Here is a 48,317-nt window from a genome sequence, read left to right as displayed (position 1 = left end):
GACCGCTGACCGCTGACCGCTGACCGCTGACCGCTGACCGCTGACCGCTGACCGCTGACCGCTGACCGCTGACCGCTAATTCTTAAAACCTAAGCTGCTCTTTAAACTTAGCTGTGTTATTTTAAACGTATTGTTTAAAAGGATCTTGTTGTATGTTTAAAACCGTGTTTTTTACCTTCTTTTTTATACTAAGTGCACTTTTTACCGTTGCTACACATGCAAATGAGGCTAAACATGCAATCGCCGTTGGTGCAGAGCAATTTGCTTTGTATGCACCCCAATTAAAAAACAAACGTGTAGGGCTGGTGGTTAACCAAACTTCTGTCGTGGGGCAAACGCATTTAGTTGATAGCTTGCTGGCTAAAAACATCAACATCACTAAAATTTTTGCACCTGAGCATGGCTTTCGAGGCGATCACGATGCCGGTGCTCATGTACAAAACGCCGTTGATAGCAAAACCGGTATTGCGCTTATTTCTATTTACGGTAAACACAAAAAGCCAACCCCCGAGTCATTGCAAAATGTAGATGTAATTATTTTTGATATTCAAGACGTGGGCGTACGTTTTTATACCTACATAAGCTCTATGCATTACATGATGGAGGCAGCTGCAGAGCAAGGTGTTGAATTTATAGTACTCGATAGGCCAAACCCAAATATTAGCCACATTGACGGCCCATTATTAGAACCAGAATTTAAATCATTTGTGGGTATGCACCCAATCCCTGTACTGCATGGTATGACGGTAGGCGAGCTTGCTAACATGATCAAAGGTGAGGGGTGGATCAATCAGGCTCGTGATTTAAAGCTAAGCGTGATCCCTGTTGCCGGCTACAGCCGCACAACGCCATACAGTTTGCCGGTAAAGCCAAGCCCTAATTTACCCAACGATCAATCAATTGCGCTTTATCCATCACTTTGCTTTTTTGAAGCCACTCCTATTAGCATTGGTAGAGGAACTAACTTTGCCTTTCAGGTTATTGGTTATTCACCAGTAGCACTTGGGGACTTTAGCTTTACCCCTCGCTCAATAAAAGGCGCAGCGCTTAATCCTAAATTTAAAGACCAGCTAGTGAAAGGGATTGATTTACGCCATAGTAATATCACAGGCTTAAACTTAAATTATTTAATTAATGCTTACCAGCAGCTTACACAGGCTAAGCAGGTGTTTTTTGAACGTGCCGATTTTATGGATAAGCTCGCAGGAACTGATAAATTAAGGCTCGCCATAGAAGCAGGGCACTCAGCTGAGGAAATTAAACAAAGTTGGCAAGCCGGGCTTAAACAGTTTAAACAGCAAAGAGCGCCTTATTTGCTGTATTAATAAAAGGGATGCGTGCATTGGGCTTTAAAAATGATAAACAATAAAACGTACTATAAAGTAGTTATATTGCTGCTGAGCATTATTATTGCGGGCTGTAGTCGCTCTACAGCAATTAAATCAGAGCGCCCTTTAACGGTTAATCATATCAACGCGTTAGCTAATGCGCAGGTGATTGCTACCTTTCCTGAGCCAAATCCCAGCAGCAGAGAATATGTAAATAACCGCGGCACTTTTAAAGCCTACCGGGGCCGTGGACAACTATTGCTACAAAATGTCAGTGCGGTTAGCGCCGATATATACATCAATAATAAAAAGCTCTCACTTAATGAGCCTTTACGCGCTAACACCGAGTACGACTTTAATTTAGGGCACTATACGCATAACGGCGTGAACACCTTTAAGGTAGAGAATATTCAACCTGCTGGCGGCAGCTTAACCCTGCGCTTTGCATTTACTACCTTAGAAAATACCGCCACAAAAGAAATCGACTTTAGCCAAGTTGATACCTTAATTGAAAACGATATAAAAGCAGGCTTTCCAGGAGCAGTATTAGCGGTTGTTAAAGCGGGTAAGGTATTAAAATTAACCGCGTATGGCGATGCAAAACAATATCAGCAAAGTGATTTAATGCTACTGCGCCCAGAGCCTATGCAAACCAATACCTTATTTGACTTAGCCTCAAATACTAAAATATTTGCTACTAACTTTGCATTAATGAAATTGGTCAGCGAGGGGCAGTTAAACATAAATCATACGGTGCATTCATACCTAAAAGAGTATCAGGGAGGCGGCCGAGAGCACCGCCAAGTAAAAGACTTACTAACTCATAGTGCCGGTTATCCGCCAGTGTTTGATTTTCATCGAAAAGACACGGCTTACGGCGATGCGTTTTTCTCACAAACAAGCGAAACCACTAAACAGCTATTATTAACAAGTGTGCCATTAACCGCTGAACCTACAGCGCCGCATGTTTACTCTGATATTGATTACATGATTTTAGGGGTTTTAATTGAGCGAATTAGCGGCCAACCACTCGATGAATACCTAGAGCAGCATATTTACGCGCCTTTAAAACTCAATAACACCTTATTTAATCCGCTTAAAAAAGGTTTTAATCGTCAGCAGTTTGCTGCCACGGAGCTTAGCGGTAATACTCGAGATGGGCGTATTCATTTTGATAATATTCGCACCAATGTACTGCAAGGGCAGGTGCATGACGAACGTGCTTATTATTCGCTCGATGGTGTTGCAGGCCATGCGGGATTATTTAGTAACGCTCCCGATTTAGCTGTGCTGTGCCAAGTTCTACTTAACAAAGGTGGTTATGGCGATACGCAAATTTTTAACGCTAGTAGCTTAGCGCAATTTTTAACGCCACAAAGCAGTGATGAAACCTACGGGTTAGGCTTTCGTCTTGCTGGAAATAACCAAGCGCGGCGTTGGCACTTTGGCCCTTATGCCAGCGCTCAGGCCTATGGCCACACAGGGTGGACAGGCACAGTCACCGTGATTGATCCGGCTTACGATTTGGCCATTATTTTACTGACTAATGCGCGGCATACTCCTATTAAAGGCACTGAAAAGCGCTATCAATTTGTAGGGAAAAATTTTGAAACAGCGCAATACGGCTCTATTGTGTCGCTTGTTTATGAGGCATTATTAAATCAATAAGCGTTAGTAAGTGACTTAAGTGCTTATATCTATTAAGTTAAGTAAAGCGTCGTCATTATAAAAATAAATAAGGTTTGTTTATGCATTGGTATTCTATTTTACCGCCACTGATTGCCATTGCTATCGTGTTTTGGCGTAAAGAAGTGATTATGGCTCTTTTGGTGGCAGTGGCTTCATCAGAGTTCTTACTGGCCATTCAGGGCGAAGGAAATAGCGTATTTAATACATTTTTAAATACCATAGAGCGCATTATTTCGGTAGCAAGTTCCCCCGGTAATACCCGTATACTCATATTTAGTATTTTAATAGGCGCATTACTGGCCTATATTCGCGAGTCTGGCGGTGTTGCTGCTACCGTTAATTTGCTAATGAACAAAGGTGTTGCTAAAAGTAAGCGCCAAGTAGGCTTTTTAACTATGTTTACCGGCGTAGCGGTATTTATAGAGTCAAACTTAAGTGTGCTTACCTCGGGTATTTTATCTCGCGGTCTGTTCGACAAATTTAAAATGAGCCGCGCGCGTTTAGCTTACATAATCGATAGCACCAGCGCCCCTGTGTGTATTTTAATTTTATTAAATGGCTGGGGTGCATTTGTACTGGGCTTGTTAGGTAATTACGAATTAGGCGAGTCGGCGGTATCGGTATTGTGGGGCAGCGTAGGCTATAACTTTTACGCCATAATCACCCTGGTTATTGTTTTTTATACTATTGCGTTCGATAAAGTACATGGCCCAATGAAAGTAGCTGAACAAAAACTAGAGCTACAAACAACCGAACTAAAAGAAGAAGTAAAAGGTTCTAAAGCACGCTTTATGCTAGTGCCATTGCTTACGTTGATTGTGAGCATGGTCGGTTTTATGTTTTTCACCGGTAACGGCGTACTTGCCGAGGGCAGTGGGTCAAAATCGGTATTGTACGCCACCGTTTTAGCTATTGTTGTAGCCTATTGTTTAATGATTGGATCGCGCCAGTTTACCCACCACCAATTAGTCGATACCGGCTTTAAAGGCATGGGCGAATTACTCCCACTGGTAAGTATTGTATTGCTCTCGCTGACCTTGGGCGCAAGCTTAAAAGAGCTAGGTACAGGCGTGTTTGTCGCATCTTTGGTTGGCGATTACTTACCGATATATTTAATAGTGCCCGTGCTGTTTTTAACTGGCGCGGTTATGTCGTTTACTACAGGCACCTCGTGGGGCACATTTGCCATACTTATCCCCATTGGCGTACCGCTTATTCAAGCGCTTGGTTTGCCGCCATCGCTGGTGGTAGGCGCTATTTTAGGCGGCGGCATATTTGGCGATCATTGTTCCCCTATATCCGACACCAGCGCAGTATCAGCCATCGCCTCAGGCTGTGACTTACTCACCCACGTTAAAACCCAATTACCGTATGCGTTAGTGGGCGGCGGCCTAACGTTTGCGGCTTACTTAGTAACGAGCTTAATTGTTTTGTAAATACATTTCAGAATAAGACAGTTCCAAACACTCAAAAGCCTGCTTATTCGCAGGCTTTTTTGTTTACACGTAGGTTGGGTTGAGTGACATTAAACCTAACGGATCGCCAATCCACTTTGCAGCTTTAACGTTAAATATATGCATTATTTTTGTAGGCGCTTAGCTTGCTAGCGCGTCGGGCGTTAGCCCGAAATAAATTCAATATATAATTACTTAAAGTTGAGCCTAAATTTATGTTGTGTTGAGTAGTCTTTAAAATCAATTTCATGAAAATAAAATTTTTCACTTTCAGATCTTGCAGGAATAGTTTTGAATTTAGCTTTTTCTGTAGTAACAAATGAAAAAGGGAGTAAAATAAATAAGTTATTAAATTTACCGCTTAACATGTACCTCAACTTATCTTTAGAGCTCTCTTTAAATAACGTCACGCTCAACAGCTCCTTATTGTCACAACTCGGTAAACGGTACCCTATATTCGCCACAGCAGTATAATCAAAATCTCTAAACCCTTTATTAGATATAAGCCATTTAATTACGTCATCAAATATTGCTACGTCTTGATCTGGTAATAAAGATATTAAGCACTTAAGAAGTGCTTTGTAGACTTTAACATTTGAGAATTTTTGATTTGATATAATTACTTCTTTTGAAAATATGTCTGGCTCATCTTTTACCTCTATGAAATTACTTGTAGCAAATATTTTTCCGCCACCCTTAACATAAGAATTACTGTAACCCTTTTTACCTTTGATCTGTGTTATGAAAGAAGGAGGGATAAAGCGGCTTAAATGATTTTCAAAGTCAGAGAAAATAGAGTTACATTTATCACACTCATTTATTGTGAAGATACTTTTATTTCCTAAAAGCTCAGGCAGAGAGTGAGATAGGTTATTGTACGTTGCAGATCTTGACTTGCAAAACCTACACTCTGATGTATTTTTACCAATCTCTAAACGAGGATAAATACAATAATTTTTTTGGTTATGATCTAGTAAAATCTCTTTCATATTAAATTCATTTTATTTGAATATGATACTTTATATTAAGTGTTTTACTCGCTGGTTTGCGAGTGATAATTGTAGTTTTTAATTATAATTTGTAAGTTTAATTACATAGCTTTTTAAATTAAAAACTTAGTTTTAAGCGTAGATGTTACTACTACTTTTATGCCCCACACTGCCTAACCCCAACCCCCGCATGTTTAAGCCCTACAATCTGCCCTTTGCCGTTATGTGCCATAGCGAGCATGTCGCCGGTATTGATATTACTTTCAACTGCATGCTTTCCTTTTAAATCACTGAGCAGTGACTGCTTAATTTGTACCAATACCTCGTCATTGCAGCTGGCTATGTACCAGTCGTTGTCGACCTTTACGAGTGTGCCGTATTCTATATGGTGTTGTTGATGGCGGCGTAAGTCGTTTGCTAGTTGGGTGTCGAGCGCGCGCTTTTGTTGCGTTATGGTGCTTGCGTAGTTACCTGTTTGATCTATTTCATGCGTTGTTATAAACGAGTAGTCGTGTATGTCTATGGTGTTAAATACGGTTTTAGGGGAAGTATTTATCACGTTGTTACTGTCGAGCACTATAAAGGCTAGTAAGCAAAGTGCGCAGGTAAGGCTCGTGAGTTGCAGGGCAAAGCCAAGCTTTTTAGGTTTTTTTTGGGCTACGCTGTGTTTTAACGCCTGTTGCTGAGCGTGCGAAAGTCTGGTGCGCGCTTTACGCTCGTTATAATGTTGTGTGAGCTTTTCATTAAACTGCTCATCAGGCTTGTTCATTATAATCTCCTAATAATTGTTTTAGGTTTTGTTTGGCGTAGCGTAGCCTTGTTTTTATGGTTTGGGCGTTGCTTTGCGTTATAAGCTCTATGTCGGCAAGGCTAAAGCCTTCTTGTTGTAAGGTGATGGCTTCGCGCTGCACAAAACTAAGTTGCTTGAGCGCAGCATTAAACGCTTCATAACTTATGTGTGTGTCGCCTATATGCGAATCACTACTTGTTAATTCACTTTGATTGTTATTTTGCGCAGGTAGTTGGCTGTTTTCGTCAAGCTCTATAAAGTGTTGCTGTTTGCGGTATTCGTCTATTAGGGTGTTGCGTGCGAGTTTAAATAACCAGGCTTTGGGCGTGGTTTGTGCTTGGTAAAGGTGGCGCTTTTCAATAACCTTTAGCCATGTTTGTTGGCTTACGTCGTATGCTAAATGTGTATTAGACTGGGTAACTAGGTAGTGATATAAATCGTTACTGTATAAGGCAATAAGCTGCTCTAAGTGGCGGTTGTCGCCACTTAGAGCATACCGCGCCATGCAGTCTTTGCTTGGCGCTTCAAATAACCATGACTTAATACTCAATAGCATAGGCGCTTATTCCTTTACTGCGAACTGTCTAATTTAAAATCAAGCTGTACGGTTTGACCTGTTTGTAATTGTGCCACACCTTCAATTACTTTTGGACGATATTTCCAGCGTTTAATTGCGCGAAGTGCTTCGCGATCAAATATGCGTTTTGGCTCGGAATTTACTACCGTGGCATCAATCACTTCACCAGTGGGTGAAATATTAAAGCTAAGTTGCACCCAGCCTTCTATACCATCACGTGCTGCGCTAGTTGGGTACTTTGGATTTATGCGCACAATGGGTGAAGCATCTCCCGTAGGGCGGGTAAGTGTTTGCTTCATATCGTTACCAAATCCGTCAATTACTATGGGTGGTGCTGTGCTTATTGCTGTTATTGGCTCATTACTAGGTGTTACACGTGGAGGTGCTTTAGGCGGCACTTTAGGTGTGGGTGGTGGCGGTATTCTTTTAATATGCGTGGTTTGTTTATCTTCTGGTGCTTGAAAAATCTCAACAGTAATATCATCACCCAATTTTATAGGTGCTCTTTGTTCGCCACTAATTAAGTATTGCATAAAGGCGAATGCAATAAAGGTCATCACAGCACCGCCAAGAACAGCTGTTGATGTTTTGAACATGGGGTTTTTAGGGAATTCAAGTGTGTGCATAAGCCGCTCCAAATTAACTTATTATGTTGTTTCAGAGCTATAACGGCTGAAAAATAGAAAAGGGGTTAAATAGTTTTAAAATTTAATTTATTAAAAAGCCGAGTTAGTATTTAACTCGGCTTTTGTATATTTAATTACAAACTACTTTTTCTTTTCACTTAGCGCGGGCTGGCCGTAGTTTGGCGAGCGTGGGCCATACAATAAACCATTGTATGTATCAGATGAAAGCAAACGATTAGAAGTAATTGCTGCAACTTCAAAGCCTTTATCACTCACTGTTTCAGCAATTTGATTAATAGCTGCAACAACTAGCATTCCGACTAAACCACCACCAGTGTTGTTGTTTTGTTGCTCAGCAGACGATGCTCTCGCCTTATCCTGCCATAGGACTTCGCCAGTGCGTAAATCAACAAGTCTTGCTGATACGGTGACCGCTGTTTCACTTGAAATAACTACGTAGCTGGTACCGTATTCTTCAATGTTGATATATAAGGCTGAATCAGCACCAAAAATATCATGTAGCTTTTTAACGGGCACTTGGTGGATATCGTTTGCAACCGTTAAGCCGTTACCTTTAAAGGTTTGATCAACAACCGCGACAGGAAATACATAAAAACCAGATTCAGCGATAGGAGTCATCATTTGTGTCATTACACTATATGGCGCGATTACTTCTGGTGTGTTGTTTAAAGGAGGCAACACAAGAATTGAATGAGGATCTGCTTGTCTAAATGCACTGTAATCATGGCTCGGTGGCGGTGATACACAGCCTGCGAGTGCTGTTAATAATGTTGCGATAGAGATTAGCTTTAAATAACGCATATTAAGCACCCTTTGCCGATTTTAGAAGAAAGTCGATGTACTGAACTGATTCAGGAAATAATTGTTTTTCTGTTTCAAAATGAGCAATACCTTTCACAGCATTGCCTGTATCAAAATACAGCATACCTAAATGAGCATGTAATCCTGGTGCTATTGCTTTACTGTTATTAGCTGCATCAGCAATAACCTGCTCTAGAATAGTTATTTGCTCTTCAACCGAAACTTCATCTGCTTTTAAATAAGCATAAACGGCGCTGTTATAGTCACCGTAATAATAAAGAGGTTCTTTGGTGTTATTACACCCAGTAAGCGCGACGCATACTATAGCGGTAGCGATTAGCTTTTTCATGCTTTACTACCCCATTGACCCGATTCAAGACCAGTAACTAGTTTGTTTACCACTTCACGAATCGCTAAATCGAGTACTTTTCCGTTTAATGTTGCATCGTATGAAGCTGTGCTACCAAAGCCAACTACTTCACGCTCTGATAAGCTGTACTCGCCAGCACCTTGTACTGAGTAAATAACTTCTGATGTTGTTACATCAACAATGTTAAGTGTTACTTTGGCGTATGCAATTTGCGACTTGCCTTTTCCTAATAAACCGAATAATTGGCGATCACCTATGGCTTTACGGCCAAATTCAGTTACATCGCCAGTTACTACAAACTTTGCACCGCTAATTACTTGCTTTGCGCCTGTTAATTTAGCTTCTTCTGCAAGTGCTTGCATGTTGTCGCGATCCAGCACACTAAAACGGTTAGTTTGTTGTAAGTGGCTCATTAAGGTTGTTTTTGCTTGGCTACCTAAGCGATCTTGGCCTGATGAAAATATACCATTTTGAAAACTTGAGCGATTTACAAACTGACCCACAACTAATTTACTCTTGGTGCCAGAGTAAGTGGTGTTGTAAGTTGCGACTGTTGGTGTGTCTATAGCTTTTGATGAAGTAGTTGCACAGCCAGATAAAGTGGCAGCTGCAAGTGCAGCAATAAGGGCTGTTGCTAAATGTTTTTTATTTTTTAACATGAAATTTTCCAATGTTCGTATGGGATAAATAATTAAACGAACACTTGGGGATGTATTTACACTGATAAGCTTATGACATTATTCAAGAATCCGTTCCGTGCACATTTATAAACAAAAAGCGATAAACATGCAATTATTATTACTTTTCATTGTTAATAGATGTTAACAAGCGTTAATGAGTAAAAACTTCTATTAGCTTAAATACTATTAATATTTTCTCTAATTTTGTTGGTTAACTTTTGAGACGCTTCATTTAATTGAGGCTGAAAGTGCAGCGCCATTGAGTGTTCATTAGTTGTTTGTTAGTGCATAGCAAGCGCTATGCATTTTTTTGCTCGTTTTCCAGGTCTTTAAACAGCTCCCCTTGGGGATGTTCAAAAAACTCATCATCTATTTCTTCGTCATCCACAACCAACATTTGATCTTGTGCGGTGGTTTCTTCAATACGGGGATCCATAGTGGCAGCCAGTGGCGAGTTAGTTACATCAGAAGTACCCACCACATAATCACTGGGTTCAGGCTGCTCTACTTTTTGTTTAGAATTAATAAACGTGAGTAATAAATACATGGTTACGGTTAATAGCGAAATAGACGCATACAATGCTTGGTGCCCAAAGTAGCTCATGATCTGTGCGTTAACTGTTGAGCCTATTGCTGCCCCAGCGCCAAAAGCAACCAATAACGCTGATGACACGCCTACGCGTTCTTCGTCTTCAACTCGCGAATTGGCCAGTGCCGAACAAAGCGGATATAAAGTAAAGGCAAACAAACCAAATATAAAGGTCAGTATGTAAGCAATTAACTGTGAGCTTGGTAATAAAAACAATGCCAAACTCACAATGCCTATGGCTATGGCATTAGTACGAATTAATAAACTACGGCGAATACGGTCAGAAAGCATGCCCATTGGCCACTGTGCCAGCAGGCCAGCTAAAATAGTTAGCGACATAAAAATAGCAATTTCAGCGGCGTTAAAGCCTGATAACTTAGCAAAAATAGGTGCTAGACCATAAAAGCTACCATTGATAATGCCTGCAAAGTGGACCGCAGTAAGCGATTGTGGCACTTTTTTAGCGTAATCAAATAGGCTCATTTTTATCGGTTTTAAGGGTTTTGGGTGGATTCTGCGGGTGATAGAAATAGGAATAATGCCGATTGCTAACGCCATGCAGACTAAAAATAGCGGCGCATAACCTAGCTCAGGAAATTGTGCGAGCGCTAATTGCCCTAAAATCATCCCCAAGTATGAAGTGATCATATAAAACGAGAATACCCGGCCGCGTGATTCGGGGGCTGACTGTTCATTCAGCCAGCTTTCTAGCACCATGTAATTACACATCATACCTAAGCCAACAAAAAACCTAAGGCCTAACCATATATAAAGATTATCACTCACCCCGTGAGCAGCCACACAGGCAGTAACCGCCGCAGTACTTGCTGCAAAGGTTCTTATGTGACCCACCGATTTAATAAGATGATAGCCAAGTTTTGAACCCAGTAATAAGCCAAGGTAATAACACGAGGTCATCAAGCCTATCCAAAACGTAGACGTGCCTTGTTTACCTAAATAAAGCGCTAAATAGGTAGTAAGTAAACCGGTACCAATAATTAAAAATAAATTAGCAAAGTACAGTGACGGAAATGATTTCATTAAAATGCAAATTATGAGCTAAGACAACTAGATACTAGAGCAAGCGAGAAGGTTTTCCAAGCTGTAAAAGGGAGTTTTATATGGCGCAGCCCTATGCAGACTTTAAATAGAGGTTAATGAATAAAATAATCATTTAATAATATTTTCATTTCACCGTTTTGCAGATATTCGGTAATTTTTTTGTTTATTTTTTCGTAACTCTTCACCAAGACAAACTATTTTCTAAGGATCTTTTTTAGCTATTGGCTGATCCTGCCAGTATGCCAAGCTAGAGCGATTACCCTATCGCTCTAGCTTTAATGAATTTTAAACAGCATAAATATCACTGAAATAGTTGAGCAAACTAAAATTCAGTTACAAGAAGATAAAACACTCTCGCCAGCGTTGCAGATGTCTATCGAACTCATTCTTGTTGTCGTTGTTATGCTAGCTAACCTAAACTCCGGATAATAAATCCATCTCAAGCAGCTATTTTCAGCGCTAACTGCGTTGAATTTACTTGCAATAGGCGAGCTATTGACGCGTAATTTCGCCTTGTTTTCACTAAAAATCTCTAGCTAGAGATAAATAAACACAAATATCTTTTATTGATTCAATGTGTTAGTAAATCTCTTAACCAGAGTTCAGGTTAGCTAGTAAATTAGGACTTAATAGTCAAAATAGTAGCATTCCTCCATCAAAAGATATCAACCGTACAAAGCCAACGAGAGAGAAGTCAGAAAAATCAGCTGGCGGACAAAAAGACCGAGTAGGTAAAACGCTGACTCAAACAGAAACACCTGATGAGGTACAAGTCATTTTAGTTGACCGAGATTTTTTACCTAAAGGTCACTATCGTGAGGTGGGTTTTCAAAAGCGACAAGTCGTCGATATAGATATCAGTGAAGTGGTGACCGAATACCAGGCTCAAATCCTTGAGAATGAGCAAAAGAAGCGGTTTGTTGGTGAATTCTCCCAAGGTGTTAACGGTCCTATTCAATATGGTGTTGGTGTGAAAGCCCATGCGGTTTACTTATCATAATATCAATTACTCCCTTATAACTGCATTGAAGAATACTTTAGTGACCAACTAGGTATTCCGCTCAGTGCCGGCAGTTTATTTAACTTTAATGAACAAGCAGCGGCACTGGTAAAGTCATCGGGCGCAGAAGGTATCGTCAAACCGGCATTACAAAACCCGCATCAAACTTTGCATGTTGATGAGGGCGGTATTTTACCGCACTTTACCGGTGTGCTATGCCATGACCATTGGAAGCCATATTATCAATATACCCAATGCCAACATGCATTATGTAATGCTCACCACATCCGAGAATTAGAAAGGGCTTGGGACCAAGACGGCATGCAATGAGCGAAGGATATGCAAACCTTACTTAAAGAAAAAATATCGGGGTGTTTTAGAAGTAGGCAAGGAGCTGAAATGTTCTGCTTGCTGAGAAGCTATTTATCGACTTGCAGAAAACAATATGTATCTGCAAGCCTAGCACTTGAGTTATTATTCAAAAATCAGCTGCCTGATATATTCATTTCAGATGAGGCTGAATAGTTACATTTAAAGAATTAAAAAGTGGTTAATTGTGAGCATTACTATGTCCCTGTAATAAGGTCTGAACCTCAAATGAGCATAGAACACAATTTGTGAAGATCTAGTTAATAATTAAAGTAATGAGTTTTTATTACAAAATAGCCAAAGCTGATACAAAGCACATTTAATTTTAATGTAATTGCAGCATGCTTTTTTAGCGGTTTAAAGTAATAAAGCATAAAAGTACTTAAGTGCTCCTATGCTTTATTATTTAATTGTTGTTTTAACGCTAAAAAAGCAAACGATGTTAGATCGCGACTAAACTGCGCTCTAACATAGCTTGAATTTGCTTAACTATTTTAGCTTCGGTTTCGGGTTCAAACTGGGCAATTCGAGGGGTGTGAATATGCCCAGTCGGAATATCTGAGTTTAGCTGATTACGCAGCCGAATACTGCGGTACGAAATTTCGTTAGACAGATAACCACCGCCACCGCCTCGCACTGCAATAGCGTCTTTTAATTCATCGAAACTGTTAGGCTCAAAGTCTTTTTTTAGGGTAATAACATGATGGTTATCATTAATAGGAAAAGGGCCTTTTGCGCTTAACATAGCGCTAACGGGTAAGCTAAATTCTACAAACTCAGTACCGGGTAATGGGCGGTCGTTTAAGCTTGGAATGAGCGGCGCTGTTTTACTGCCTCCATACACTATATTGGCGTTGTCGGGCGCTGTTACACTGCGGCGCTTGCCTGGAAAGCGCTCAAGGTCAAAGTCTTTACTACCCATACTAACGGTAACCACCATATCAACATTATTAAGTGCGTAATAAGGGGCAAGTAAAGATTCTATAATGCCTTGATCAAAGTCTTCATAACGCACAGGCACCATCACTGTGTTTATTTCAGCACTAATCCCTTTATAGTTAATGACTTGGCCATCAAGAAGTAACGCAGCCACGCCCGATGGGTTGCTTTGGTTTATATTTCTATCAAGTAAAAATGGGTCAAACCCGGTTAGTAATATTTTTTTTGTGGTGTTTTGTGAGTAGCTTAGGTCTGTGCGACCTCGGCTTCCGTTTTCTAGCAACGTTAATAACACTGTTTGCTGCGCGGTGCTCAGCGAAAATGCAGGTTTTGTGGTGCGAATTATTTTACTTGATTGTAAGCGAGCCCAATAAAGCGCGCGATCATCTAAGTTTTGCGTTGTAGCAATGCGTTTTTTTGCACTAAACCATAATCGTTTTGAGTAGTCATTTACGGCATCTACGGCTTGTGCGTAGCTTGATAGTGACTTGAATTGCTGCTCAAATTGATTAACTTCGCTGGCAAAAGCGCTTAGTACGGCTGGCATCGCTTGGCTGGCTTTTTCAATTCGCAATTCTTCTGGGGTTAGCGGTGTGTTTAAATTGGCCAAAGTATTAAAAGAAGAAAATATTAAACTTGTGGCAATCAGTGTTTTTATCATGATGGTCCTAAACTGAGTCGTATTTGTTGTCTACTATCCTATGCCTAATAAGTGGGTGCAAATAAAATCGTTGGTTGGTTTTATGTTGCAAGAAGTATAAAACCGGCGTTAAATCAAAAACTACGGGTATTTTATTAAAAAGAGTCGAAACTCTGTGGTGGGTTTAGCTACAATGGTGGCTGTGTATTTTTTAGTTTTTTAATTTTAGGCAACTATGCAACTTATTCAAATAGATAAAGCTCGTTATCGTAAACATTTAAACCGCGTTATAGTCGGTTGTGCCGCAAGCTTAGCGATTGGTAGTTTAGCTATTTCACAAACGCTTATTGCATTATTTCCCGATGAAAGTGGGAGTCATTTTCATTGGAACTTATTAGGCGTAATTGTTACGAGTATTGGTATTGGCTGGTTGTTAAATAAATACCGTACACATCCTTTTATGAGTGAGGTGGTGTATGTATGGGAGCTTAAACAAGCGCTTAATAAAATTACCCGTAAAATGGCAAAGCTTAAAGCAGCGGGACGAGAAGGTAATCCCGATGCACTATTGGCCATTCACTATAGTTATGCAGGCTCACGCTTGTTATGGCGGCTTGACGATAACACCATCACCATGGATGATTTAGCGATTAAACAAGCCGAGTTAGATAGCGTTGCGGCTAAATATAATTTAACCCTTAATGCCGATGACTACGATGACGCAATTTTAAAGCAGTTTTAATTTATAGGAATCACAATGAGCATAATTCTCTATGGTGTCCCGCTTTCTCCCTATGTACGTAAAGTACGTGTATGTTTAGCGCTTAAGCAACTGGACTATAAACTCGAAATAGTCTCGCCGTTTAATCAACCTGATTGGTTTTTAGAAATTAACCCGTTGGGGCGAATTCCGGCGCTAAAAGACGACGAGTTAAGTTTGGCGGATTCTAGCGTTATTTGCCAATATCTTGATGAAAAATACCCTAATTCAGCGTCCTTACTCGGTGATACTATAGAGCAACGTGTAGCCGTTCGCTGGTTAGAAAAATACGCAGATTACGAGCTGGCTCCTTTTGCAACATTTACGGTGTTTCAGCAACGTATTATTGCTCCCACAATGCAAAAGCAAACCGATGAAGTATTAGTGCAAAGTGCATTAAATGAAAAATTACCGCCTTTATTTGATTATTTAGAAGGTTATTTAGGGGATAACGAGTTTTTTGTTGGTAACAGCTTAACTCTTGCCGACATTGCAGTGAGCTGCCAGTTAATGAATATGGAGCATGGCGGTGAGCAACTTGATAAGTCGCGCTGGCCTAAGCTTGCTGCTTTACATTGCCGTGTAAAACAGGGGACCGCTATGCAGAGCATGCTTGAAGGCGAACAAAAAATATTAGCCTCATTAAAATAACGTTTATCACTGATTTTTTGCAAAGCTTAGGGAGCCATAAGTGAAAAAAGTACTGATTGTTTGTTTGGGTAATATTTGTCGATCTCCGACGGCTGAGGCGGTATTAAAAGCTCGCGCTAAAGAGTTAGGTATTGATCTGCTAGTGGACTCGGCAGGGACTATTGGACACCATGAAGGTAATCCGCCAGATAAACGCTCAATGCAGGCTGGTGAAAAACGTGGTTATAGTTTTAAAGGTATTTTTTCGCGCAAGGTGCGTAGTAGTGATTTTAGCGAGTTTGATTTAATTTTAGCAGCCGATATGCAAAACCTCGCAGATTTAACTGCACGTTGCCCTGAACATTTGCAGTACAAGCTTGCGTTGTTTTTAGAGTATGGCGAGCAAACACAAAGCGCAATTCCCGATCCTTACTATGGCGGTGATGATGGCTTTGAAAAGGTACTTGATTTAATAGAGGCCGCCAGCGACAACATTTTAGCTAAGTTAAAGTAGAATAAACTAAAAAGGCGCTCAACGCGCCTTTGGTATGTTATTAACGGTTTACTTTAAAGTCGAGCTGTACTTTGGAAGTTGCTGCAACGGCTTTTCCATGTTCAAACTTAGGGGCATAGCGCCATTGCGCTAATGCTTCTACTGCCGATTTTTCAAAGGCCACGCCACCTTCAGAACTAAGTACTTGCGGATTTTTTACAAAGCCAGACTCATCTACTTCAAACTCCATAACGACTTTTCCATCTTTACGAAAGCGCGCTTTGTTTGAAGGGTATTTAGGGTTAACGCGGTATAGCGGCGTTTGCTCTTGGCTTTCTTTCCACGGCACCATTTTAGCAATCGCGATGCAGTGTTTGGTGGCTTCATCACTTTTGCCTTGTTTTTCATACAAGCCAATTAATCTTGAGTGTGCGGTAAGCTCAGCGCTGTGATCGTAACTTAAGTTTTCATCAAAGACCTTTACTACACGATTAAGCCGTTCAATTGCTTGGTCGTATCTTTTTCTACCTTCCGCAAATGACGCCATTAAAAAGTCAGCTTTTATTTGTTCAACTGAGTTTTTAGGTAAGTTAGCCTGGTAATACTCATCGGCCTCTTCCAAGTAGTTTTTAGCTTCACGGTATTTTTTGTAGCTGAATTTATTGGCTAATATGGTTGCCGCTTCTAATTTCATATCGGCCACAAACTTAGGGTTGTTTTGTGTGTTTGCGATTGCTATCACTTGCTCTAAATAATAGTCCGCTTTTTGAGCAGAGGGGGCAAAATTAGCCATACCAACTAAAGAATCAACGGTTTCTAACGATTGGTTACCATGGTTGTTAACTAGAATAGTGTAGGCTTGTTGATATAGTGAAAAACGTTTTTCAATCCATTTTTTGCCATAGCCATTAATTGATTTTGCATAGTTAATCGCTAAGTTTGCGGTGTTATCTGAATTATCACCGTAAACAGCTTTACCTAATGTATAAGCCTGCTCCGCGGCTTGTTGCACATTTTCCTTGGTTTTAACCGCATTTAAGTAATTTTGATACGCGTCGTTGAAAACGGTTTGAGCGTTATTTGCTTGCTCGGCAAATGACATAGTACTTAATAAAGATAAACTTAAGCCCATCAGTAATGCAAGTTTATTTAGTTTCATAATGATCCCTATTATTTGTTGGTGGTAAATTAGCAAATCCTTATGTGTATGTCATCATTTTAGGTAAATCAAGGTAAACGCTCGCTAGTAATATATTTGCGGTTAAAGATTGAAAATAGTCGCTACCGTCGCCATATATTTGCCATAAACAGTCTTGTACTACGGTGTATTTAACCTATTTTGTGATATTATCACTTTATCGTGTCGTAGTTTTTTAATATTTGGATTGGTCGTGGCGCAAGTAAGAGCAAGAGTCCAGCTTAATGTTGGCAAAAATAGTGATATTCCTGCAGAAATTATTTCCTTTAGTGGCTTAAAAGATGGCCAAGAGCATGTTGCGTTAGTGTTTAATAACGCCGATACCGAGCAAGGTGTTCCGCTTATTCGTATGCATTCTGAATGCTTAACCGGTGATGTGTTTCACTCGTCACGTTGTGATTGCGGTGAGCAGTTAAATGAGTGTATTGAAATGATGCACGAACAAGGCGGTATTTTACTTTATTTACGCCAAGAAGGGCGTGGTATTGGTTTATATAATAAAATTGATGCGTATGTACTGCAGTCACAAGGTATGAACACTTACGAGGCCAACAATCATTTGGGCTTTGCTGATGATTTACGTGATTTTTCAGATGCTGTATTAATGCTCAATGCGCTTAATTTAAAGCATGTAAAATTAATGACTAACAATCCTAAAAAGCTTAACGCATTAAAAGATGCTGGCATAGAGGTGGACTCTGTTGTGGGCACTCATGCACACATTAAAGCTGGGCTTTCAGGTAACAAGGCGTATTTAGAGACTAAAATTAAGCATGGCTCTCATATGCTAGATATTAAGAAAATTAAAAAACCTTAGGGTCTGTTGACCTTTCAAGGTTAAATTTGCAGTAGTCTGTTTGGTATTTAGGCAAGGCAGAGCCTATGTGGTGTGGTTATTCCCCATAAATAGGCGATAACGCAGCATCAATGCCAAACAGGCGTTGCCCGAAGGGTTCTGCCTAGGGGCGATTTACTCTTTGTTGCCAACATGGATGTAGGTAAGGGGCGTGAGCAGGACGCGGAAGCTTTGCTCGGTTTTTACTTATTCTTACATGGATGTAAGCCAGTAGAATAACGCAGGAGCAGTTATCGAGCCCACTAGGTTACAAACCTCGCGCCGCGATTAAACCGCCCCTAGTTTGAACAAATTTTAATCCGTAAAGGGCAACAGACCCTAATATTAACGGCATTTATCGCCGCCACCTCTGTAATACCAACCAACGCCGAGTTATACTCGGCGTGTTTTGTTTTAATTAAGAGCAAGTATGTCTACACAATTACGAATTTTTAAAGCGGATGCGGCATTAAAATGGTTTAAAGCGGGTTGGCTAATTTTCAAAACTCAGCCATTAACCTTTATCTTTATGCACTTGTTTATTGGCATTGTTGGCTTGTTGTCTTTATTTTTGCCGGTATTACAAATAGCTGCAGCATTGGCTACACCATTTTTAACCGCTGGTTTTTATCAAGCCGTGCTTACCAAGCAGCAAGGCGGAAAAATTATGTTAGCCGACATTTTGAAGCCCTTTTCAGCAAAAGGAAATCGCTTAGGCTTATTTCGCTTAGCGCTTTATCAAATGGGTGCCGGTATTTTAATTGCGCTGCTCGCCAATGGTTTATTTGCCGATGCGATGGCGGTTATGACGCAGCCTGACTTAGATCCTAATACAGCAATTAGCCAAATGCTTAAGAGTATTTCGTTTGCCAATGTGGCACTGTTTTTAATTGCGCTCTCAATTTACTTTACTTCGTTTGCCTATGCGGTACCGCTGGTTTACTTTAATAAAGAACAACGTATTTTAAATGCCTTAAAAAGTTCGTTTATGGTGTTTTATTATAATATTTTACCACTGAGTGTTTATGGTATTATTTGCGCATTATTAATAGTGGTGTCGATGTTCTTATCGCTACTACCGCTGTTGATTTTAATGCCAATTTGCTACATTAGTTTCTTTGTTTCTTATCAGGCTATTTTTATGCCCGTTGTGCCACCAAGTGATGACAGTAACATTAAGCCTTTAAGTAGCGAGCAAAGCGGGCGCTTTGACGCTTAATGGATGATACGTTAAAACAAAAGTTAAAAAACTATGTGCTTTGGTTACTAGGAAGGCAAGAGTATTCGCGCCGAGAGTTAACCCAAAAGTTACAGCAAAGAGAAGCAACCGACGAGTTCATAGAAAACCTGCTTGATTGGTGTGAAAAGCACAATTTTATTAACGAGCAGCGTTACTGTGAAGGGTTTGTAAGAAAACACATATTTAAATGCCATGGCTTAAAGCGAATTCAAAGTGAGGCCATGAGTAAAGGGATTAATAGAGCACTGCTTGAAACAGTGATTGAAGAGCTGGAAATAGATTGGTTTGAGCTCGCGCAGGAAGCGTACAACAAAAAATATTCAACGACACCGGCAAACCTCGAGTACAAAGAAAAAGCTAAGCGCGTGCGCTACTTAATGTATCGAGGATTTAGCTATGATCAAATAAATTTTGCAATGCAAGCACAGTAAATACAGGTGAGACTTTCACATGCAGCACATGACTACCGCACAAATTAGGCAACAGTTTTTAGACTTTTTTGCCAGCAAGCAACACCAAGTTGTTCCTTCTAGTTCGCTCATACCGGGTAACGATGCCACGTTGTTATTTAATAATGCCGGTATGGTGCAATTTAAAGATGTATTTTTAGGCGCTGAAAGCCGCCCTTACACACGCGCAACTAGTTCGCAGCGTTGTGTGCGCGCTGGTGGTAAACATAACGATTTAGAAAACGTAGGTTACACAGCACGTCATCATACCTTTTTTGAAATGCTAGGTAATTTCAGCTTTGGTGATTACTTTAAGCAAGATGCAATTAAATTTGCGTGGGAGTTTTTAACTGAGGTTGTAAAACTACCAAAAGAAAAGCTGTTAGTAACTATTTATCATGATGACGAAGAAGCCTTTGGCTACTGGGCTAACGATATAGGCTTACCTGAAGATCGTATTATTCGTATTGCAACGAGCGATAACTTTTGGTCTATGGGTGATACCGGTCCTTGTGGTCCATGTTCTGAAATATTTTATGATCATGGCGAGCATATTTGGGGCGGTCCTCCTGGCACACCTGAAGAAGATGGTGACCGTTTCATTGAAATTTGGAACTTAGTATTTATGCAATACAACCGTCAAAGCGACGGAACTATGCTGCCACTTCCTAAGCAATCTGTTGATACTGGTATGGGCCTTGAGCGTATTTCAGCTATTTTACAAGGTGTGCATTCAAACTACGAAATCGACTTATTCCAAGGCTTAATTGCGGCCGCTGCAAGCGTTACTAATGCACAAGATATGGATGATAAATCGCTTCGCGTGGTAGCCGATCATATTCGTTCGTGTGCGTTTTTAATTTCAGATGGGGTTATGCCATCAAATGAAGGCCGTGGTTATGTATTGCGTCGTATTATTCGTCGTGCAGTACGTCACGGCAATAAGTTAGGTGCTAAAGGCGCGTTTTTCTATAAATTGGTTGCTGCACTTATTGAGCAAATGGGTCAAGCGTACCCAGAACTTGCTAAGCAACAAGAAATTATTGAAAAAGTACTGCGTATTGAAGAAGAGCAGTTTGGTAAAACGCTTGAGCGTGGTTTAGCTATTTTAGAAGAAAGCTTGAGTGATTTAACCGGGGATGTGATCCCAGGTGACTTAGTATTTAAACTTTACGATACCTATGGTTTCCCTGCCGATTTAACAGCCGATGTAGCGCGTGAGCGCCAAATGACCATTGACCATCAAGGTTTTGAAGCATGTATGGCAGTGCAACGTAAAACAGCACAGCAAGCAGGCAAATTTGGTGCAGATTATAATGAGCAATTAAAATCAGATAAGCACACTGATTTTAAAGGCTATGATAGTAATCATTACCGTGGCACTGTGGTAGAAATTTTTGCCGGTGGCGAATCGGTATCGTTATTAGAAGATGGTCAGCAAGGTATTATTGTTTTAGACCGTACTCCGTTTTACGCTGAATCAGGCGGCCAAATTGGTGATAGCGGAACAATTACTGTTGCCGGTGGTGAGTTTAATGTAACGAATACCACTAAATTGGGTAATGCTTTTGCTCATCATGGAACAGTTCAAGGACGTATTGGCGTTAACGATAAAGTGGATGCGACCATTGACGATGCGCGTCGTGAAAGCATTAAGAAAAACCACACCGCTACACATATTTTGCATGAAGCACTGCGTCAGCTTTTAGGTGAGCACGTATCGCAAAAAGGCTCACTTGTGCAGCCAGATCGTCTGCGCTTTGACTTCTCTCATTTTGAAGCTGTGACCAAACAAGAACTGCGCGAAATTGAACGTGTAGTAAATGACCAAATTCGTCGTAACTTTGCACTTAATACTGAGCTAATGGCAATTGATGATGCTAAAGCAAAAGGTGCTATGGCATTGTTTGGCGAAAAGTACGATGACGAAGTACGTGTAGTAACCATAGGTGATTACTCAATTGAGCTTTGTGGTGGTACACACGTAGAGCGTGCGGGTGATATTGGTTTATTCAAAATTGTATCTGAAAGCGGTATTGCTGCCGGTGTTCGTCGTATTGAAGCGGTAACAGGTGCAGAGGCAATTGCTTATGTAAGCGAGCAAGAGCAACAATTAGCTGATGTTGCAGCGCTTGTAAAAGGTGACAATACGTCAGTGCTTGAAAAAGTAACTGCCTTGCTTGAAAAGTCGAAAGGGCTTGAAAAACAAGTTGCCCAGCTTAACGATAAACTAGCCAGTGCGGCAGGTGCATCGTTACTTGATTCAGTGGTTGAAATTAACGGGGTTAAATTGTTAGTGGCCAACGTTGAGGGCACAGAATCAAAAGCGCTTCGCGGTATGGTTGACGACCTTAAAAATAAAATTGGCTCAGGTGTTATTGCCTTAGGTGTTGCCAGCGGCGACAAAGTAAGCCTAATTGCGGGTGTAACTAAAGACTTAACTGGCAAAGTAAAAGCGGGTGAGTTAGTTAATCACATGGCAGGCCAAGTCGGTGGTAAAGGCGGCGGTCGTCCAGATATGGCGCAAGCGGGTGGTTCTGAGCCACAAAATTTAACAGCAGCACTTGATAGCGTAACAGCTTGGTTAACTGAGCGTACTTAAGCTTAAGTGGCACTTATAGTTCAAAAATTTGGCGGCACTTCGGTAGGCTCAATAGAGCGTATTGAAGCGGTCGCCGACCTTGTTGTTAAAACTAAGCAACAAGGCCACCAAGTGGTTGTGGTGCTTTCGGCAATGTCGGGAGAAACCAATCGCTTAATTAATCTTGCCAAACAAATCGACTCTCGCCCGAGTAGTCGTGAACTCGATGTATTACTGAGTACCGGTGAACAAGTCTCTATAGCTTTATTAGCGATGGCGATTATTAAACGCGGTCATTCTGCGGTAAGCTTGTTAGCCGATCAGGTGAATATATTAACCGATAACATGTTCGGTAAAGCGCGGGTGGAAGACGTTGCAGCAACGCGTTTAAAACATGAGCTTGAACACAACCGCATTGCTATTATTGCCGGCTTTCAGGGGCGCGATATTGAGGGTAATGTGACGACACTTGGGCGTGGTGGTACCGATACCTCTGCGGTTGAAATAGCGGGTGCAATAAAAGCCGATGAGTGTCAGATCTATACCGATGTTGATGGCGTATATACTACAGACCCGCGTGTGGAACCTAATGCACGACGTTTAAGTCATGTCACCTTTGCCGAAATGCTTGAGCTGGCAAGTTTAGGCGCTAAAGTGTTACATATTCGCTCTGTAGAATCTGCTGGTAAACACAATGTTCCTCTGCGGGTGTTATCTAGCTTTAAACCCGATGAAGGCACGTTAATTAGTTTTGAGGAGTGCGACGTGACAAGCAATGTCGTATCGGGTATTGCATTTAATCGAGATGAGTGCTTAATTAAGGTGCATGGAATGCCGCAAGGCACCAAACATCTTGCAAAAGTTTTGAAACTTTTTGCTGATAATGGCATCGAAATAGATATGATTAATCAAATTAATCATAAAGTTGAAAAAGTCGACTATGTTTTTACTGTGCATTTAAATGATTACTTAAACGCACTTGATTTGTTAACGGCTGAGCAACAGCAATTTGATGCACAGGCAATTGACGGATTGACCAATGTGGCGAAAGTGTCAGCGGTGGGTATGGGGATGAAATCTCATTCCGGGGTAGCGAGCTTATTTTTTGATTCGTTAGCACAAGAAAACATTGATGTGATGTTTGTTGCCACCTCAGAGATCAAAATTTCAGTTTTAATAGATGAAAAATACCTCGAGCTGGCTGTTCGTGCATTACATAAGACATTTTTAACAGAAAATGAATAGATTGAGGGTTTTTACTTACTTTTTAGTCTAATTTTAATTAAACTGTTTGTTCGGAATCTTATAATTTTATTGGAACATGGGAGCAAGAGAATGCTAATACTAACTCGTAGAGTAGGCGAGACCCTGATGATTGGTGACGAAGTAACCGTTACTGTTCTGGGTGTTAAAGGAAATCAAGTTCGTATCGGTGTTAACGCACCTAAAGACGTATCAGTTCATCGTGAAGAAATTTACATGCGCATACAAGCTGAAAAGTCTAACCCTAATCCGGGCAATGCTTAATCAACATAGTATAAAATGTGCTAGTTAATATAACTATGACATTTGTAAAAGCCACTCACTGAGTGGCTTTTTTGTTTATAAAATCAATCGTTTCTTCGTCGAGTATTGCCTTAGAAATGTATTGCATACCGCTTTTACTTTTTAACAATAGTCCACAATCTGTAGTAATAATTTCGTTAATGTCGTGCCAAGCTAACTGGTAATTTTTGTAATGATTGGTTGATTTTATTCCGTCTTCGTCGAAGGTGAGAGTGACTTCAGAACCAGACGCTCTGCTTAGCATTTGCCTGGTAACCCACCATGGGCGGCGATAGTAAAAGGCGATGCATTCGAGTAGGGCTAGCATCAGCAAAAATGTACCTAGGTAATGATCTCCTAAACCATAAATACCAAATAATCCCAATACAACAAGCAGTGCTAATAAAAAATATTTAGGTTGCGCGCGTTTACTATAAGGCAGCGATTGGTCGAAGCATTCATAAAAGTAAGGTTTATCGAGTTTATAGGTTGTCGTAAATACCATGCATCTATACTTAAAAGCTATTTTTTATCATTTTAGCAAGCTATGTGGTAAATGCGCAGCTTAAAAGAATTAATAGTTCAGAGTTTATAATTAATGGGTAGCAACTTGGCAACTAATACTAAACACAAAAAAAAGCGACCAAATGGTCGCTTTTTAAAAAGGGGGCTGAATTAGCAATTTGTTTCTTCAGCGTTGACTCCTTCTTTTACTTCTTCACAGGCATCTTCTACTTTATTTTGAACATCTGTCACGGCTTCGTCGATGCGTTCACCGGCTTCTTCTGCATGATTGTCTTCACAACCCATAATAAATGCACTTGCGAATAGGCCAATAGCTGCTGCTTTAAGTGTTGATGATTTCATAATGTAATTCCTTGTATATAAATTTAAAAAGTTCGTTGTTTCTTATCTACTTGGGGCTTTTACCACGTAAAGCGCCAGAGACAAGTGAAATAACCAGTAAAACTATAAAGATAAAAAATATGATCTTAGCAATTCCTGCTGCGGCTCCTGCAATACCACCAAATCCTAAAACGGCTGCGATTAGTGCGATCACCAAAAATGTAATTGTCCAGCGTAACATTGTCATCTCCTTGATTTATCTAAGTGTTAAAGTGTTGTTTTAATATAAGCGAGTAATATGCCAGTATTTTATTTTGTTTTAAATCAATGGTTTAACTTATCGTTTTGAGTTTAGCTTTATATAAGGTTGGTAATTTTTACGGTTTTATCTGTAACTTATTCACAGTGGTGTCTGATGAGATAATAAATAGTTTTTACAGTCGTTATTTTGGTAAGACCAATTAGCATTTGCTTTGGCAGTTTTTAGTGGATTAGCTCATTTGGTATATTTTTATGTGTTTTTACAGAATATTAGGGTTTTTATATATTCTTTATTTATAACGAACATTTTTACCATCTATATATATAGGTTAAATAAGCTATTTTAGGTGGTGTTAACCTTATTGGTGATATGTTACTTTTAGATTAATTGGTTTTACCAATTTACAATGTGTAGACAAAAGAGTAGTTTTTGTTACTATTGGTGAATATTTATTTAAATAAACTGACTTTTTATGTATTCAGTTTTGAACAGGGGAGAATTATGGATATAGGGGCTTTGCTTACAACTGCAGGCAATTTAATGCTAACCGGTATGGTGGGTGTGTTTGTATTTCTTTCTTTATTGATTGGTGCAGTGACAGTTATGTCTAAGCTGGCTAGCAAATTTTCTCAGCCAGAACTTGAAGTATCACAGAGAACACCATCTTTTAAATCTCAAGGTGTGCCAAATGAGCACATCGCTGCAATTAGTGCTGCCATTGCTCAGTACAAAACAAATAATAATTAGAGGAGCATACCAATGGCTAAATTAAAAATAACAGAACTCGTACTTCGAGACGCCCATCAGTCGCTTTTAGCTACCCGCATGCGATTAGACGACATGTTACCTATTGCAAAAAAAATTGATGACGCAGGTTATTGGTCTATAGAGTCTTGGGGTGGGGCTACCTTTGACTCATGTATTCGTTATTTAGGCGAAGATCCTTGGGAGCGTATTCGCGCGCTTAAAAAGGCGATGCCAAATACACCCCAGCAAATGTTACTTCGCGGTCAAAACTTATTGGGGTATCGCCATTATGCTGATGACGTTGTTGAAAAGTTTGTTGAGCGCGCACACAAAAATGGCGTAGACGTATTTCGCATTTTTGATGCCATGAATGATGTACGTAACTTAGAAACTGCTATAAAAGCGGCGGTTAAGGTAGGCGCGCATGCCCAAGGTACGATTTCTTACACGGTAAGCCCAGTACACACATTGGATATGTGGCTAACACTTGCTAAGCAGCTTGAAGAATTAGGTTGTCATTCAATTTGTATTAAAGATATGGCGGGATTGCTTAAGCCTTACGATGCAGAAAAACTGATTAAAGGCTTAAAAGAAACGGTTTCAATTCCTATTGCCATGCAATGTCATGCAACAACGGGTTTAAGTACAGCAACGTATCAAAAAGCGATTGATGCCGGTATTGATATGCTCGATACGGCTGTATCGTCTATGAGTATGACTTATGGTCATTCAGCAACTGAAACAATTGCTGCAATCGTGGAAGGTACTGAGCGTGATACTGGGCTTGATTTAAACCACCTTGAAGAAATTGCAGCTTACTTTAGAGACGTACGTAAAAAGTACGCTGCGTTTGAAGGCAGTTTAAAAGGTGTTGATGGCCGAATTTTATTAGCCCAAGTGCCAGGTGGTATGTTAACTAACATGGAAAATCAGCTTAAAGAGCAAGGCGCTGCTGATAAGCTAAACGAAGTATTACTTGAAATTCCACGGGTGCGTGAGGATTTGGGCTTTATTCCATTAGTTACACCGACCTCGCAAATTGTTGGTACTCAGGCAGTACTTAATGTGCTTACTGGCGAGCGCTATAAAACCATCACCAAAGAAACCGCTGGCGTATTAAAAGGTGAGTATGGTTCAACACCTGCTCCTATGAATAAAGAGCTACAAGAGCGTGTACTTGATGGCAGCGAAGCAATTACCTGTCGCCCTGCAGATGTGATCAAACCTGAACTTGAAACGCTTGAGGCTGAATTAAGTAAACTTGCGCAAGAGCAAGGCTTAACGCTTGCTGATGAGCAAATTGATGATGTGCTCACGTATGCCTTATTCCCACAAATTGGTTTGAAGTTTATTAAAAACCGTAATAACCCTGACGCATTTGAACCTGTTCCCAGCGCTGATGATAGCTCAAATAAAGCACCTGAAAAATCAGCGGCAAACAATAAAGGCGTTAAGGCTGAGCAATACAGCGTTAAAGTAGATGGCAAAGTATACGATGTCGTGGTTGCTCAAGGCGGTGAGCTTAAAGAGGTGACGCTAAAAGACTCTGAGCATATTCCGCAGTCGGCATCAGTTGCTTCAGGTGAAACTCTTAATGCGCCACTTGCCGGTAATATCTTTAAAATTAAAGTAAAGCCAGGTCAGGTAGTAAATGAAGGCGATGTGGTGATTATTATGGAAGCCATGAAAATGGAAACCGAAGTACGCGCCATGCATACCGGTACAATTGCAGACGTGCTTGTCTCTGAAGGTGATTCAGTGTCAACCGGCGATGCAATGATTGCATTAGCTTAAGGAGTAATTAGAGGATGGATGGTATTTTAAACCTCTGGCATGCCACAGGCATTGCTAACTTTACATTTCCTGGGCTGATCATGATTGCCGTTGGTTGTTTGTTATTATTTTTAGCTATAGTTAAAAACTTTGAGCCGCTACTATTACTGCCCATTGGTTTTGGTGCTATTTTAACTAATATTCCTGTGGCAGGTTTATCTGACCCTGGTGGCTTACTTTATTATGTTTACTATGTAGGTATTGATACCGGAATTTTTCCGTTATTAATATTTATGGGAGTGGGCGCGCTCACTGACTTTAGTGCGTTAATTGCAAACCCGCGTATGTTGTTATTAGGTGCTGCGGCGCAGTTTGGTATTTTTGCTACATTATTTGGGGCTATTTTACTTAACTTTATCCCAGGGTTTGAGTTTAGTTTACAAGATGCGTCAGCAATTGCCATTATTGGTGGCGCTGATGGGCCAACCGCTATCTTTTTAGCGTCAAAACTGGCGCCTGATTTATTAGGTGCTATAGCCGTGGCTGCGTACTCATACATGGCGTTGGTTCCTATTATTCAGCCGCCTATCATGCGTGCGTTTACAACGCCTGAAGAGCGTAAAATTCAAATGCCAGAACTGCGTAAAGTATCAAAAAAGGAAAAAATTATTTTTCCGCTGATGGTACTTACTTTAACTGCGCTCTTTTTACCAGCCGCCATTCCACTGGTTGGTATGTTTTGTTTAGGTAACTTAATGCGTGAGTCGGGTGTGGTCGATAGGCTAAGTAACAGTGCTCAAAACGAAATTATTAATATAACCACCATATTTCTAGGACTAGCGGTAGGCTCTAAGCTTGCTGCCGAGCAGTTCTTAACAGTGGAAACCATTGGTATTTTAGTACTGGGCGCAATGGCGTTTGCTATTGGTACGGCCTCAGGTGTATTTATGGCAAAAGGCTTAAATAAAATATCAAAAACCCCAATTAATCCATTAATTGGTGCAGCGGGTGTATCGGCTGTTCCTATGGCGGCTCGTGTAGTTAATAAAGTCGGTCTTGAAAATAACCCGCACAACTTTTTACTGATGCATGCCATGGGGCCTAATGTAGCTGGCGTACTGGGAAGTGCTGTTGCTGCAGGTATTTTATTAGCACTTGTTGGCTAGTAATATTTAATCCAACCATTAGCGCAGTTTACTGCGCTTTTTTTTGCTTAAAATTTAATGTTTTAGATTAAGCGGTTTCTTGTATAGGGTTTTTTGTTTAAAGTAATCACTCTTCATTTTTTTAAAGGGCTGTCAAATGTTACACACACCGCTGGCAAAATATTTACCCAAGGTTAGTAAGCTTGTATTTGGTTGTATGGGTTTAGGAGGTGCTTGGAATAAAGACGCCATCAACAGTGGGCACTTAAAGCAAGCCCATTCATGCATAGACGCAGCATTGGAAAGCGGGATTAACTTTTTTGATCACGCTGATATTTATACTTTAGGCAAAGCTGAGCAGGTTTTTGGTAATGCGTTGGCTGAGCGCCCTGAGCTTAGAGAACAAATGTATATTCAGTCTAAGTGTGGTATTCGCTTTGCTGATGAGAAAAACCCGCAGCGTTATGATTTTTCTGCTGATTGGATTGAGCGTTCTGTTGAGGGCTCACTTAAACGATTAAATACCGACTACTTAGATGTGCTTATGTTGCATCGCCCTGATCCATTAATGGAGGTGGAGGAAGTTGCGCAAATATTTAGCTGTTTAAAAGAAAGTGGCAAAGTGCGTCATTTTGCAGTTTCTAATATGTCTCAACATCAAATAAGGTTTTTGCAGCGCGCTTTAGATATGCCAATTGTGGCAAATCAAATAGAGGCCAGTTTACAAAAACATCAGTGGGTTGATGAGGGCATTTATGTGGGTAATGCCGATGGCAAAGATATTAACTTTACCCCAGGGTGTGTTGAGTATTGTCGTGAGCATGACATTCAAATTCAGAGTTGGGGCAGTTTGTGCCAAGGTTTATACTCAGGCGGTGACCTGTCAAAAGCGTCACAAGCGGATGTAAACACGAGTATTTTAGTTAGTAAGCTTGCCGTTTTATATGGCACAAGTGCAGAAGCTATTGTATTGGCATGGCTACTTCGCCATCCTGCATCGATTCAGCCAATTATAGGCACAACTAATGTAGATCGTATTAAGGCATCGAGTGATGCAATTAATGTTAATTTAAGTCGAGAGCATTGGTATGAGTTATATATTAGCGCGAAAGGCTGCGCTTTGCCGTGAGTTAATACCCGTTTCAATATTATTTGAACGAATTGGTATAATACAAAGGTGTTGATATGAATATATTTGTCATTTTAATTAGCTTAGTGATTGCTTTGGTGATCATTATTCCTTTGCTAGAAAAGTACCAAAGTAGAATGGGGCTAGAGGGTGCTACCAAATACAGCAAGTATATTTGGCCATTAGTCATGATATCTTTGGTTGTGCAGCTAATTTACGTACTTGTAAATTAAGTTTGAAACTTAAATATCACACACAAAAAAGCCTTTGCGGGTAACCCCAGCAAAGGCTTTTTTATTTAATCAGTGAAGTGGTTATCTAAGTGCTAGTTGTAGCTCACGACTGCGCTCTAGTTGTGCGATAAAGTTATCAGCAATAGGCTTAAATTTAGCAAGCTCTGAACGAGGTAATGGTTCAGACTTAGGTAGTTTTACGGTTTTAGGGTTACGGTGAACGCCGTTAACCAAAAACTCATAATGTAAATGCGCACCGGTTACACGACCAGTTGAGCCAACAGTACCTATTTTTTCTCCCTGTTTTACCTTTTGCCCTGTTCTGACTAGGCGCTTGTTAAGGTGTAAGTACTTAGTAACATATTGAGTACCATGGCTAATAAATACGTAATTACCATTATATTTGCTATAGCCTGCTTTAATTACTTTACCATTACCCGATGATACAACTGGTGTACCGGTACGTGCAGCGTAATCAATGCCGCGATGTGCTTTCACTTGTCCTGTAACAGGGTGTAGGCGGCGAGGGTTAAAGCTTGAACTAATATATTTGAAATTAACAGGCGCACGCAAAAAGGCTTTTTTCATACTACGGCCTTCAGGGGTGTAAAAGTTACCGTCTGTGTGACGAATAGCGGTGTAACGCTCACCTTGGTTTATAAATTCAGCGGCAATTATTTTACCGGTGCCAATAAACTCACCGTCAACAAAATGAGACTCATAAATTAAGCCAAATTCGTCACCCTTGCGAATGTCGTTTGCAAAATCGACGTCCCAACCAAATATATCGGCAAAGTTCATGATTTGGCGTTCACTTAAACCTGCTGCAATTGCAGAGGTCCAAAAGCTACTTGAAATTTCCCCACCGGCTGTTTTGCTCAGTGTTTCTATTTCTTTGCTGTCAATTGAGGTGTCGTATTGGCCTTCGTCATTAAGTGTGACGAATAGCGTATCCGTTTTAGAAATAACGTAGCGTAATTGAGCTAATGAACCGTCTTCGGCGGTAGCAAAGCTTAACGTTTCACCTGGGTGAATTTTAGTTAGCTTACGTGTTTCAGCGTTGGTGTTTACAAGTTTATGCAGCGTTTGTGCAGAAAAACCAGCGCGCTTAAAAATAATCGCTAAATTGTCACCATTTTTAACTTGGTGATCGACAAAATCATATTCTGGAAGTTTTTGTGCTGCCTGCTCTGAATTTAGGTCAGTGAGTTTTTCGTTCTCACCTACTTTAATTTGTAATTCATAGCGCTTACCAATTTCTAGTGTGTTTTCACTATTGTCTTTGGATGCAGTGGCTTTTTCAGAAGGAAGAAAGGCTAAGGCAACAATAGCAGAAACCAAACCTAGAATAAGCATTTTGTGTTTTTTGGGGAGCGTGTTAACCACGTGAACCATAACGTGCCTTTTTCTGCTGTCAAGATAATAAATAGGTTATATTGCAGGATATAACGAATAATCTGTGAATACTAGTATTTTGTAGATTTAAACTCGAGTTAAATTAGGCTAAAATCGTAGGGTATTCAGGCTGTTTGTGTTTAAAGTTGAACTGTTACACTATTTTATATTCTTGGATACTTTGCTTTTTCATCATAATATTAAATTAGCTTATAAAACGGTTTAATTACGAGAAGTGATTAATTTGTAAACTGTTTTTAGTTTGTGATAAACACTTTTGGCGTATTATTAATCGCTCGTTTATATCCCCTTTTAGAACGTACACCCTGCATTTTAGTTGGTGCTGCGATTAGTTAAAAAAGTTGTTCTAATTAGGTGGAAATTTGTTATGTTAGCTAAATAGTTTTATTTGCTTTGTGATAACGCGCTAGCAATAAACCGTGAGCATATTACACCCCTTCGTTGTCAGAATTTTTTGGAGTAACACACAGTGGATTTACAAACCGCTCTAGCAGAGATAAAACGCGGTGCAGAAGAGATATTAATTGAAGATGAGTTGGTTGAAAAATTAAAGTCGGGGAAAAAGCTAAAAATTAAAGCTGGTTTTGATCCTACGGCTCCAGATTTACACCTAGGTCACACTGTACTCATTAATAAAATGAAAACCTTTCAAGATTTAGGTCATGAGGTTATTTTTTTAATTGGTGATTTTACCGGTATGATTGGTGATCCAACGGGCAAAAATGTGACCCGTAAACCACTTACACGTGATGACGTGCTTGCCAACGCCGAAACCTATAAAGAACAGGTTTTCAAAATTTTAGACCCAGCTAAAACAACTGTTGCTTTTAACTCTACATGGATGGAGAAATTAGGCGCTGCGGGGATGATAAAATTGGCAGCGCGCCAAACTGTGGCGCGTATGCTTGAGCGTGATGACTTTAAAAAGCGTTATGCTGGCGGTCAATCTATCGCAATCCATGAGTTTTTATATCCACTAGTACAGGGTTGGGATTCAGTTGCACTTGAGTCAGATGTTGAGCTAGGCGGCACCGATCAGCGTTTTAACCTATTAATGGGTCGTGAGCTGCAAAAAGATGAAGGTCAAAAACCTCAAACCGTACTAATGATGCCTTTACTTGAAGGGACTGATGGCGTTCAGAAAATGTCAAAGTCACTAGGAAACTACATAGGTATTACTGATACGCCTAGCGACATGTTTGGTAAAATCATGTCAATTAGTGATGTACTAATGTGGCGTTACTACGATTTGCTAAGTAGCCTTTCTATTGAGCAAATTGCAGCGCAAAAACAGCGTGTAGAGCAAGGCACTAACCCGCGCGATATTAAGATTGAATTAGCGAAAGAGTTAATTGCACGTTTCCATAGCGAAGCCGATGCGCAAGCTGCTAATGATGACTTTATTCAGCGCTTTCAGAAAAAAGCACTACCTGATGAAATTCCAGAGCTGACAGTTATCATTGATGAAGACACTATTCTAATTGCTAACTTGCTAAAAGAAGCTGGCTTAGTGGCGAGTACTTCAGAGGCCATGCGTATGATCAAACAAGGCGCAGTAAAGCTTAACGGCGAAGACAAAATTACCGATACCAAATTGGAAATTGCAAAAGGCACAACGGCTATTTATCAAGTAGGTAAACGCAAATTTGCAAATATCACCGTAGCTTAAAACTTCGGACATTATAAAAAAACCAGCTACGGCTGGTTTTTTTATGCGAACTTAAAAACGAGAACAGCCTTAATAACTTCAACGCTAATAATAATCAGAAGCCAAAAAAAGCGAGTTTGGTTAAGTGTATTGAGTAGTTGTGGTACGTCATCGGCGTTGGGAAGACGCTCTACACCGACACGCATTTTATTAAAACGCTGTGTATTATAAATAGCAGGCCCACCAAGTTGTACCCCCAAAGATGCAGAACATACACTAAGTAACCAGCCTGTATTGGTTTGATAGAAGTGTCGGCCATAATGCTTAATATAATGCATGCTTTTTTTACTGGTCTTTAGTGAGGCAATTGTCAGCGCGAGTAAACGTATGGGAATGTACTCAACAATAAAAAGAATCAGTTTAAGCGGCATCAAAAAAGAGCTATTAGGGGCTATATCACTTCGCCACGCCTGTTGAATTAAAGTGATTAAACGATAGGCTAAAGCGGCGACGGGGCCCAATACTAAAAATATGAAAATTACCACAAAGTAATGACGCGCCGTTCTAAGTATGACACTTTCCATAATGGCTTTAATGATCCCGGGGCTTGAAAGTGCAATAACTTCACGAGCTACTAGTGGCTTTAATAATTCGCGTGCTGTCGATTTTTGATTTTTTTTGACTAGCCTAGCTATGCGTATCGCTTTTTTATTCAGGCTACTGTTTTCTAGACATAAATATAAAATAAGACCTGATAACAGCTCGGGGTAAAAGGCAAACTGAAGCAGTAAAACTACAATAATAAGCACAGTACTAAGTATAAGCGTACTTGCCATTGAGGCTGCTAAGTAATGATATTGCTTGGTGTCTGTTTTTTTATAAATACGCTGGCTTATAGCGCTAAAAATAGCAGAGAGTATGTGGTTAGGGTGATACCAACTTACTAAAGGTAAAAAGCGCTCAGCAAGGAGCGCACAAATAAATACAATAAAGTCCAAATGATTTTGAACAATATTATTGAGCATTTACAGCGTAACCGCCGTTAATTTCTCAAGTAAAGCTACGACCATTTTTGATGAATTTATAGAGGCTGTTTCTAAGTATTCTTCAAATGATTGCGGCGACTCTTTGCCTGCAATATCAGACATTGAGCGAATTACAACAAATGGTGTATTTAGTGCAAAACACGTTTGTGCAATTGATGCACCTTCCATCTCTACTGCTAGCATTGTAGGGAAGTCACTGCGTGCTTTTTCAATACGAACAGGGTCGCACATAAACGAGTCGCCGGTGCAAATTAAACCGACAAGGGTTTTTACTTCACTAATTTGTGCAATTGTTTGCTCGGCTGCTTCTACAAGTTTAGGGTGAGCAGTAAAACCTGCTGGCATTTGTGGTACTTGGCCAATTTCGTAACCAAACGCTGTTACATCAACATCGTGATGACGTACTTCAGATGAAATTACTACATCGCCAACGTTTAGTGATGGGTCGAATCCACCGGCAGAGCCAGTGTTAATAACACAATCTGGATTGAAGTTATCGATAAGTAATGTGGTTGCGATTGTCGAAGCGACTTTACCAATACCTGATTGCACTAAAGTGACGGTATTGCCTGCAAGCTCGCCTGTGTAAAAAGTAAAACCAGCCTTGGTTAAAACTTGTGGATTTTGCATCGCCTCGCGCAAAATTTTAACTTCTGGCTCCATTGCGCCAATAATACCAACATTCATAGTGTTAAATTCCTGAGTTTGAATACGGTGATTATACTGCAAAAAATAACGTGGGGTAAAACAAACAAAAATGCGAGCTTAAAAAGCCCGCACTTTATAAACTTATTGATTATATTTCAGCAAGGGCTGTTGATTGTGCCTTTGCTTGAGAAGGAGACAATACCGCAGGTTTATGAACTCTAACACGCGTGGGTCGTGAAGATTTAGATGCCGCTGGCTTACCTAATTTAAACATAATTGCATCGCGTACTTCGCTTGGGCGGTAGCCTGCCTTCACTTTCATACGAATATGTGGAATACCTGCGGCTTCCAATGCGCCATTAACAAACCAGTCGCGCTGTGCTTTGTGGCCATCTTTATTGGCGTTATTAACTAAGTCAACCGCAGCCACTATGGTCATTTTTTCTTTATCTACTAAAACAAAGTCGAGCTGCTTATTTTTTGCTTTAGCCATTGCCGCACGTTTAGATTTAACAGATAGGCCTTGTTTACAGTCAATCACATCGATTAGTTTAACGCGACTAACAATTTTATATTGATCGCCAACGGCGCGCTCTAATAAATTCAGAAACGCCCCTTCTACTTGGGTAAATACACTTTGCTTACGAGTAAAAGGATAAGGGTTTCCGCCGTCATCATTAAATTTTGACGCAACGACAGATGCCCCAACAACTAGCACTAATATTAATAATAAAGCGAATTCCATACGGTAACTCCATAACAACAAATTGACACTGCTTGTCTAAAGCAATTTATGTGCCCAAATAGTTGTTATGGTTGTTTTATTAACGAATGGGGATGAGCACTATTATGCTTTATAGCCGCCTTCAATACCTTTTACGGCAATCGCAACTGCATCATGAGCATGTAAAGACTCATAATGGTTAATTTGCAGGAAGTAATCGGTAAACTCTTTTGACTCTAGCGTCGTTTTAATTTTTCGTGCTGCGTCTTCACAAAACATTAAATTTTGACCGTTTAAGCGAGCAAACTCTTGTTCGTCTTCACGTTTTACCGCAGCTTGTACTGGTGTCTTTAGCTCATCTTCTAGTAAGTTTATTAAGTTAACCACATCAAACTGTTTAATGTTATTTGCTAATTTAACTTTAACATTAGCAATTGAACGCTGTGAATGCGGGGTTGCTACAATGCCTTGAGTTGTTCCAAGCCACTCTAAAACTTCTGATTGAGTGAGTGTTTCTTGAGAAAAATTTTCGCTGAATGCGTTTTGAATTAATTGGCGAGCCAATGCTGCAGAGCAGGGGCAAGTTGATGAATAAGTCACATCAACGCTGAGCTCAAAACTAATAACGCCTTGATTTATAGTGCTGGTAAGTACAATGGGATAGCTTTTCCAACCTGCTTTACCACTAAGTAATGACTTACGACGTAGCGGCAATTCAAATTTAAATTCAATGTGTGCTTTATCACTTAAGCCTTCATGACTGGTGATAAAGGTATCTAAGGCTTGTGCTAAGGTTTCTGGATTGACCTGTTGCTCAGTTGAGAGGTGATCCAACGCTAAAAATAGTCGCGACATATGAATGCCTTTAGCATCTTCTTTGTGTAAATTAACAAAGGCGCGTGCTTTTGCATTAACGGTAACTGGAGCTAAATCAAGAGATTCAAAAATAAAAGGCAGCTCTATATCGCCCATACCTACCCAGTCTAATTTACCTGTTTGTAATGCGGCAGCCGTGTTAGCAATATCTGGCATAGTTTTTTGCATGATACGTTACTCGTTATTTGCAATATTTAAAACGCCGCATTTTACACTAAATAAAGATTTGCTGAAATGCAGCAAATAACACCAAACATGAAATTTTATTGTTTTTGTCGCACAACATGAAAATAGCTGATAGAAAATGCTAAAATTAGCCTTTAACCTTGAAAGGTCAACAGACCCTAAGCATTTAGCTAAGAGAAAAACTGATATATGACTGATTCTTCTTTGAACCCGTGGGTTAGAGTTCTTTCCAGTTCAATAACTCGTTTTGGTGAGTTTAAAACTGCAGCTATTTGCTATGCATTATTACTGACAATATCGCTGGTTTTATCAAGTATGTTTTATTACGTTGCCATAGGCGAAGTAAACTTGGTTGATATACTCGCCGTGGTATTTTTTACCTCGGTTGTTTCCCCTTTAGTTATCAGCATATTATTAAACTCTATTCGGCAACTTGATGCCTCTTATGCTTATTTAGATAGTGCCACAAAACAAGAGAAGCTTTTAAATCAAACCCTCAAAGACAATATTAACCGCTTAAACATTGAAATTGACGAACGTAAAATGGCTTTTCATGCCAAACACCGAGCAATAGAAGAGCTTAGGCGTGAAATTGCAGAGCGTAAAAAAACACAACAAGAACTCGCACAGCAAGGCATGTTACTGCGCTCAATTGTAGACTCCTCGCCGGATTTATTTTATTACCGCGATAACAACGGGGTGTTTGCTGGTTGTAATAAAATGTTTGAAGAGGTGATGGGTAAAACCAGTGGTGAACTTATTGGTAAAGCCGCAGAAGAAATATTCCCAAGCCACTTTTTATCAGAAGTACTCAGAACCGATGAGCAGGTTGAGCGTACGCACCAAGGGTTAACTATAGATGTGGAGTACTCAGTAAACGGTGAAATTAGGTGGTTTGAATTGCGTAAACTTCCCTTTATTAATGAACAAGGGGATTACATTGGTTTACTTGCGTTTGGCCGTGATATTACCAGTCGTAAAGAAGCTGCGCAGGCACTAGAAACAGCTTATAAAGATAAAGGGAAATTTATTGCCACATTAAGCCATGAGTTACGCACGCCGCTTAATGGTATTGTGGGCTTAACGCGCATGCTACTGGATACCGAATTAAACAAACAGCAACGCAGTTGGTGTAATACCGTGTTTTCAAGCGCCGAAACACTAGGTAATATATTCAACGATATTATAGATTTAGATAAAATTGACCGTGAGCAGTTAGATATTGCCGCCAACGAAATTAATGTTTCGGACTTTATCAACGATGTAGTTAACTTTGCAGGCCTTATTGCTGAGCAAAAAGAGCTTTCGTTTGAAGTGAAGCGTTCTGGCATGCTTGACATATATGCTTTGCTTGACCCGACCCGTTTACGCCAAGTGGTGTGGAACTTAATTAATAACGCTGTTAAGTTTACTCAACAAGGGAGCGTAACCTTAGATTGTGCCAGAGAAAACCGTGAAGATGGCCCTTGGCTTATTATTAAAATACTCGATACCGGTGAAGGCATTCCACAAGAGCAACTAACACGCATTTTTGACATGTACTATAAAGCGCCAGATCTTAAAGGCACCAATGCCATTGGTTCAGGTATTGGCTTAGCTGTCACCAAAGCGTTAGTAAGCGCAATGAAAGGCACAATAACGGTTAATAGTACCCCTGGAGAGGGCAGCTGCTTTACGGTACAAATTCCGCTGAATTTATGTAGTGCTCCTACCGAACATAGTTATGTTGGGCGTAGCTTATATATTTTATTAGTGGAGGATGTGCCACTTAATGCTGAAATTGCTACTAACCTACTAGAGCAACGTGGACACGAAGTGCTGTGGGCTGAAACGGGTGAAGATGCTTTATCGTTTGTCGAAACTGAAGATGACTTAGATTTAGTCTTACTTGATATGCAGTTGCCTGATATTAATGGTGACGAAGTGGCAAGACAAATTCGCGCTCAAAGTCATTTTGATCAGCTTCCAATAGTGGCATTAACGGCCAATGTACGCAGTGCTGAAGAGGAGCTTGAGGGTATTTCTATTCAAGGCGCACTAGCTAAACCAATAAACACAAGCAAGTTAGATAATATGCTCGCTGAACTCTTTGGCATTAAGCAAGCGCAAACCGAGGCTCCTCAACGAGTGGTCAATCAAGCGTTATTAAATCAAATTAATACTGACTTGTTGGATGTTGAAACCATTGAAGACTTTGTAAATTCGATGGGCGTTGAAGTATTTAAACGCAGTAGCCAGTTGTTCGCAAAGCTAAATCCGCAGTACCAACAAGAGCTGTTAGCTTCGTTAAACGCTGCTGATAGAGAAGAGTACAAATCGGTTGCGCATAAGTTAAAAGGTGCGGCTGGTTCGGTCGGTCTTAATGATGTTCAGTTGCATGCAAAGCAAATGGAGCATGGGGCGCTGGAGCAAAGTGACGAAGTGTTAGCTGTGTGGCTTGAGGAGTTAACAGATAAAATAAATGAAGGACAACAGGCCCTTCATTTATTTTTACAGCAATTAGAGTAATAACTAATTAGCTATCGATTTTACCAATGAAACGGTAACCTTCACCATGGATGGTGCTGATTAACTCAGATGTTGAGTTGTCGCTTTCAAAGTGTTTGCGAATACGACGAATTGTTACGTCAACCGTACGGTCGTTAGCGCGAAGCTCTCGGCCAGTCATGTGTTTAATTAGTTGCTCACGGCTAAATATACGACCCGGAGAGTCAAGCATTAAACGCAGTGCTCTGTATTCGCCTTTAGGTAGACGTTTCGCGTCTCCGTTTGGAGAAGTAAGGCAGCGACTATTTTCGTCAAGTTCCCAACCGTTAAAGGTGATCACGCCATTTGTTTCAATAGCAGACTCTTCACCACCTAATGCAGTACGCGTAATTAAGTTGCGAGCACGAATAGTTAATTCACGCGGGTTGAAAGGCTTAGTAATATAGTCATCAGCACCAATTTCAAGACCTAAAATACGGTCTACATCGTTGTCACGGCCTGTTAAGAAAATAAGACCAACTTTGCGTTTTTGGCGTAATTCGCGAGCTAAAATAAGCCCGTTTTTACCTGGCAGGTTGATGTCCATAACTACAAGATTGACGTCATCGTTATTTGTAAGCTTATCATGCATATCATCGCCATCAATGGCTTCAATAACTTTGTAACCTTCGGCTTCAAATAAACTAACGAGGTTTAGTCTAGTTACGTCTTCATCCTCTACGATCAGAATGACTGGCGTTTGCATTTTTAATTAACCTTTTTGTAGAGTGTTTTATTTTAAAATCGGTGTGATCATCAAAACCGACTACTAGAATTATAGGATTATATCTAAATGTTAACAAGTAAAAACAAATTAGATAAAAACAGCTGCGCGCTCAAACTATTATTAAAAACCGCGGCTTAATTGATACTTAACGTTGGATGTATAACTTGAATTATAAAGTCGAAGCCATTTCCCTTTAATAATTGATACATCCATCAACCACCTAAAGATACTTAAAATAATCAGACTAATTCAAAACGAAATTATATCACTTTACAATTTTTCATCAATGTATGTGATATGTTAAACACAATTAAGTTCATTAATTATGTGGAAATACAGCATTAATGATACAACTGTTCAATGAGTGCTGTCTTAGTATGGTCATAAAGTCGTAATTCAAGAGCAGACAACGGATTTATTTCACTTTTTAAAATAGCGTAATAATAAATCGTGCTCCTGATTGATACTCAGTATCTAATACAATTTCTCCAGCCAAAGCCTGGGTCACTAAGTTGTAAACTAAATGCATGCCTAATCCACTGGCTCCTTGACCGCGTTTTGAAGTAACAAAAGGGTCAAAAATTTTCGCTCTTATGTTGCTCTCTACACCTAGGCCGTTATCGGTGTAGGTAATTTGTGTTTTTGTGCTTGTTGCCACAATATCAATTTGCACTACATTGTCACCGCCAGCTACAAATCCGTGTAGTAGGGAGTTTAAAATTAGTTGATGGAAAACTTGCTGCAGTGGCCCTTTTTTACTTTCAACGGTTAAATCTGCTGGGCAATTTATAAGAACTTTAGGATTTTTTATTCTTAACTCTTGCCCCATAGACAATAATGTATCGTTTATGAGCTGCTGAAAGTGAACGGTGCTAGTGATTTCATCATCTTTGATCACGGCCACTTTTTTAAAGTTAGAAATAAGCTCTGCGACACGGTTTAAACTACTGTAGATGAGGTCTAAGTTTTCAATGCCATCGTTAGTAAATTGCTCAAATTGACTGGCAGTCAATGACTTATTTTGAAAGTTAATTTGTAGCTCCGCGAGTTTATCCCTTAGTAAAGTAGAACCGGTGATCCCAAGCCCTATAGGGGTATTTACCTCATGAGCTACACCTGCCACCATTTGCCCTAATGAAGCCATTTTTTTGTTTTCGACAATTTGAGTTTGGTATTGGTGCATCTTTTCAAGTGTAGATAGCAACTCTTTATTTGCTTCTCTGAGCGCGATGGTTCGTTGGCTTACTTTTTCTTCAAGATTTGAGTTTAGTAGCTTAATTTCTTTTTTATCTTCTTCGTGGCGCTCTATTTGTCTTTGTGTTCGCGCCAGCATTACATTTAAGCTGTTAGAAAGCCTGGTTATTTCAGTTAAGTTTGTTAAAGGCGCCCGGGCGTAGTAGTTATGATTTTTAGCTATGTTTTGTAGTAACAAGCTTAAGTTTTCTATTGGGCTGGCTATCCTTTTTTGTAGCCTTAAAATAATCAAAGAGATAAAAATAAGTATTAAAGCGATAATGGCAATATCAATTATAATTTTTTTAGTGATAAACTTATTTAAGTTATCCAAGCTGCCCCTAATATACACATAACCCAGTAACTGATCATTATTGAGTATTGGAGTAATGTACTCAATAAACTCATCACCTACTTGGGGTTCTATAAAGTCGTTAATACTGTCTGTTTTGATTGGTACAGGTGGCGATTTTTGGGCATTAAAACTGGTAAAAAATACTGGTTTATTTGTTTGCTCATCTAGCGCATAAATATGTAAGTTTGTGACCGATGAGACTTGTTGAAGAAGCTTTAACCGCCTTTCTTCTGCAGGTCTATTTTTATTCAGTAATGACGGCATTGCATCAAAGGCAATGATCTCTGACACCAGCACAAGTTTACTAATGAGCTGCTTTTTTTGCTCTTGTGTACTTAAGTAAGTAGAAATAGAAAGAGATAATAGCAAACAGATGGCTGTTATAAGCATGATGGTTTTAAACAATATACTACGAATGCTATTTTGCTCTACAGTTTTAGGCATTGCGAGAGGGTCATCCGTGTCAATTGTGAATGTAATAAATACTAGTTTAGCAAAAACAGGAAAAAGTGAAGCAAAAAGATTAGCTTAATTACACTATTTATTTTTAGTTAATCTACGTCATAAAGTAAATATGCGGCTAATATACCGCATATCTATATTTTGATAGGGGATTAATAATTAGTTTTAGCTACTGTATACAGCAAACTTATTATTCTTAAACACCGTTTGATAACTATCAAATTGGGCTTCTAAAATAGGTGGATATTTTAAAAAGCTATTAGCAACAATAGTGAGCTTACCAGTTTTAGTTAGGTGCTGTTTGGCATTATTTAAAAACGATTCGGCTACTGTGTAATCGGTCGCAATACCGGTATGAAATGGTGGGTTACTAATAATTAAATCAAACTTACCTGCAATGCTGTTTAAACCATCGCTCAGTACGGCTTCACCATTAACGTTATTAAGTTTAAGCGTTTGTGTTGTTGCATAGGCAGCTAGTGCGCTAACATCACTACATGTAAATGTAAGAGCCGGATTTTTTAGCCCTAAAAACGTAGCAATAAGCCCCGCGCCACAGCCAAAGTCAAGAACGTTACCGTGTTTTATATTTGGTGCATTTTCTAATAGCATTTTAGTGCCTGCATCAAGGCCGCCATGGTTAAACACGCCGGGAATACTTACAGCAGTAAACTCAATATCACTTACGTTTACCACAAACTCTTTGTGGTAAGTACTAATATCAAATGTTGAATTCAAGGTTATTTCTGAAAATGAATATAAAACGCAGTGTTTTGCAGAGTCAATTTTATTACTCAACGCCGTTTTATTGGCGAGTTGCTTTTCAATTGATTTTACACCGCTTTTGTTTTCGCCAACGACTAGCAGCTCAGCTTCTTTACTTATCACTGCGCGTATGTTGTCTAATGTCATTAATAGCTCAGGCTTAGACTTGGGGTAATAAAGAATTACTAAATCATATTCACCGGCGCTAATCGTGTGATTAACTTCTACATTTATACCCGATATGTTTTTAGCAAATTCACCATTTGCATGGTTATAGCTAAAAGCCGTTATTTTACTTTGTGGGTTGAGCGTTTTTAGCTCATTTAAAAAGCCATCTTGAACAAAGTTGACCACCAATATTGATTTACCTTTTAGCTCCTCGCTGTTGCGAAGTAATAATAGGCTCGGATTGGTTAATACGCTCATAAATCGCTTTACCTTACTTGATTATTAAATTAACGGTTATTTAGTACGTTCGAACATTAAATCCCATACGCCATGGCCTAAACGATGGCCACGTTGTTCAAACTTAGTCAGCGGGCGTGAATCAGGACGAGGTACATAGTCGTTAGTCTCTGATTGGTTTTTGTAACCAGGTGCTGCTTGCATTACTTCAAGCATATGCTCTGCATAGTTTTCCCAATCGGTTGCCATATGAAAAACGCCGCCAATTTTTAATTTAGAACGTAGTTTTTCTGCAAACTCAGTTTGTACAATACGGCGCTTATGGTGACGCTTTTTGTGCCATGGATCAGGGAAGAACAATTGTAAGGTCGATAAGCTTTCATCACCTATACAATCTGCAAGGACTTCAACGGCGTCGTGTTCAAATACACGAAGATTAGTAACGCCTGCTTCGTCGGCATCCATTAAGCACGCGCCAACGCCTGGGCGATGTACTTCTATACCGATAAAGTTAAGATGTGGTGCATTTTTTGCCATTTCAACCAATGACTTGCCCATACCAAAGCCAATTTCTAACACTACATCATTGTCATTTCCAAATACTGCGTTTAAATCAAGTAGGCCGTTTTTATGCTCAAGCCCCATTGTTGGCCAGCATTTTTCGATTGCAGCGGCTTGGCCTTTGGTTAATCGGCCTTCGCGTTTTACAAAACTACGAATAGTGCGGATATACTTACCTTCTTGCTTAGCTTGCTCAAGGTTGTTGTTACTTGATTCACTCATATTATTGGCCTGACAAAACAATGTGTTTAAAAATGGTTGCGTATTATCCCTGACCCGCGCGGGGTTGACAAGCTCTAGGGCGTTATAGCTTGATCTTTTCAACAACTACAATAGACTGAGCCGCCATTAAGCATTAGTAAAAAAGTAAATATGTTGGATTTAAAAAAGCAGCAGTCTGATTGGTTTTCTAACCAAGTAGTTGATTGGTATCATCTCCATGGGCGCAAAACATTGCCATGGCAATTAGCTAAAACACCTTATAAAGTTTGGGTGTCTGAGGTGATGCTGCAGCAAACCCAAGTTGTGACTGTTATTCCTTATTTCGAAAAGTTTATGCAAAGCTTTCCCGATATTATTGCTTTAGCAAATGCTGATGAAGATCAGGTTCTGCATCACTGGACTGGTCTAGGTTACTATGCACGCGCGCGCAACTTACATAAAACGGCCAAAATAGTGCGAGACAAATATCAAGGCCAGTTTCCCAGCACACTTGAAGAGGTAATGGATTTACCCGGAATAGGGCGCTCCACTGCCGGTGCTGTTTTATCTTTATCTTTGGGGCAGCATCATCCTATTCTTGATGGTAATGTTAAAAGAGTGCTTGCGCGATTTTTCATGGTTGAAGGTTGGTATGGCGTCAAAAAGGTAGAAAATCAGCTGTGGCATTTAAGTGAACAACTCACCCCTAAAAATAATGTGACTGAGTTTAATCAAGCTATGATGGATTTAGGGGCAAGCCTTTGTTCACGAAGTCGTTTTAACTGTGAAGCATGTCCGTTAAAAACACAATGTGGTGCTTTTAATGCGGGTAAGGTTAAAGAGTTCCCACATTCTAAACCTAAAAAAGCAGTGCCTAAAAAAAGTTGTCATCAGTTAATTATTAAACATAACGACAAAGTACTCATGGAAAAACGCCCAAGTAGTGGCATTTGGGGGGGATTATTTGGTTTTTTTGAATTTAATGAGCACAGTGAGCTCGATACTTTTTTAGCACAGCAAGGGCTAAAAAGTGAGCTTGAGATATTAGCGCCTTTTAGCCATGTGTTCTCACATTTTGAGCTAACCATAAACCCACATGTGCTCAATGTTCAGCAAATCCCTGATGTGGTGAACGACAAGCAATTAATATGGTATCCACTTGATCAATCAATAGAGGTGGGTTTAGCTGCACCGACTAAAAAGTTGGTTAAACAAATGAGCCCAATAGGTTAAACTAGCAGCATTTAGCGTTAGAGAGAATAAATCATGGCACGTACTGTATTTTGTCAAAAGTTACAAAAAGAAGCTGAAGGCCTTGGATTTCAACTTTATCCTGGGGAAATTGGCGAAAAGATTTTTAATAATATATCTAAAGAAGCATGGGGACAGTGGCAGCATAAACAAACGATGCTGATCAACGAAAAGCATTTAAATATGATGGACCCAGAACATCGTACCTTTTTAGAAGAGCAAATGGTTGGCTTTTTATTTGAAGGAAAAGAGGTTGAGATTGAAGGCTATAAGCCAGTAGAAAAATAATCGTTAAAAAAGGGCTAAAAAGCCCTTTTTTGTTGTGCATACCTATGATCAGTTTAGTTAAATCAAGTCATCTTGTTGATCGTGGTTTCTAATTTGTTCTTTTAAAAATTGTGCTGCTCTTGAATATTCAATTTCGAGCTCATCTCTCATCTCAATTAACTCATCGGCATTGATTTCATCAGCCTTACACTTATCCTCAAATGACTGCGCTAAATCAGCCACAATATTAGCCCCCACTGTTTTTGATATAGATTTCAATTGATGGCAGGCAGCTATAATTTCACTTTGACTCTTTTGTAGTACCGCAAAGTTGATTGATTTAATTTGTTCTTGGCTTTGCTCTAAATACATTTTAAAGAAGCGAATTTTTTTAGCATCATCGCCATTTATATATTTGTTGGCAGACTCCATGTTAATAGGCATGGCTGGCTTTTCAGCTGAGCTAATTTGTTTTGGCTGTTTATTATCTAAATCGCTCCATTGATTTAATATGTCCTCAAGCGCATTTAACTCAATCGGTTTAGTTATAAAGTCATTAATTCCCACAGCTAAGCAGCGCTCTCTTTCGCCTTTTAAGGCATTGGCTGTTACAGCAATAATATAAGGTTGGGCATCGATTGCTTCTAACAGTGCCGCTTCCTCTCTAATCTTTTCAACCATATCGTAGCCAGACATTTTCGGCATATGTAAATCGGTTAGGATGAGCGAATAGCTGTTTTTACGCCACATCTCTATGCCTTCCTCACCATTATTCGCTACTTCCACACTATACCCTAGTATGTGTAACTGCTCGGTAAGTACCTCTTGGTTTAGTAAGTTATCTTCTACCAATAAAACAAGCCTATTTGCAGCGAGTGCTTCTTCTGAATTTAAGTAATGATTCATGCTTTTAGCTTTTTTTATTTGCTTAGGTTTATGTAAGCCCGCCGCAACCAAAATTGAAAGCATAAAATTAGATTTACATAGTGGTGAAGCATTAATATAAAAAATATTTTTATGATTAATAACGGCTTCATCTAGCTTACTTAATACCACCATTTGCTGATTATTATCTTCTAGTGAGTAAAGTAAACTTCTTAGCAAGGTACTAATACTGCTCATGTCGTCAATACCATCAACAACCCAAATAATATCCTTTGTGTCTTGATGATTTTCTATGTCCTTTTGCTCATGGGTATAGGTTATTTTGGCCCCCATAAATGACAAGTAACGATAAATTACCTTGCCGCGTTCAGCATTATCACTAACAACAACAACATGTTTACCATTTAGTGTATTTTTATGAGCAAATTCAGTTTTACCTGCCGTTGAAAAAGGCAGTTCAACGGTAAACTCACTACCAATCCCCTCATGGCTTGTAACATGTATAGTACCAAGCATTAGCTCGGTTAAGCTTTTACAAATTGAAAGCCCAAGCCCTGTACCGCCAAATTCTCGGGTAATTGAGCTTTCAGCTTGAGTAAATGGGCTGAATATTTTCCTTAATTGAGACTGACTCATTCCTTTACCGTTATCAACTACACAAAAACGGAGTGTAAAATGATCGGCAGTGTTGTGTGCCACTTCAACCGATATTTTCACCCTACCTTGGGTTGAGCCATTGGTGCTGGTAAATTTAATGGCATTACTGCATAAGTTATAAAGTACTTGGCGAACTCTGACTGAGTCGCCCATAAGGTTATTAGGAATATCGGGTGCAATTGATAAATCGAGTTCTAGGTGACGATTTTTTGCAACTGACGATAACACCTTTGCGACTTCTTCTAGTGTATCTGCAACAGAAAAGGGAGTCGGGTCTATATTGAGCTTTCCTGCTTCAATTTTAGAAAAATCCAAAATATCATCTAAGATACTTAGCAGCGAGAATGCAGATTCACGAATAATTGTACTTAAACGTTGCTGTGCACCATCAAGTTCTGTTTGACGAAGTAAATCAATGGTACCAATTACGCCATTCATTGGTGTTCTTATTTCATGACTCATAGTGGCTAAAAAGGTGGTTTTAGTTTCACTGGCTTTTAGCGCTTTTTGCGTTTGTTTCTCTAACTCAAAGGTTCTGTTTTGTACTTCTGTTTCAAGGCTTGTTTGTAATTTTTTTAACTCTTTTTTTGCCGCTTGATCGTCAGCTTGAACCTTACTCACCTTTTTGAGTAACAAATTAACTTGTTGAGCTACCGTTTCTAAACCACCCTCTAGTTGCTCATTTAGGGTACTTTGATAGTTATCGTTTTGCGTAATTTCTTTTAGTTCTTGAGTAAGTGAATCTGTATTTTTATGTAATCGCTTGTTAATGTATTTATTCAACATGAATGCTAATACAAACAGCACCACCAGTGCAGCAAAGGCTACAATATAGGCATTTAGTGGTGAGTGTTGATTTGATGGTGTAACTGAGGACTGTGTTTGCTCAATAATAAGCTCTCCAATTACCTGTCCCTCTGATGAGATTAAATGATGAAGAGTATTTTGTTCTTTAATATATTTATTAACAGCTAAAGGCGCAATTGCTTTACTGTTATTGCTATAAACTAACTCGGCTTGATTATTGGCATTAAAACGGTGGAGCGTATATTTATAATCATCATTGAGTAAGGTGGTCATATCGAGTAATTGCGTGACCTTGTCTTGCTCGTATATTGTTAATGCTTCTGCTAAAGGCTGATCAAGACGCTCAGCAAGTTTTGTTAACGATAAAGTAGAGGTTGGAGCAGATGCGTTGTTATCAGCATTGCCTTGTGAATAAAGCACAAAGGCGACTACAAATAATGCGGTTATTATAAGGTTACTAACTAAGAATAAAGGTAGTAGGCCTTTTATTGCTGAAGAGGGCTTGCTCTGCATGAGTTTTCCTGTGGTCTTATTATTAAAACGGTAAGCCTGTACCGAAAGTTATTATTCAATCGTAACACCTAAAAAAAATAATTCACTACGTTTTTTAAACTCTTTTGTTGGATAAATACACTGTATTAACGAAAATAGCCTCGAGTTGTTTGAAAACCGTTCAAACGATTATAAAGAATAAAAAAAAAGTTGACTTGTAGGGGCAAAACTCGTTTAATACGCCGCACGCCCAGATAGCCAGTTAGTAGAGCTAGCTGGGAATTGCATTAAAAATCCGTTAAGATTTTTAATTAGCACTGTTTAAGTGCCTCGATAGCTCAGTTGGTAGAGCAGAGGATTGAAAATCCTCGTGTCCCTGGTTCGATTCC

At 39.7% G+C, this 48,317-nt stretch carries 46 protein-coding genes; 23 read left to right on the top strand and 23 right to left on the bottom strand.

Annotated elements, in window-relative coordinates; genetic code table 11:
* The first annotated feature begins 152 nt into the window (after nucleotides 1-152).
* From MTN96_RS31915 to MTN96_RS31905, 3 genes are all read left to right on the top strand, one after another.
* Entirely contained in the window at nucleotides 153-1,325 is a 1,173-nt protein-coding gene (locus MTN96_RS31915) for an exo-beta-N-acetylmuramidase NamZ domain-containing protein (RefSeq protein ID WP_248534128.1), read from the top strand.
* 30 nt (nucleotides 1,326-1,355) lie between these two features.
* On the top strand, nucleotides 1,356-2,996 hold the full coding sequence (pbp4b, locus tag MTN96_RS31910; protein WP_248534126.1) for a penicillin binding protein PBP4B: 1,641 nt from the start codon (nucleotides 1,356-1,358) through the stop codon (nucleotides 2,994-2,996).
* A gap of 80 nt (nucleotides 2,997-3,076) precedes the next feature.
* The gene (locus MTN96_RS31905) at nucleotides 3,077-4,453 is read left to right on the top strand and encodes a Na+/H+ antiporter NhaC family protein (RefSeq protein WP_248534124.1); all 1,377 of its coding nucleotides are present in this window, start codon (nucleotides 3,077-3,079) and stop codon (nucleotides 4,451-4,453) included.
* Between the two features lie 209 nt (nucleotides 4,454-4,662).
* On the opposite strand, the gene MTN96_RS31900 is transcribed toward MTN96_RS31905, so the two are convergent.
* The 8 genes from MTN96_RS31900 to MTN96_RS31865 form a co-directional block, all read right to left on the bottom strand.
* On the bottom strand, nucleotides 4,663-5,460 hold the full coding sequence (locus MTN96_RS31900; protein ID WP_054201885.1) for a hypothetical protein: 798 nt from the start codon (nucleotides 5,458-5,460) through the stop codon (nucleotides 4,663-4,665).
* A gap of 157 nt (nucleotides 5,461-5,617) precedes the next feature.
* A complete protein-coding gene (locus tag MTN96_RS31895; RefSeq protein ID WP_248534122.1) occupies nucleotides 5,618-6,229 on the bottom strand; it encodes a hypothetical protein in 612 nt (203 codons plus the stop codon).
* Complete coding sequence (locus MTN96_RS31890) at nucleotides 6,216-6,806, bottom strand: sigma-70 family RNA polymerase sigma factor (RefSeq protein ID WP_248534120.1); 591 nt, start codon at nucleotides 6,804-6,806, stop codon at nucleotides 6,216-6,218. The genes MTN96_RS31895 and MTN96_RS31890 overlap by 14 nt, the downstream gene beginning before the upstream one ends.
* Nucleotides 6,807-6,820: 14 nt before the next feature.
* Nucleotides 6,821-7,453, bottom strand: coding sequence for an energy transducer TonB (locus MTN96_RS31885; RefSeq protein WP_248534118.1), 633 nt, complete (start codon nucleotides 7,451-7,453; stop codon nucleotides 6,821-6,823).
* 141 nt (nucleotides 7,454-7,594) lie between these two features.
* Nucleotides 7,595-8,275, bottom strand: a complete 681-nt coding sequence (locus MTN96_RS31880; protein WP_248534116.1) for a DUF799 domain-containing protein — start codon at nucleotides 8,273-8,275, stop codon at nucleotides 7,595-7,597.
* 1 nt (nucleotide 8,276) lies between these two features.
* The gene (locus MTN96_RS31875) at nucleotides 8,277-8,624 is read right to left on the bottom strand and encodes a DUF4810 domain-containing protein (protein ID WP_090493816.1); all 348 of its coding nucleotides are present in this window, start codon (nucleotides 8,622-8,624) and stop codon (nucleotides 8,277-8,279) included.
* Nucleotides 8,621-9,304: a CsgG/HfaB family protein gene (locus tag MTN96_RS31870; RefSeq protein ID WP_008111383.1), complete on the bottom strand. Its 684-nt coding sequence runs from the start codon at nucleotides 9,302-9,304 to the stop codon at nucleotides 8,621-8,623. Before MTN96_RS31870 ends, MTN96_RS31875 begins: the two co-directional genes overlap by 4 nt.
* A gap of 319 nt (nucleotides 9,305-9,623) precedes the next feature.
* Nucleotides 9,624-10,955 (bottom strand): MFS transporter, encoded by a 1,332-nt coding sequence (locus tag MTN96_RS31865; protein WP_036980117.1) that lies wholly within the window; start codon nucleotides 10,953-10,955, stop codon nucleotides 9,624-9,626.
* Nucleotides 10,956-11,796: 841 nt separating this feature from the next.
* Between MTN96_RS31865 and MTN96_RS31860 the strand changes: the two genes are divergently transcribed.
* Together MTN96_RS31860 and MTN96_RS37360 are read left to right on the top strand one after the other, a co-directional pair.
* Nucleotides 11,797-11,976, top strand: coding sequence for a hypothetical protein (locus tag MTN96_RS31860; protein ID WP_248534114.1), 180 nt, complete (start codon nucleotides 11,797-11,799; stop codon nucleotides 11,974-11,976).
* A 168-nt stretch (nucleotides 11,977-12,144) separates the two neighbouring features.
* Nucleotides 12,145-12,306 (top strand): transposase, encoded by a 162-nt coding sequence (locus tag MTN96_RS37360; protein WP_374276187.1) that lies wholly within the window; start codon nucleotides 12,145-12,147, stop codon nucleotides 12,304-12,306.
* Nucleotides 12,307-12,787: 481 nt separating this feature from the next.
* Here MTN96_RS37360 and MTN96_RS31855 read toward each other — a convergent pair whose 3' ends face one another.
* A complete protein-coding gene (locus tag MTN96_RS31855; RefSeq protein WP_248534112.1) occupies nucleotides 12,788-13,945 on the bottom strand; it encodes a hypothetical protein in 1,158 nt (385 codons plus the stop codon).
* A 214-nt stretch (nucleotides 13,946-14,159) separates the two neighbouring features.
* On the opposite strand from MTN96_RS31855, the gene MTN96_RS31850 reads away from it, so the two are divergent.
* From MTN96_RS31850 to MTN96_RS31840, 3 genes are read left to right on the top strand one after another with little or no spacing between them, the layout of a single operon-like run.
* A complete protein-coding gene (locus tag MTN96_RS31850; protein ID WP_069439201.1) occupies nucleotides 14,160-14,666 on the top strand; it encodes a DUF3087 domain-containing protein in 507 nt (168 codons plus the stop codon).
* Between the two features lie 15 nt (nucleotides 14,667-14,681).
* Nucleotides 14,682-15,335 (top strand): glutathione S-transferase family protein, encoded by a 654-nt coding sequence (locus tag MTN96_RS31845; protein ID WP_069439200.1) that lies wholly within the window; start codon nucleotides 14,682-14,684, stop codon nucleotides 15,333-15,335.
* Between the two features lie 40 nt (nucleotides 15,336-15,375).
* Nucleotides 15,376-15,828: a low molecular weight protein-tyrosine-phosphatase gene (locus tag MTN96_RS31840; RefSeq protein ID WP_069439199.1), complete on the top strand. Its 453-nt coding sequence runs from the start codon at nucleotides 15,376-15,378 to the stop codon at nucleotides 15,826-15,828.
* Between the two features lie 40 nt (nucleotides 15,829-15,868).
* On the opposite strand, the gene MTN96_RS31835 is transcribed toward MTN96_RS31840, so the two are convergent.
* Nucleotides 15,869-16,966, bottom strand: coding sequence for a TonB family protein (locus MTN96_RS31835; protein ID WP_069439198.1), 1,098 nt, complete (start codon nucleotides 16,964-16,966; stop codon nucleotides 15,869-15,871).
* A 232-nt stretch (nucleotides 16,967-17,198) separates the two neighbouring features.
* Here MTN96_RS31835 and ribA point away from each other — a divergent pair, with 232 nt between their 5' ends.
* The 6 genes from ribA to csrA all read left to right on the top strand — a co-directional run bounded on the left by ribA (nucleotide 17,199) and on the right by csrA (nucleotide 23,637).
* Nucleotides 17,199-17,822, top strand: a complete 624-nt coding sequence (ribA, locus tag MTN96_RS31830) for a GTP cyclohydrolase II (RefSeq protein WP_131690535.1) — start codon at nucleotides 17,199-17,201, stop codon at nucleotides 17,820-17,822.
* Nucleotides 17,823-18,270: 448 nt separating this feature from the next.
* The gene (locus MTN96_RS31825) at nucleotides 18,271-19,059 is read left to right on the top strand and encodes a BPSS1780 family membrane protein (RefSeq protein WP_069439197.1); all 789 of its coding nucleotides are present in this window, start codon (nucleotides 18,271-18,273) and stop codon (nucleotides 19,057-19,059) included.
* The gene (locus MTN96_RS31820; RefSeq protein WP_069439196.1) at nucleotides 19,059-19,511 is read left to right on the top strand and encodes a regulatory protein RecX; all 453 of its coding nucleotides are present in this window, start codon (nucleotides 19,059-19,061) and stop codon (nucleotides 19,509-19,511) included. The genes MTN96_RS31825 and MTN96_RS31820 overlap by 1 nt, the downstream gene beginning before the upstream one ends.
* A 19-nt stretch (nucleotides 19,512-19,530) precedes the next feature.
* Nucleotides 19,531-22,131, top strand: a complete 2,601-nt coding sequence (gene alaS, locus MTN96_RS31815) for an alanine--tRNA ligase (RefSeq protein WP_069439195.1) — start codon at nucleotides 19,531-19,533, stop codon at nucleotides 22,129-22,131.
* Nucleotides 22,132-22,137: 6 nt separating this feature from the next.
* Nucleotides 22,138-23,355, top strand: a complete 1,218-nt coding sequence (locus MTN96_RS31810; protein ID WP_069439194.1) for an aspartate kinase — start codon at nucleotides 22,138-22,140, stop codon at nucleotides 23,353-23,355.
* 90 nt (nucleotides 23,356-23,445) lie between these two features.
* Nucleotides 23,446-23,637, top strand: coding sequence for a carbon storage regulator CsrA (csrA, locus tag MTN96_RS31805; protein ID WP_004587515.1), 192 nt, complete (start codon nucleotides 23,446-23,448; stop codon nucleotides 23,635-23,637).
* 55 nt (nucleotides 23,638-23,692) lie between these two features.
* On the opposite strand, the gene MTN96_RS31800 is transcribed toward csrA, so the two are convergent.
* The 3 genes from MTN96_RS31800 to MTN96_RS31790 form a co-directional block, all read right to left on the bottom strand.
* Nucleotides 23,693-24,160 (bottom strand): YcxB family protein, encoded by a 468-nt coding sequence (locus tag MTN96_RS31800; protein ID WP_008115132.1) that lies wholly within the window; start codon nucleotides 24,158-24,160, stop codon nucleotides 23,693-23,695.
* A gap of 170 nt (nucleotides 24,161-24,330) precedes the next feature.
* Nucleotides 24,331-24,522: a hypothetical protein gene (locus MTN96_RS31795; protein ID WP_013464127.1), complete on the bottom strand. Its 192-nt coding sequence runs from the start codon at nucleotides 24,520-24,522 to the stop codon at nucleotides 24,331-24,333.
* A gap of 46 nt (nucleotides 24,523-24,568) precedes the next feature.
* Nucleotides 24,569-24,742, bottom strand: a complete 174-nt coding sequence (locus MTN96_RS31790) for a DUF1328 family protein (RefSeq protein ID WP_036980098.1) — start codon at nucleotides 24,740-24,742, stop codon at nucleotides 24,569-24,571.
* A 522-nt stretch (nucleotides 24,743-25,264) separates the two neighbouring features.
* Between MTN96_RS31790 and MTN96_RS31785 the strand changes: the two genes are divergently transcribed.
* From MTN96_RS31785 to MTN96_RS31765, 5 genes are all read left to right on the top strand, one after another.
* Complete coding sequence (locus MTN96_RS31785) at nucleotides 25,265-25,510, top strand: OadG family protein (RefSeq protein ID WP_013464128.1); 246 nt, start codon at nucleotides 25,265-25,267, stop codon at nucleotides 25,508-25,510.
* Between the two features lie 12 nt (nucleotides 25,511-25,522).
* A complete protein-coding gene (gene oadA, locus MTN96_RS31780; RefSeq protein ID WP_016900617.1) occupies nucleotides 25,523-27,304 on the top strand; it encodes a sodium-extruding oxaloacetate decarboxylase subunit alpha in 1,782 nt (593 codons plus the stop codon).
* 14 nt (nucleotides 27,305-27,318) lie between these two features.
* Nucleotides 27,319-28,449 (top strand): sodium ion-translocating decarboxylase subunit beta, encoded by a 1,131-nt coding sequence (locus MTN96_RS31775; protein WP_013464130.1) that lies wholly within the window; start codon nucleotides 27,319-27,321, stop codon nucleotides 28,447-28,449.
* Between the two features lie 136 nt (nucleotides 28,450-28,585).
* On the top strand, nucleotides 28,586-29,557 hold the full coding sequence (locus MTN96_RS31770) for an aldo/keto reductase family oxidoreductase (protein ID WP_248534110.1): 972 nt from the start codon (nucleotides 28,586-28,588) through the stop codon (nucleotides 29,555-29,557).
* Nucleotides 29,558-29,613: 56 nt separating this feature from the next.
* Complete coding sequence (locus tag MTN96_RS31765; protein ID WP_171034712.1) at nucleotides 29,614-29,790, top strand: hypothetical protein; 177 nt, start codon at nucleotides 29,614-29,616, stop codon at nucleotides 29,788-29,790.
* 81 nt (nucleotides 29,791-29,871) lie between these two features.
* Here the strand turns inward: MTN96_RS31765 and MTN96_RS31760 are convergent, their stop codons facing one another.
* A complete protein-coding gene (locus MTN96_RS31760; protein ID WP_036980092.1) occupies nucleotides 29,872-31,185 on the bottom strand; it encodes a peptidoglycan DD-metalloendopeptidase family protein in 1,314 nt (437 codons plus the stop codon).
* Between the two features lie 490 nt (nucleotides 31,186-31,675).
* Between MTN96_RS31760 and tyrS the strand changes: the two genes are divergently transcribed.
* Entirely contained in the window at nucleotides 31,676-32,875 is a 1,200-nt protein-coding gene (tyrS, locus tag MTN96_RS31755) for a tyrosine--tRNA ligase (RefSeq protein ID WP_076922082.1), read from the top strand.
* 41 nt (nucleotides 32,876-32,916) lie between these two features.
* On the opposite strand, the gene MTN96_RS31750 is transcribed toward tyrS, so the two are convergent.
* The 4 genes from MTN96_RS31750 to folE2 form a co-directional block, all read right to left on the bottom strand.
* Complete coding sequence (locus MTN96_RS31750) at nucleotides 32,917-33,879, bottom strand: cobalamin biosynthesis protein (protein WP_248534108.1); 963 nt, start codon at nucleotides 33,877-33,879, stop codon at nucleotides 32,917-32,919.
* The gene (gene mtnN / locus MTN96_RS31745) at nucleotides 33,880-34,587 is read right to left on the bottom strand and encodes a 5'-methylthioadenosine/S-adenosylhomocysteine nucleosidase (protein WP_016900621.1); all 708 of its coding nucleotides are present in this window, start codon (nucleotides 34,585-34,587) and stop codon (nucleotides 33,880-33,882) included.
* Between the two features lie 109 nt (nucleotides 34,588-34,696).
* Nucleotides 34,697-35,293: a DUF2726 domain-containing protein gene (locus MTN96_RS31740; RefSeq protein ID WP_138627197.1), complete on the bottom strand. Its 597-nt coding sequence runs from the start codon at nucleotides 35,291-35,293 to the stop codon at nucleotides 34,697-34,699.
* A gap of 102 nt (nucleotides 35,294-35,395) precedes the next feature.
* Nucleotides 35,396-36,316 (bottom strand): GTP cyclohydrolase FolE2, encoded by a 921-nt coding sequence (folE2, locus tag MTN96_RS31735; RefSeq protein WP_036980085.1) that lies wholly within the window; start codon nucleotides 36,314-36,316, stop codon nucleotides 35,396-35,398.
* A gap of 207 nt (nucleotides 36,317-36,523) precedes the next feature.
* On the opposite strand from folE2, the gene arcB reads away from it, so the two are divergent.
* A complete protein-coding gene (gene arcB, locus MTN96_RS31730; protein WP_248534106.1) occupies nucleotides 36,524-38,842 on the top strand; it encodes an aerobic respiration two-component sensor histidine kinase ArcB in 2,319 nt (772 codons plus the stop codon).
* 7 nt (nucleotides 38,843-38,849) lie between these two features.
* On the opposite strand, the gene arcA is transcribed toward arcB, so the two are convergent.
* The 4 genes from arcA to trmB form a co-directional block, all read right to left on the bottom strand.
* Nucleotides 38,850-39,566, bottom strand: coding sequence for a two-component system response regulator ArcA (gene arcA, locus MTN96_RS31725; RefSeq protein WP_008110444.1), 717 nt, complete (start codon nucleotides 39,564-39,566; stop codon nucleotides 38,850-38,852).
* A 448-nt stretch (nucleotides 39,567-40,014) separates the two neighbouring features.
* On the bottom strand, nucleotides 40,015-41,619 hold the full coding sequence (locus MTN96_RS31720) for an ATP-binding protein (protein ID WP_069439187.1): 1,605 nt from the start codon (nucleotides 41,617-41,619) through the stop codon (nucleotides 40,015-40,017).
* 183 nt (nucleotides 41,620-41,802) lie between these two features.
* Nucleotides 41,803-42,828: a methyltransferase gene (locus MTN96_RS31715; RefSeq protein WP_248534104.1), complete on the bottom strand. Its 1,026-nt coding sequence runs from the start codon at nucleotides 42,826-42,828 to the stop codon at nucleotides 41,803-41,805.
* 36 nt (nucleotides 42,829-42,864) lie between these two features.
* A complete protein-coding gene (gene trmB / locus MTN96_RS31710; RefSeq protein WP_248534102.1) occupies nucleotides 42,865-43,590 on the bottom strand; it encodes a tRNA (guanosine(46)-N7)-methyltransferase TrmB in 726 nt (241 codons plus the stop codon).
* 150 nt (nucleotides 43,591-43,740) lie between these two features.
* On the opposite strand from trmB, the gene mutY reads away from it, so the two are divergent.
* Together mutY and MTN96_RS31700 are read left to right on the top strand one after the other, a co-directional pair.
* Nucleotides 43,741-44,802, top strand: coding sequence for an A/G-specific adenine glycosylase (gene mutY / locus MTN96_RS31705; RefSeq protein ID WP_248534100.1), 1,062 nt, complete (start codon nucleotides 43,741-43,743; stop codon nucleotides 44,800-44,802).
* 33 nt (nucleotides 44,803-44,835) lie between these two features.
* On the top strand, nucleotides 44,836-45,108 hold the full coding sequence (locus MTN96_RS31700) for an oxidative damage protection protein (RefSeq protein WP_013464143.1): 273 nt from the start codon (nucleotides 44,836-44,838) through the stop codon (nucleotides 45,106-45,108).
* A gap of 57 nt (nucleotides 45,109-45,165) precedes the next feature.
* Here the strand turns inward: MTN96_RS31700 and MTN96_RS31695 are convergent, their stop codons facing one another.
* Nucleotides 45,166-47,949, bottom strand: a complete 2,784-nt coding sequence (locus tag MTN96_RS31695) for an ATP-binding protein (protein ID WP_248534098.1) — start codon at nucleotides 47,947-47,949, stop codon at nucleotides 45,166-45,168.
* Nucleotides 47,950-48,317: the final 368 nt, after the last annotated feature.

Source organism: Pseudoalteromonas sp. 2CM28B (assembly GCF_023161935.1).
The sequence above is the reverse complement of the archived record's forward strand: the minus strand, read 5'-3'. Positions and strand labels throughout refer to the sequence as shown.

What these genes read in the sequence shown, in the direction of transcription:
- MTN96_RS31915 (WP_248534128.1), top strand. Translation starts at nt 153, where the DNA reads ATGTTTAAAACCGTGTTTTTTACCTTCTTTTTTATACTAAGTGCACTT.
- pbp4b (WP_248534126.1), top strand. Translation starts at nt 1,356, where the DNA reads ATGATAAACAATAAAACGTACTATAAAGTAGTTATATTGCTGCTGAGC.
- MTN96_RS31905 (WP_248534124.1), top strand. Translation starts at nt 3,077, where the DNA reads ATGCATTGGTATTCTATTTTACCGCCACTGATTGCCATTGCTATCGTG.
- MTN96_RS31900 (WP_054201885.1), bottom strand. Translation starts at nt 5,460, where the DNA reads ATGAAAGAGATTTTACTAGATCATAACCAAAAAAATTATTGTATTTAT.
- MTN96_RS31895 (WP_248534122.1), bottom strand. Translation starts at nt 6,229, where the DNA reads ATGAACAAGCCTGATGAGCAGTTTAATGAAAAGCTCACACAACATTAT.
- MTN96_RS31890 (WP_248534120.1), bottom strand. Translation starts at nt 6,806, where the DNA reads ATGCTATTGAGTATTAAGTCATGGTTATTTGAAGCGCCAAGCAAAGAC.
- MTN96_RS31885 (WP_248534118.1), bottom strand. Translation starts at nt 7,453, where the DNA reads ATGCACACACTTGAATTCCCTAAAAACCCCATGTTCAAAACATCAACA.
- MTN96_RS31880 (WP_248534116.1), bottom strand. Translation starts at nt 8,275, where the DNA reads ATGCGTTATTTAAAGCTAATCTCTATCGCAACATTATTAACAGCACTC.
- MTN96_RS31875 (WP_090493816.1), bottom strand. Translation starts at nt 8,624, where the DNA reads ATGAAAAAGCTAATCGCTACCGCTATAGTATGCGTCGCGCTTACTGGG.
- MTN96_RS31870 (WP_008111383.1), bottom strand. Translation starts at nt 9,304, where the DNA reads ATGTTAAAAAATAAAAAACATTTAGCAACAGCCCTTATTGCTGCACTT.
- MTN96_RS31865 (WP_036980117.1), bottom strand. Translation starts at nt 10,955, where the DNA reads ATGAAATCATTTCCGTCACTGTACTTTGCTAATTTATTTTTAATTATT.
- MTN96_RS31855 (WP_248534112.1), bottom strand. Translation starts at nt 13,945, where the DNA reads ATGATAAAAACACTGATTGCCACAAGTTTAATATTTTCTTCTTTTAAT.
- MTN96_RS31850 (WP_069439201.1), top strand. Translation starts at nt 14,160, where the DNA reads ATGCAACTTATTCAAATAGATAAAGCTCGTTATCGTAAACATTTAAAC.
- MTN96_RS31845 (WP_069439200.1), top strand. Translation starts at nt 14,682, where the DNA reads ATGAGCATAATTCTCTATGGTGTCCCGCTTTCTCCCTATGTACGTAAA.
- MTN96_RS31835 (WP_069439198.1), bottom strand. Translation starts at nt 16,966, where the DNA reads ATGAAACTAAATAAACTTGCATTACTGATGGGCTTAAGTTTATCTTTA.
- MTN96_RS31825 (WP_069439197.1), top strand. Translation starts at nt 18,271, where the DNA reads ATGTCTACACAATTACGAATTTTTAAAGCGGATGCGGCATTAAAATGG.
- MTN96_RS31820 (WP_069439196.1), top strand. Translation starts at nt 19,059, where the DNA reads ATGGATGATACGTTAAAACAAAAGTTAAAAAACTATGTGCTTTGGTTA.
- alaS (WP_069439195.1), top strand. Translation starts at nt 19,531, where the DNA reads ATGCAGCACATGACTACCGCACAAATTAGGCAACAGTTTTTAGACTTT.
- csrA (WP_004587515.1), top strand. Translation starts at nt 23,446, where the DNA reads ATGCTAATACTAACTCGTAGAGTAGGCGAGACCCTGATGATTGGTGAC.
- MTN96_RS31800 (WP_008115132.1), bottom strand. Translation starts at nt 24,160, where the DNA reads ATGGTATTTACGACAACCTATAAACTCGATAAACCTTACTTTTATGAA.
- MTN96_RS31795 (WP_013464127.1), bottom strand. Translation starts at nt 24,522, where the DNA reads ATGAAATCATCAACACTTAAAGCAGCAGCTATTGGCCTATTCGCAAGT.
- MTN96_RS31790 (WP_036980098.1), bottom strand. Translation starts at nt 24,742, where the DNA reads ATGTTACGCTGGACAATTACATTTTTGGTGATCGCACTAATCGCAGCC.
- MTN96_RS31785 (WP_013464128.1), top strand. Translation starts at nt 25,265, where the DNA reads ATGGATATAGGGGCTTTGCTTACAACTGCAGGCAATTTAATGCTAACC.
- oadA (WP_016900617.1), top strand. Translation starts at nt 25,523, where the DNA reads ATGGCTAAATTAAAAATAACAGAACTCGTACTTCGAGACGCCCATCAG.
- MTN96_RS31775 (WP_013464130.1), top strand. Translation starts at nt 27,319, where the DNA reads ATGGATGGTATTTTAAACCTCTGGCATGCCACAGGCATTGCTAACTTT.
- MTN96_RS31770 (WP_248534110.1), top strand. Translation starts at nt 28,586, where the DNA reads ATGTTACACACACCGCTGGCAAAATATTTACCCAAGGTTAGTAAGCTT.
- MTN96_RS31765 (WP_171034712.1), top strand. Translation starts at nt 29,614, where the DNA reads ATGAATATATTTGTCATTTTAATTAGCTTAGTGATTGCTTTGGTGATC.
- MTN96_RS31760 (WP_036980092.1), bottom strand. Translation starts at nt 31,185, where the DNA reads ATGGTTCACGTGGTTAACACGCTCCCCAAAAAACACAAAATGCTTATT.
- MTN96_RS31750 (WP_248534108.1), bottom strand. Translation starts at nt 33,879, where the DNA reads ATGCTCAATAATATTGTTCAAAATCATTTGGACTTTATTGTATTTATT.
- mtnN (WP_016900621.1), bottom strand. Translation starts at nt 34,587, where the DNA reads ATGAATGTTGGTATTATTGGCGCAATGGAGCCAGAAGTTAAAATTTTG.
- MTN96_RS31740 (WP_138627197.1), bottom strand. Translation starts at nt 35,293, where the DNA reads ATGGAATTCGCTTTATTATTAATATTAGTGCTAGTTGTTGGGGCATCT.
- folE2 (WP_036980085.1), bottom strand. Translation starts at nt 36,316, where the DNA reads ATGCAAAAAACTATGCCAGATATTGCTAACACGGCTGCCGCATTACAA.
- arcB (WP_248534106.1), top strand. Translation starts at nt 36,524, where the DNA reads ATGACTGATTCTTCTTTGAACCCGTGGGTTAGAGTTCTTTCCAGTTCA.
- arcA (WP_008110444.1), bottom strand. Translation starts at nt 39,566, where the DNA reads ATGCAAACGCCAGTCATTCTGATCGTAGAGGATGAAGACGTAACTAGA.
- MTN96_RS31720 (WP_069439187.1), bottom strand. Translation starts at nt 41,619, where the DNA reads ATGCCTAAAACTGTAGAGCAAAATAGCATTCGTAGTATATTGTTTAAA.
- MTN96_RS31715 (WP_248534104.1), bottom strand. Translation starts at nt 42,828, where the DNA reads ATGAGCGTATTAACCAATCCGAGCCTATTATTACTTCGCAACAGCGAG.
- trmB (WP_248534102.1), bottom strand. Translation starts at nt 43,590, where the DNA reads ATGAGTGAATCAAGTAACAACAACCTTGAGCAAGCTAAGCAAGAAGGT.
- mutY (WP_248534100.1), top strand. Translation starts at nt 43,741, where the DNA reads ATGTTGGATTTAAAAAAGCAGCAGTCTGATTGGTTTTCTAACCAAGTA.
- MTN96_RS31700 (WP_013464143.1), top strand. Translation starts at nt 44,836, where the DNA reads ATGGCACGTACTGTATTTTGTCAAAAGTTACAAAAAGAAGCTGAAGGC.
- MTN96_RS31695 (WP_248534098.1), bottom strand. Translation starts at nt 47,949, where the DNA reads ATGCAGAGCAAGCCCTCTTCAGCAATAAAAGGCCTACTACCTTTATTC.